46 protein-coding genes and 2 CRISPR repeat arrays are annotated in these 53,152 nt (G+C 26.8%); of the genes, 38 read left to right on the forward strand and 8 right to left on the reverse strand.

The features are described from left to right. Nucleotides 1-220: 220 nt before the first annotated feature. Nucleotides 221-523 (reverse strand): helix-turn-helix domain-containing protein, encoded by a 303-nt coding sequence (locus tag ABGF45_RS06075; protein ID WP_134744612.1) that lies wholly within the window; start codon nucleotides 521-523, stop codon nucleotides 221-223. A gap of 215 nt (nucleotides 524-738) precedes the next feature. On the opposite strand from ABGF45_RS06075, the gene ABGF45_RS06080 reads away from it, so the two are divergent. Beyond that, the gene (locus ABGF45_RS06080; RefSeq protein ID WP_134768842.1) at nucleotides 739-1,926 is read left to right on the forward strand and encodes a hypothetical protein; all 1,188 of its coding nucleotides are present in this window, start codon (nucleotides 739-741) and stop codon (nucleotides 1,924-1,926) included. Between the two features lie 50 nt (nucleotides 1,927-1,976). After that, nucleotides 1,977-3,218 carry an MFS transporter gene (locus tag ABGF45_RS06085; protein WP_209021613.1) on the forward strand — a complete coding sequence of 414 codons (1,242 nt, stop codon included), beginning with the start codon at nucleotides 1,977-1,979 and terminating at the stop codon, nucleotides 3,216-3,218. 180 nt (nucleotides 3,219-3,398) lie between these two features. On the opposite strand, the gene ABGF45_RS06090 is transcribed toward ABGF45_RS06085, so the two are convergent. Continuing rightward, nucleotides 3,399-4,232: an IS3 family transposase gene (locus ABGF45_RS06090; RefSeq protein ID WP_245151235.1), complete on the reverse strand. Its 834-nt coding sequence runs from the start codon at nucleotides 4,230-4,232 to the stop codon at nucleotides 3,399-3,401. Nucleotides 4,233-4,443: 211 nt separating this feature from the next. Beyond that, nucleotides 4,444-4,581: a hypothetical protein gene (locus ABGF45_RS06095; RefSeq protein WP_245151516.1), complete on the reverse strand. Its 138-nt coding sequence runs from the start codon at nucleotides 4,579-4,581 to the stop codon at nucleotides 4,444-4,446. Between the two features lie 21 nt (nucleotides 4,582-4,602). Here ABGF45_RS06095 and ABGF45_RS06100 point away from each other — a divergent pair, with 21 nt between their 5' ends. The 9 genes from ABGF45_RS06100 to ABGF45_RS06140 all read left to right on the forward strand — a co-directional run bounded on the left by ABGF45_RS06100 (nucleotide 4,603) and on the right by ABGF45_RS06140 (nucleotide 14,952). Next, the gene (locus ABGF45_RS06100) at nucleotides 4,603-4,782 is read left to right on the forward strand and encodes a relaxase/mobilization nuclease domain-containing protein (RefSeq protein WP_209021614.1); all 180 of its coding nucleotides are present in this window, start codon (nucleotides 4,603-4,605) and stop codon (nucleotides 4,780-4,782) included. Nucleotides 4,783-4,791: 9 nt separating this feature from the next. Further along, nucleotides 4,792-5,733, forward strand: a complete 942-nt coding sequence (locus ABGF45_RS06105; RefSeq protein WP_245151237.1) for a hypothetical protein — start codon at nucleotides 4,792-4,794, stop codon at nucleotides 5,731-5,733. A gap of 144 nt (nucleotides 5,734-5,877) precedes the next feature. After that, nucleotides 5,878-8,046, forward strand: coding sequence for a Dam family site-specific DNA-(adenine-N6)-methyltransferase (locus ABGF45_RS06110; protein ID WP_134744451.1), 2,169 nt, complete (start codon nucleotides 5,878-5,880; stop codon nucleotides 8,044-8,046). After that, nucleotides 8,047-10,029 carry an AlwI family type II restriction endonuclease gene (locus ABGF45_RS06115; RefSeq protein ID WP_134744452.1) on the forward strand — a complete coding sequence of 661 codons (1,983 nt, stop codon included), beginning with the start codon at nucleotides 8,047-8,049 and terminating at the stop codon, nucleotides 10,027-10,029. Nucleotides 10,030-10,053: 24 nt separating this feature from the next. Further along, nucleotides 10,054-10,821: a Hachiman antiphage defense system protein HamA gene (locus ABGF45_RS06120; protein ID WP_134744453.1), complete on the forward strand. Its 768-nt coding sequence runs from the start codon at nucleotides 10,054-10,056 to the stop codon at nucleotides 10,819-10,821. A 10-nt stretch (nucleotides 10,822-10,831) separates the two neighbouring features. Continuing rightward, complete coding sequence (locus tag ABGF45_RS06125) at nucleotides 10,832-13,279, forward strand: DEAD/DEAH box helicase (protein WP_134744454.1); 2,448 nt, start codon at nucleotides 10,832-10,834, stop codon at nucleotides 13,277-13,279. A 73-nt stretch (nucleotides 13,280-13,352) separates the two neighbouring features. Next, nucleotides 13,353-13,898, forward strand: a complete 546-nt coding sequence (locus tag ABGF45_RS06130) for a hypothetical protein (protein ID WP_134744455.1) — start codon at nucleotides 13,353-13,355, stop codon at nucleotides 13,896-13,898. A 78-nt stretch (nucleotides 13,899-13,976) separates the two neighbouring features. Continuing rightward, on the forward strand, nucleotides 13,977-14,222 hold the full coding sequence (locus tag ABGF45_RS06135; RefSeq protein ID WP_134744456.1) for a hypothetical protein: 246 nt from the start codon (nucleotides 13,977-13,979) through the stop codon (nucleotides 14,220-14,222). 355 nt (nucleotides 14,223-14,577) lie between these two features. After that, nucleotides 14,578-14,952, forward strand: coding sequence for a hypothetical protein (locus tag ABGF45_RS06140; protein WP_134710984.1), 375 nt, complete (start codon nucleotides 14,578-14,580; stop codon nucleotides 14,950-14,952). 256 nt (nucleotides 14,953-15,208) lie between these two features. Here ABGF45_RS06140 and ABGF45_RS06145 read toward each other — a convergent pair whose 3' ends face one another. Further along, nucleotides 15,209-15,580, reverse strand: a complete 372-nt coding sequence (locus ABGF45_RS06145; RefSeq protein ID WP_209021616.1) for a helix-turn-helix domain-containing protein — start codon at nucleotides 15,578-15,580, stop codon at nucleotides 15,209-15,211. A gap of 291 nt (nucleotides 15,581-15,871) precedes the next feature. Between ABGF45_RS06145 and ABGF45_RS06150 the strand changes: the two genes are divergently transcribed. Continuing rightward, a complete protein-coding gene (locus tag ABGF45_RS06150; RefSeq protein WP_134744457.1) occupies nucleotides 15,872-16,045 on the forward strand; it encodes a ferrous iron transport protein A in 174 nt (57 codons plus the stop codon). 542 nt (nucleotides 16,046-16,587) lie between these two features. Here the strand turns inward: ABGF45_RS06150 and ABGF45_RS06155 are convergent. Beyond that, a complete protein-coding gene (locus ABGF45_RS06155; protein WP_134710982.1) occupies nucleotides 16,588-17,583 on the reverse strand; it encodes an AraC family transcriptional regulator in 996 nt (331 codons plus the stop codon). Between the two features lie 220 nt (nucleotides 17,584-17,803). On the opposite strand from ABGF45_RS06155, the gene ABGF45_RS06160 reads away from it, so the two are divergent. The 17 genes from ABGF45_RS06160 to ABGF45_RS06240 all read left to right on the forward strand — a co-directional run bounded on the left by ABGF45_RS06160 (nucleotide 17,804) and on the right by ABGF45_RS06240 (nucleotide 38,894). Then, complete coding sequence (locus tag ABGF45_RS06160; protein WP_245151238.1) at nucleotides 17,804-19,576, forward strand: ABC transporter ATP-binding protein; 1,773 nt, start codon at nucleotides 17,804-17,806, stop codon at nucleotides 19,574-19,576. Then, nucleotides 19,569-21,296 carry an ABC transporter ATP-binding protein gene (locus ABGF45_RS06165; protein WP_134744458.1) on the forward strand — a complete coding sequence of 576 codons (1,728 nt, stop codon included), beginning with the start codon at nucleotides 19,569-19,571 and terminating at the stop codon, nucleotides 21,294-21,296. The genes ABGF45_RS06160 and ABGF45_RS06165 overlap by 8 nt, the downstream gene beginning before the upstream one ends. A gap of 348 nt (nucleotides 21,297-21,644) precedes the next feature. Continuing rightward, nucleotides 21,645-22,034 (forward strand): YbgA family protein, encoded by a 390-nt coding sequence (locus ABGF45_RS06170; protein ID WP_134744459.1) that lies wholly within the window; start codon nucleotides 21,645-21,647, stop codon nucleotides 22,032-22,034. 155 nt (nucleotides 22,035-22,189) lie between these two features. After that, nucleotides 22,190-22,981, forward strand: coding sequence for a tryptophan-rich sensory protein (locus ABGF45_RS06175; RefSeq protein ID WP_134744460.1), 792 nt, complete (start codon nucleotides 22,190-22,192; stop codon nucleotides 22,979-22,981). A gap of 133 nt (nucleotides 22,982-23,114) precedes the next feature. Further along, nucleotides 23,115-23,687 carry a TetR/AcrR family transcriptional regulator gene (locus ABGF45_RS06180; protein ID WP_134710977.1) on the forward strand — a complete coding sequence of 191 codons (573 nt, stop codon included), beginning with the start codon at nucleotides 23,115-23,117 and terminating at the stop codon, nucleotides 23,685-23,687. Nucleotides 23,688-23,788: 101 nt separating this feature from the next. Then, nucleotides 23,789-25,528 carry an ABC transporter ATP-binding protein gene (locus ABGF45_RS06185; protein ID WP_134768843.1) on the forward strand — a complete coding sequence of 580 codons (1,740 nt, stop codon included), beginning with the start codon at nucleotides 23,789-23,791 and terminating at the stop codon, nucleotides 25,526-25,528. Then, entirely contained in the window at nucleotides 25,521-27,230 is a 1,710-nt protein-coding gene (locus ABGF45_RS06190; protein WP_134768844.1) for an ABC transporter ATP-binding protein, read from the forward strand. The genes ABGF45_RS06185 and ABGF45_RS06190 overlap by 8 nt, the downstream gene beginning before the upstream one ends. Before the next feature lie 2 nt (nucleotides 27,231-27,232). Next, nucleotides 27,233-28,750 (forward strand): ABC transporter ATP-binding protein, encoded by a 1,518-nt coding sequence (locus ABGF45_RS06195; protein ID WP_408125229.1) that lies wholly within the window; start codon nucleotides 27,233-27,235, stop codon nucleotides 28,748-28,750. Then, complete coding sequence (locus ABGF45_RS06200; protein WP_134768846.1) at nucleotides 28,740-29,444, forward strand: energy-coupling factor transporter transmembrane component T; 705 nt, start codon at nucleotides 28,740-28,742, stop codon at nucleotides 29,442-29,444. The genes ABGF45_RS06195 and ABGF45_RS06200 overlap by 11 nt, the downstream gene beginning before the upstream one ends. 10 nt (nucleotides 29,445-29,454) lie before the next feature. Then, on the forward strand, nucleotides 29,455-30,039 hold the full coding sequence (locus ABGF45_RS06205; protein WP_134768847.1) for an MptD family putative ECF transporter S component: 585 nt from the start codon (nucleotides 29,455-29,457) through the stop codon (nucleotides 30,037-30,039). Between the two features lie 947 nt (nucleotides 30,040-30,986). Continuing rightward, nucleotides 30,987-34,934 (forward strand): type V CRISPR-associated protein Cas12a/Cpf1, encoded by a 3,948-nt coding sequence (gene cas12a, locus ABGF45_RS06210; RefSeq protein ID WP_167554110.1) that lies wholly within the window; start codon nucleotides 30,987-30,989, stop codon nucleotides 34,932-34,934. A 35-nt stretch (nucleotides 34,935-34,969) separates the two neighbouring features. Continuing rightward, entirely contained in the window at nucleotides 34,970-35,530 is a 561-nt protein-coding gene (gene cas4, locus ABGF45_RS06215) for a type V CRISPR-associated protein Cas4 (RefSeq protein ID WP_134711644.1), read from the forward strand. Continuing rightward, nucleotides 35,520-35,681 carry a hypothetical protein gene (locus ABGF45_RS06220; RefSeq protein WP_167554111.1) on the forward strand — a complete coding sequence of 54 codons (162 nt, stop codon included), beginning with the start codon at nucleotides 35,520-35,522 and terminating at the stop codon, nucleotides 35,679-35,681. The genes cas4 and ABGF45_RS06220 overlap by 11 nt, the downstream gene beginning before the upstream one ends. 26 nt (nucleotides 35,682-35,707) lie before the next feature. Then, a complete protein-coding gene (gene cas1 / locus ABGF45_RS06225; protein ID WP_245151239.1) occupies nucleotides 35,708-36,484 on the forward strand; it encodes a type V CRISPR-associated endonuclease Cas1 in 777 nt (258 codons plus the stop codon). 7 nt (nucleotides 36,485-36,491) lie between these two features. Continuing rightward, nucleotides 36,492-36,761 carry a CRISPR-associated endonuclease Cas2 gene (gene cas2 / locus ABGF45_RS06230; protein ID WP_134711646.1) on the forward strand — a complete coding sequence of 90 codons (270 nt, stop codon included), beginning with the start codon at nucleotides 36,492-36,494 and terminating at the stop codon, nucleotides 36,759-36,761. A 129-nt stretch (nucleotides 36,762-36,890) separates the two neighbouring features. Further along, nucleotides 36,891-37,883: direct repeats of the CRISPR family, unit length 36 nt; unit sequence CTTTAAGAATACATAATAATTTCTACTATTGTAGAT. Nucleotides 37,884-38,208: 325 nt separating this feature from the next. Continuing rightward, nucleotides 38,209-38,580 carry a phage minor head protein gene (locus tag ABGF45_RS06235; protein WP_167554112.1) on the forward strand — a complete coding sequence of 124 codons (372 nt, stop codon included), beginning with the start codon at nucleotides 38,209-38,211 and terminating at the stop codon, nucleotides 38,578-38,580. A 62-nt stretch (nucleotides 38,581-38,642) separates the two neighbouring features. Beyond that, nucleotides 38,643-38,894 (forward strand): hypothetical protein, encoded by a 252-nt coding sequence (locus ABGF45_RS06240; RefSeq protein WP_134711648.1) that lies wholly within the window; start codon nucleotides 38,643-38,645, stop codon nucleotides 38,892-38,894. A gap of 326 nt (nucleotides 38,895-39,220) precedes the next feature. On the opposite strand, the gene ABGF45_RS06245 is transcribed toward ABGF45_RS06240, so the two are convergent. Beyond that, on the reverse strand, nucleotides 39,221-39,649 hold the full coding sequence (locus tag ABGF45_RS06245; RefSeq protein ID WP_134744522.1) for a MarR family winged helix-turn-helix transcriptional regulator: 429 nt from the start codon (nucleotides 39,647-39,649) through the stop codon (nucleotides 39,221-39,223). A 109-nt stretch (nucleotides 39,650-39,758) separates the two neighbouring features. On the opposite strand from ABGF45_RS06245, the gene ABGF45_RS06250 reads away from it, so the two are divergent. The 6 genes from ABGF45_RS06250 (at nucleotide 39,759) to csn2 (ending at nucleotide 47,808) form a co-directional block, all read left to right on the forward strand. After that, a complete protein-coding gene (locus ABGF45_RS06250) occupies nucleotides 39,759-40,886 on the forward strand; it encodes an ABC transporter permease (protein ID WP_134711650.1) in 1,128 nt (375 codons plus the stop codon). A 9-nt stretch (nucleotides 40,887-40,895) separates the two neighbouring features. Further along, complete coding sequence (locus ABGF45_RS06255; RefSeq protein WP_134711651.1) at nucleotides 40,896-41,576, forward strand: ABC transporter ATP-binding protein; 681 nt, start codon at nucleotides 40,896-40,898, stop codon at nucleotides 41,574-41,576. A 371-nt stretch (nucleotides 41,577-41,947) separates the two neighbouring features. Next, nucleotides 41,948-45,982, forward strand: a complete 4,035-nt coding sequence (cas9, locus tag ABGF45_RS06260; RefSeq protein ID WP_134768848.1) for a type II CRISPR RNA-guided endonuclease Cas9 — start codon at nucleotides 41,948-41,950, stop codon at nucleotides 45,980-45,982. Further along, a complete protein-coding gene (cas1, locus tag ABGF45_RS06265) occupies nucleotides 45,982-46,854 on the forward strand; it encodes a type II CRISPR-associated endonuclease Cas1 (protein WP_134711653.1) in 873 nt (290 codons plus the stop codon). Before cas9 ends, cas1 (ABGF45_RS06265) begins: the two co-directional genes overlap by 1 nt. A 4-nt stretch (nucleotides 46,855-46,858) precedes the next feature. Continuing rightward, complete coding sequence (gene cas2, locus ABGF45_RS06270; RefSeq protein WP_134711654.1) at nucleotides 46,859-47,164, forward strand: CRISPR-associated endonuclease Cas2; 306 nt, start codon at nucleotides 46,859-46,861, stop codon at nucleotides 47,162-47,164. Beyond that, on the forward strand, nucleotides 47,161-47,808 hold the full coding sequence (csn2, locus tag ABGF45_RS06275) for a type II-A CRISPR-associated protein Csn2 (RefSeq protein ID WP_134711655.1): 648 nt from the start codon (nucleotides 47,161-47,163) through the stop codon (nucleotides 47,806-47,808). Before cas2 (ABGF45_RS06270) ends, csn2 begins: the two co-directional genes overlap by 4 nt. Nucleotides 47,809-47,867: 59 nt before the next feature. Beyond that, nucleotides 47,868-49,618: a CRISPR direct-repeat array (repeat unit 36 nt; unit sequence GTTTGAGTATGATGTAATTTCGTATAGGTATTAAAC). Between the two features lie 90 nt (nucleotides 49,619-49,708). Here the strand turns inward: csn2 and ABGF45_RS06280 are convergent. Both ABGF45_RS06280 and ABGF45_RS06285 read right to left on the reverse strand, forming a co-directional pair. Continuing rightward, entirely contained in the window at nucleotides 49,709-50,029 is a 321-nt protein-coding gene (locus tag ABGF45_RS06280; RefSeq protein WP_134710783.1) for a hypothetical protein, read from the reverse strand. 15 nt (nucleotides 50,030-50,044) lie between these two features. Next, nucleotides 50,045-50,464: a hypothetical protein gene (locus ABGF45_RS06285; protein ID WP_134710782.1), complete on the reverse strand. Its 420-nt coding sequence runs from the start codon at nucleotides 50,462-50,464 to the stop codon at nucleotides 50,045-50,047. A gap of 515 nt (nucleotides 50,465-50,979) precedes the next feature. Here ABGF45_RS06285 and ABGF45_RS06290 point away from each other — a divergent pair. From ABGF45_RS06290 to ABGF45_RS06300, 3 genes are all read left to right on the forward strand, one after another. Next, complete coding sequence (locus ABGF45_RS06290) at nucleotides 50,980-51,120, forward strand: hypothetical protein (RefSeq protein WP_167554090.1); 141 nt, start codon at nucleotides 50,980-50,982, stop codon at nucleotides 51,118-51,120. Nucleotides 51,121-51,416: 296 nt separating this feature from the next. Then, a complete protein-coding gene (locus ABGF45_RS06295) occupies nucleotides 51,417-51,554 on the forward strand; it encodes a hypothetical protein (protein WP_167554089.1) in 138 nt (45 codons plus the stop codon). Between the two features lie 76 nt (nucleotides 51,555-51,630). Then, a complete protein-coding gene (locus ABGF45_RS06300) occupies nucleotides 51,631-53,037 on the forward strand; it encodes an N-acetylmuramoyl-L-alanine amidase family protein (RefSeq protein WP_134744280.1) in 1,407 nt (468 codons plus the stop codon). Nucleotides 53,038-53,152 lie beyond the last annotated feature (115 nt).

Raw genomic sequence — 53,152 nt, forward strand, 5'->3', positions numbered from 1 at the left:
CAAGCCCTAGATGTTGAAATCTAGGGCTTGTTTTATGTTTTTATTAAATTTTTGTAATTTCAGGGCTATTTTTTATTTTGCAACAGCCCCTTGATATTAAAATAGCTTTTTCAAGATAACTTTTAGCTTTTATATATTGCTTTTCTACAATTAATCTATAAGTCTTAGAAAAATATAGTATTTGTAATAAATGTGTAGACTTAGGCTCTTGATTAATAGTTTATTGAATTTTATTTATGAATATTTTTAATTTATCTATATCTATATTAAAAATTATATTTTTCAATTCTAGTTCTAATTCTTTAATATATAAATAAGAATTATCATTAGATAATAAATAGTCATTTATCAAATTGCTATTGTAAATTTTTGATAAAGTCATTAATACATAAAGACTAGGTTTATTATCTCCGTTTTCAATTCTTTGATACTGTCTTACACTAATATCTAGAACTTCAGCAATATTTTCCTGAGAATAATTATATTTAATTCTTAAATTTTTTAATTTTAATTTCAGATCCATAGCTATATCTTCCCTATAAAAATAAATTTCAAAGCTTATGATATTTTTGTCATTGTATTTTATATAAAAATATATTAAAATTAATACAAGTAAAATATTTTTATATATTAATATTTTACAATAAAAATAAAATAAATGAGAGGAGAAAGCTATGAATTTACTAGTTGAATTAGAAAAATTACCATCTGAAGACCAATCTGAAGTTTTAGAAAATAATGAAAGAAATGCATTCACAAAATATTTTTTTTGATAAAGATACTGACACAAATATTTCAACTAAATGGCAAGATATTTTTTCGCTAATGGTGGTATCATTTTTATTATATACTAAAAATATTTTAATATATACTGAAATAGATGCTGTAAATAATTATAGTTCCATGAAAAAAATAATGGATATTTTTAATTATACATACTCATATAAATTAATATCGAAATATCAATATAATTGGTTTATGTATTTATATTATATAATACTTAATAAAGAAGATTTTATAAAGATAGATATGTTTTTCGAAGCTGATATAAAATATGGCTATAACAAAGAGTATAGTTTTAATAAAGAATATGATTTTAACAAAGAATATGATAAAGCAATTAATTATATAGATGCAAAAGAATTTAATAATATTAATAGAAAATTTAATTCTAATGAATTTGGTGAATTTATAAATCCTAATTCTTATCAACATGGATTAACTGGATATATATTTTTTTCTACTTTATCTAAAAAGAATGCACATAGAATAAAAAAAATTATTAAATTGTTTGAAAAAAATAAAATTAAAAATATTTATATATATAATTATAGTTTATTATTTGGTGATTCAGGATATTTGTATAGTCTAATTAATTTATTTTTAGAAACAAAAGATGCATTTTATTTAGAATTAATTAACTTGTACACAAAAAATATTATTAGTAATTATTATAAAATAGATGAATTTGATTTTGCACTAGGTAGATTATGTATGCTTCTACACTTAATGAAAATATACAGGTATGATATAGATATAGATATAGATAAGAATATAAACTTAGAAAATTTTTTAAATAATTCAATTAAAGAATTTTTAACTAAAGACTTTAAGTTGAAATCTGATAGTATGGGTTTCGCTTCTTTAGAAATTACTGCATTACAAAAGTTAATATTTAATAATTTTTTAAGGATGGGTACATCCATGTGTCACGGCCTAACAAGCTTATTGATTACAACAAGTTATCTAGATAATAACTCTATAAAACAAGATGTAATAAATATATTGTTAACTAGATCATACAGAAATAAAGATAATATTTTGATGTTCTTAGGTGAAGATAACAGTGCTGATTATTTTGATTTTGGAATTTGCACTTTAGGAATATACTGGGGAATTATTGATGGTAGCTTTCCCTTTGAATAGATAATTCAAATCGAATTTTATTTCTATACTAAAATACTAAAGGAGTTATTATGAATGTTTTTTTACGAAATAGAGATTTTAGAAATTTAACTATAAACAATTGGATTTCAGTCTTTGGGGATACAGTTTTTTATTTAGCACTTATTAACTATGTAGCAAATTTTGAATTTGCTGAAAAGGCAATATTTTATATAACTTTATCTGAAACCTTACCTCAAATTGCCCAAGTCTTTTTTGGAGCTATAGCTGATTTTCAAAAAGATAGGATTCAAAAGAATATTTATTCCTTATTTATAAGGTTTATATTTTATTTATCGGTTGCCTTGATATTGTATAATTTCAATTTTGATCTCAAAGTGGTTATTATAATATGTTTGATTAATCTTTTATCGGATTTACTTGGAGGACTTACAGGTTCAATGTTGGTACCTATATACATGCAGATTGTAGGAGATGATATTGCAAGTGGTATGGGCTTTATGCAGGGAACTAAAATGATTATAAGGACCTTGAGTAATGTAATCGGTGGTATTGCCCTAGGTTTATTCTCAATAGAAGTATTTGCCTTGATTAATGCTTTAACTTTTTTATTTGGATTCTTTTGCTTTATCCTAATCAAAAAATCTTTATCTAAGTATGAGGAAAGCATTGTTATAGATAAAAAACTAAATTTTAAAAACTACATCGAGCATTTAATTGATTCTATAAAACTTTTATTTAAGATAAATGAAATGGGCAAATTGTTAGTTATAATATCTATATTGCAAACTGTAGTTAGCCTTATTATACCGGTAACAACATTAATTTTAATTAAACATCCATTTTATAATTTTGAAACAGGTCAAGCTATTGCCATACTTACTGTTTTATTATTTGTAGGTGTTATTATAGGAAATATATGCAGTGGTAGCTTACTAAAAAATCTAAAGAATAAAACGATAATATTTATAAGCCAGATTTTGAATGTATCCATTTTGCTAGGCTTTAATTTTAATTCATTCATTATTATAGCGATAGCTTCAATCTTGTGTTCAGTATCTGTAGGTTTGATAAGTCCAAGGCTTCAAACCATAGTATTTGGCATAGTACCAACAAATAAAATGGGGGCTATAGAATCAGCCATAAATGCAGTTGGTCTTTTGATTCCAGGATTTTTAACAATTTCTATGGTATCTATAGTAACAAATTTTGGAGTATTATATGTGACTGTAGGTTTGTTAATTTTATTAGTGATAGCTGCTATAATTGCATTAAGCATGACCTTTAATTTTACTTTAGATGAAAAAAAATAATACAAATTAATATATTTTATAAGCATAAATTGGCTAGGGGTATAGTTTTTTAAAGGTTTAACAATATCTGTTGGGGGGGGTAACTAAGGTGGTCCCAAAAAGTTGGATTTTATACCAGAGTTAGAACTAAACTATCTCTGGTATTTACTTTTCCTATCCTACCCCTAGGGGTAGGAATTTTTATGCTGCATTCTTCTTTCTATATTCTACTGGTGATAAGTATCCTAATTTCTCTTTTATCCTTTCCTCATTGTAATATTTTATATAATCTTCTATTGTTTGTTTTAAATGTTCATATGAATAGAATTTATTTCCGTAATATATTTCTTGTTTTAATATTCCAAAGAAGTTTTCCATTGGTGAGTTGTCTAAGCAATTTCCTTTTCTTGACATGGATTGAGTTATGTCATTTTCTTCTAGTTTTGATGTGTATTGTTTTACTTGATACGTCCATCCTTGATCTGAGTGAAATATTCTTTCTTCTTCTGTTTTGTTAGTTACTTTTATTGCTTTGCCTAAGGCTTTTAGGATTGGTTCTAGTGTTGGTTGTTTTGATATTTCATAGCTTAGTATTTCACTGTTGTACATATCTAAATATGGATTTAGATACAGTTTCTTTATTTGATAATTTACTGATTTATCTTTTTCAAAATACTTAAATTCTGTTGTGTCTGTTGTTATTTGTGTGTATGGTTTTTCTACCTTAAAGTTTCTCTTTATTTTATTATCTGCTATTTTTCCTATTTTTCCCTTGTACGATGAGTATTTTCTTGTTTTTCTTGAAAAGTCCTTTACTTGTATTTTTAATTTTTGAACTAATCTTTGTACTTTCTTTTTGTTTATTGTTAGTCCTGATCTTTTCAACATAGCAGTTATTCTTCTGTAGCCATAGTTTGGATTTTCTTTTCTAATTTTTAATATTTTTGACTCAATTTCTTTATCTTTATTTGGCTTGTCTAGCCATTTTTGCCAATACATGTAGGTCGATTTTGGAAAGTTAAAGTAGATTAGCAAATCTTTAAGTTTGTATTTACTTCTTAAGACTTTGATTGTTTCAGCAATTGTCTTATTTCTGCATCTGTCATTTGAGACAATTCTATCTTTTTTTTATTGCATCATTTTCTAGTTGAAGCCAATAGTTTCTTTCTTCTAATTTTTTTATTTTTTCATTTAATTGTGCTTCAGTTAATGATTGATTTTCTGAATTGCTTATGTTTGTTGTTGATTATATTTTAGTGTTTTTTGATTTATTCTGGGACTTAGGCATTGTTGAAGGTCTTCCTCTCTTTTTAGATTTAAGTCCTTCTATGCCTTTTTCTCTAAAGTCTATTACCCATCTTGCTATTATTGATGGGTTATTCATCTTTAATTCATTTGCTAGGCTTTGATAGGACATTTACATCACATCATTTTTAATTCTATTGATGTTGATGAGGGTAAAGTTTATCATTCCTACTATAGTTCATATATGAACATCAGAAATCAAAGCGACAGACTTTGCAAGGAACACAATTTATCTGTAATTGACCAAGAAACAGAAAAAGAAATCAACGAGATTAAGTGAAGAAAATTTGTGAATTGGTATGACTGGAATGAAGATAAAAAAGGTAAAAGTTATAAATCAAGACTTCAATTTGATATGGATAGAGTAATTCAAAAAGTAATAAATTGGGAACATTTTCTTAAAATAATGGAACAATATGGGTATGAAATTAAGTTTGGAAAGTATATTGCTTTCAAACAGAAAAATCAGCAGAGATTTACCAGAGCGAAAACCATAGGTGATAATTACACAGAAGAAAAAATCAAAGAAAGAATCCGAAATAAAGATAAAGAAATAGGAGAATTTATTGATAAAACCAAATATGGGAATCAGGATTGGGTAGTTCATACCAACATGCAAGTAGCATCCAAAATTCTGTTAAAAATAAGAGATAAAGGCTTTAACTCTATGGAAGCATTGGAAAAAGGAATTCAAAAAATATCATTTCAAAAAAATGAATTGAAACAAGAATTTGATAAACTTTCATGGGAACAAAAGAGGATAAAGGAAGTGGTTAAGCATATTCAAATCTGTATCAGCAAAAGAGAGCATTATCAGGGTTATCGCAAAAATCCGAATGATAAAATTTATATGATAATGATGAACCGAAAAGATATAGAAGCCTATCAGAAATCCTATGAGGAAATAGATATTTTTCTTAAGCAATTTCCACATTTGAAAGATACTGTATTGGGAGAATTGAAGAACAAATCCGGTAAAAATCTTTTCAGGAAATTAAATGAACATTCTAAAGAATTGCAAACTAAGCAAGAGGTGATTCTGAAGAAATATAATTTATTATCATCCGAGTATGACGAATTGGAATATCTAAAAACTAATATGAATGACTATCTTGGTCGAAATAAAGCAGAGAACAAAGAATCGGTTATTGGTGCAATTAAGAAGCATAGAAGAAAAATAGATAAAACAATTGACCATAGTCATAGTATGAATGACGATATGGAGTTATAGAGATGTACGGAGAGTATTATAAAAGATGCCCTCCATTTTTGATGCAATTAGCATCTGATTTTTTAAATAAAAATATAGAAAAAATGGGTGAAATATGCTATAATGTCTACTAAATAGATTAAAATGTGGCAAGGAGGAATAAAGATGGCAAGTCTTAATGTTACTGATGTAATAAAAGAATTAGACATTTCTAAGTCATATTTATATAAATTAATAGATAAAGAAAATATTTTAATTCCGAGAAGTGATACAGGAAGGTACTTTTGGGATGAAAATATAGTTGAAATTATAAAAAGATTTTTGCATATAGATGGTTTACAGGATAAGGATGACACAGATTTTTTAATATCTAAATTAGGATTAAAGCAGTCATTCATAAATAATAGACGATATTTAGGAAATAAATATTCTCTTTCCGATTTTATAAGAAAAACAGTTGATGAAAATTGTAAAGGTGTAAATATTGTTATTGACATATTTAGTGGAACTGGAGCAGTTGCGAATACTTTCAAGGATAAAATGCTTATTACAAATGATTTATTGTATAGTAATTATATTTCCAATTATGCATGGTTTGGGTACGAAAAATACTCAGAAAAAAAAATAATTGAACTTATATATACCTATAATCAAATTGAAACAAAAGAAAATAACTACATGCGAGAAAATTTCGCAGATACATTTTTTTCTTCTGATGATTGTAGCAAGATAGGATATATAAGAGAAGATATAGAAGTAAAGTATAAAAACAAAGAAATAAATTTTAAGGAATATGCGATTTTGATTACATCACTTCTATATGCAATGGATAAAATTGCAAACACAGTTGGACATTACGATGCATATAGAAAAAATGCCGACTTTGAAAAAACTTTAGTGTTGAATGTTTTGCTACCTGAAGAAATGATAAATTCTAATAATACTTGTTATAACCTTGATTCAAATGAGTTGATAAAAAATATTAAAGGTGATTTGTTGTACCTGGATCCTCCATATAACTCAAGACAGTACTGTGATGCGTATCATTTGCTTGAGAATGTAGCAAGGTGGGAGAAGCCTGAAGTGTATGGTGTTGCAAGAAAAATGGACAGAACGGCATTAAAAAGTGATTATTGCATGATTACAGCTACAAAAGCATTTCAAGATTTAATTGAAAAAGCGGATGCAAAGTATATCTTGCTCTCGTATAACAATATGTCCGATAAAGGAAATGATAGGTCGAATGCTAAAATATCGGATGAAGATATCATGAGAATTCTTAGTAAAAAAGGTAAAGTTACTATATTTGAATCGGACTATAAGAGTTTTTCGGCTGGAAAATCAGATATAAAAGATAATAAAGAAAGACTGTTTTTATGCGAAGTATTTAGCGAAGAAAAAAAGAAAATGAATATACCTTGCCCGTTTAATTATACAGGTGGAAAATTTAAGTTGCTAGAACAGTTGCAACCTTTATTTGATGAAAAGGAAGTATTTTTAGATATGTTTGCCGGAGGAGGAAATGTTGGAATAAATTCATCTTCTTCAAAAGTTATTTTTAATGACACGAATGAAAATTTGATAGATTTAATTGAATTTATAAAAGATACTGATACTGATTATCTACTAAAACAAATAGACAAAATTATTGATGAATATGGTTTATCTAACACATCATTATATGGATATTCTTATTATGATTGTGATAGTAGTAGAGGCTTAGCTGAATACAATAAAGGAAGATTTCTAAAGTTAAGAGATGATTTTAATGCTAAAGTTCTTGCTGGAGAAATAGATTATCCAATGTTGTATGTACTTATGGTGTTCTCTTTTAATAATCAGATTAGGTTTAATCGAAAGGGACTTTTTAATCTTCCGGTAGGTAAGAGAGATTTTAATTCCAAAATGAGAAGTAAACTTGTATTATTTTCTGAAGAATTAAAAAGTAAAGATGTCCAGTTTATGAAAAAGGACTTTAGAGAAATTTCGTTAGATGATTTTTCTCAGGAGACTTTTATTTATTGTGATCCACCTTATTTGATTACAAATGCAACATATAATGAAAATGGAATGTGGACTGAAATAGAAGAAAAAGCTTTACTTGAATTTTTGGATGAAGCCAATGAAAAAGGTTTTAGTTTTGCTTTGTCTAATGTTTTGGAAAGTAAAAATAAAAGAAATGATATTTTATATAATTGGATTGAAAGTAAGGGGTATTACTGCAATCGTCTGAATAAAAGTTATTCAAATAGCAGTTATCACAGAAAAAATAAGAATAGTATATCTGAAGAAGTTTTGATTACTAATTATCCAGTTGATTGGAGGAATGAGTAAATGGCGAATAAAAGTATACCATATCAAAGTTTTTGTTGGGTTATAGGAACTACAAGTTTTAGAACTGCAAAACTAAATTTAAAAATCGAGGCACAGTTGTTGCTTCTTGATGAGTTTTATAATGAGGTCATAAAGGAATCAAGTTGGAACTGGAATAATGAACTACAAGAAAAGTATTATGACTTTATGAAAAATAAAGCTTTCTTAACAGGTGATGCAAAAAGAAAAGACAAAGATGCCAGAGAAAAAACATCAGGATTGGTTGATATTGGTTTAATCACAGAAGATAGATTAATTACGGATGCAGGAAGAGAACTCATTAAAATAACAAATAGTGGGGATTTTGAAACTAATAATGTGTTTAATATTAATAGAGATAGCTTTATCTATCTAAAACAGCTTCTTAAAACAAGTATAGATGTAAGTGGTAGTATCGTTAGACCGTTTATTGCGGTTGTAAAGTGCCTGACGGAACTTGAGTTTTTAAGTTATGACGAGTTTACTTATTTTGTTCCGCTAATTAGAGATGACGAAAGTGCAAAACAAATCATATCGGATATTAAATTATATAGAGAAGGTAAAATTTTGCCGGAAGAAATAATTTATAAGAGGCTTATGCAAATGGAAAACTACAAACTTGCACAAGAAGAATTTATTGCTTCGGATGTTGATGAAAACTTGATATGTTTAATTGGAATGAATCGCAAAAGTAGGAGTTATGATAAGCCATATTATAAATTATATCAGTCTATAAAGAATATATTCATTGATGGTAAAAGTGATTATGAATTGCTATTGAATTCTGCAAAGAATATAAATCAAAAACCCGGAATATTGTGGAGAAACATAATATTTAAAACTACAAATATTGGAGTTATAAGGAAGAATGGAAAAACTTCAATTAATAATCAATGCCCATTTTTAAACTGTGCAAATGAAAAAGAACTAAAAGAAGTGTTTTTCAAATATTTACATGTTTTTAAAGCAATGGCGACGTTATCTGATTATTTTGATTTAAATAGAAGATATTTTAATATTACAGATACTCTAATTTTTGAAGATCGTATGATTAAGTTGGATATGATTCCAAAGTATTATTTTAAAGAAATTATTGATATTCTGTATACAGAAACTTTTAGTAGAGATAATAATCTCAGAGCTGATGCCTCACTTGAAACTATATCAAAAGCATTCAAGTTAGATATTAGCAAAGTATATGCAGCTTTAAGTAAAGATTTAGGAATTACAATTAAGAGTCCGGAACAAGCTGCAACTTATGTAAATGATGAACGATACAGAAGATTTAATACTTTGATCGATAAGAAATTTAACGATTCTGTGCTTATAGAGTTACTAAATTGTTTTGAGAAACGTGATGATAAAAGGATTGAAGAACTTGTTACAGATGAGGCTGCAATACCTACTATTTTTGAATATATTTTAGGAATTATATGGTACAAGGTAAGCGAAAGACAGGGAAATATTTTAGATTTCATGAAATTATCATTAGAAGCAAATTTATTACCTAAGACACATGCAGCTGGAGGTTATGCAGACATTATATATGAATATGAAGCGTGTACCTCTTATCCAAAACATTCATTATTGCTTGAAGCAACCCTTGCAGATGGAAATAATCAAAGAAGAATGGAAATGGAGCCTGTTTCAAGACATTTAGGAGATTATAGGATTAGATTTAATAATCCATTTGATTACAGCCTATTTGTAAGCACATACTTAGATAAAAATGTAATCTCAGATTTTAGATATAGAAAGATAATTCCATACACCAGAGATGAAGAAACTATTACAGGTATGAAGATTATTTCAATGGACACAGATTCTCTTAAGAAAATAATTGAAAATAAGGTTAAGTATAAGTATCTGTATGAAGTGTTTGATAAATACCATGAAATGCCGTTAGAGACTTTAGATTGGCATGATGGGATGATAAAAGAGGCTACGGGAGAGTATAAGGCTTAATTATAATAATGAAGGAAAAATATAATGAATGGTGTAGTTGAAAGAAAAATTGGAGAAAGTATTATATTAGAAATTCATAGTCTAAGTGATGAATTAAAGGATAAAATAAAAGAGCAATTGGTTGAAATCTGTCATGGAGAATATGCTCTTGTTTCAGGATTCAATTATCATTCATTTGATGAAACTGTAAAAGAATTGGTAAATCATAGAATTCCAAGTAATATAAATAGAAAAATAGGAGTGATAGGTGAGTTATTGCTAAATGTGTTGATTAGAGAATTTACTGATATTAAAATAGTTTCACCATTTTTTAATTTAGAAGAAAGACATGTAAAAAAGGGTTTTGATATTATTGCTGTTGATTCTAATAATGATTTATGGATTATAGAATCAAAAGCGGGAGAATTAGGTAAACTAAAAACTTCTACTGAAAAGGTATGCGAAAGAATCAATACTGCTAAAAGAGATTTAGATACACGCCTGAATATGCACAATTCACAATTATGGTTAAATGCAGTGAATAGCGTTAGGACTGCATTGGATGATACTAATGAAAAAAATACTATAGTTAATATACTTAATAAAAATAGCAATTCATGTTTAAGCAACGACAAAAATGTTATTTTAGGTGGTACTGTGTTTTGCATATTTAATTCTACAATAGATTCAATAGAACTAAGAAAACTGTACAATTCAATATTAAGCTCTAATAAATTTTCGAAATTGAAATTAATTGCAATACAAAAACAAACATATCAAGCGATAATAGATTTTTTAGTGACATTAGTATAGGAGGTTTGAAGTGGATAAGTTAACATTGAGAAAGCTTTATAACACCGAATTTCCAGAACTATATAAAAAGTTACAGATAGGTATAGAGTTATCTGATGAAGAACTAGAAAAAATATTATCTATAGTGATTTTTTTGACTGGATTGGATAATAAAAATCTACAAAGATTAGGATACAGATTATTTTTACTGTATAGCAAAATAACGGATGATTATAAACCGCTATACGAATTAAGTTTGAATAAAGGGCTTATCCCCATATCAAAATTTATAGAAAACAATCTAAATTATTCAAAGAGATATGGGAATATCTATACTGAAATAAATAGTATAGAGAGTGATGAATTTAAATGGAATAATTCGTATCAAACAATAGGGCAGTTTGAATTATTTAAGGAAGCTACAGAATCAAAATTAAAATCGCAGATTATTGTAGCTCCAACATCGTATGGGAAAACGGAATTGATATTATCATTTATTGACCACACTAAATTTAAAAAAATATGTATCATTTCTCCTACAAAATCTCTTTTGGCGCAAACAAAGAAAAGGATTATAAATAAATTTGGATATAGGAAAATAATAACATATCCAGAAATGTATAGTGATAAAGATAATGAAATAATTGCTGTGTTAACTCAAGAAAGACTGTTGAGATTGCTACAGAACAACCCAAATTTGAAATTTGATTTATTAGTTATTGATGAAGCGCATAATATATTAGATGAATTTTCAGATGAAAATAGACGCGGTCTGATCTTGGCTTCTGTTATTATTATTTGCAAAAAAAGAAACGAAAACCTTGTTTGTAAATATTTGACTCCATTTTTAAGATCTAAAGAAAGTTTAAAGATTGAATGTCTCCCGAATGTTGATGAATGGTATAGTGTTGTTGAAAATGTTAAGTCAGAAATGTTTTATTTTTACGATTTAGAGAATAATAAGAAAGTTTTATTAGATCAATATTCTACGATGAAGGACAAGCTGATTGATTTACAGGTCAATGAATTAGGAGACGACGCAGATGTTGTTATTACAAATTGTGATAACAAAAATATAATATATTTAAACAGTCCTAAGAAACTTGAAAATTTTGCATTTAAACTATTTTCTAAACTCCCTGAAAGACAAATACTTAGACTTAATAAAGCTGCTAGTGATTTGAGGGAATATGTACATGAGGATTATAAATTAGCTGATTATATTGAAAAAGGGATTATTTATCATCATGGTTCAATACCAGAGCCAATAAGGTATTTTATAGAGGACTTATATGTTGATGTACCAGAAATAAAAATGCTTATTGCTAATTCTACATTACTTGAAGGAGTAAATATTCCTGCAACAAAGATGTTTATATTAGATCCTTGTAGAGGGAATAGTTATTTATTGCCATCGTCTTTTAAAAATTTAATTGGAAGGGTATGTAGATTTGGAGAGATTTTTAATAATAGTACTGGAGATTTAAAATACTTGTTGCCAGAAATTCATATTGTTAAAGGCGGATATTGTAGACAAAATTTTAAAGTAGAAAATTTTGTCAAAGGACGAAAAATATTAGTTGAAGATTATGATAAAATTGTTGATGATATAAAAAATCCACTGTTAGTTAATTCTGATTCTGATGAAGTTAAAAAGAAAAAGGCAGAAGATATTCTAGAAAATATTTCTCATAGCGATGCTATAACAGACAATAACTCAAATAAGGCAAAAACAAAAGTTGGGCAGTTATGTTTTGAAAATAATATTAATATATTCAATATACTTGAAATAGAGAAGCAAATAGATAATGAGATAGAAAACGTAAATATAGCTCAAAGTATAGACACAGTTTTCAATATAATAGACTATTTATTTTTTTCTAAAATAAATGATAGTAATGGAGAATACAATAATTTAAAGCGTTTGAGAGAACATGAAGCACAAAGTTTTTACAAAATGCTAATTAACTGGAGAATAATGGGATTTACCATGAAAGTAATGACAGATGAGGTGGTTGGATATTGGAATACGCTTAGAGAAGAGCAATCAAGAATTGTTTATGTTGGTAAATGGGGGGATAAAACCAGAGGTGGACATAGAGAGTATTGGACTGACATTACAGAAAAAGATGAATATGAGAAGGTTAATTTAGCTATCGTAAGATTAAAAGAAGAATATGATTTTATAGACAATGAAATAGTAAAATATATAGAAGTACTATATTCTTTAGAACTTATCGAAGAGTCACTTTATTTAAAAATAAAATACGGAACAGATGATAAAACTAAAATTGCGTTATTGAACTGTGGCATTAGTAGTATTCTTTCAAAATTGTTGCAAGAAAAATATGCTGATATGTTTGAGGCGGATATAGATAATAGTACCGTAATTTTTTCTCAAAATTTGGTTTCTGAAATGCTAAAAAATAATGAAAATGGTATTTTGATTTCAGAGGTAAAAATGAATGCTAAAGAATAAGTTGTAGTTTCATGCTTGCAAAAAATCTAATAAACAGAAATAAAACGGATAGAGCTTTTTAATAAGGAGTTTTATGGAAAAAGAAAAAGATAATAAAAAAATATTAAAGTTGTTAAAAGAAAATAAAGAGTTAATGATTATGGTTCCAACTGTTGTTCTAACATTTTTGAGTGTTTTATACGAAACAATTCGTTATATTTATTCTTTAAAAGCAGAACAATTTTATGGCATACCGAAATTTTATTTTTATGACAATTTACAAGCGGATTATATTATGAACGTGGTATTCTTTATGGCGACAATAATGCTTTTTTTCTCCCCATTTGTGATAAAGAGATTTTTAAAGAAAAATAAACTAAAAATTTTGGAAAGTTTAGGGTACTCTTTTTTGTTCGCATTTTTAGTGTTTTATTTGTCGTTAGTCTTTTGTGTTTCATTTATAATGAACACTTTACATATTACAGGATATGATTCTGTATTATTGGGTGTTTGTATAGTTGTAGCAATTATATCTTGGATTGTGTATTTTTTCGCATTTAAAACTGATTTAACAGAGCATCCAAATATTGATAAACAAGAAACAAAGGAAGATAAAAACAAGAAAGATGCTTCTGTTTAGCTAAAAACTAAAGAAAATATAATTGTTTTTGCACTTGCTATTGTAATAACTATTATTATAGCTATTGTTGCGGTTTTAATGTTTAGCTCGACATTGTTTACACCTAATAATAAAAAGAATTATGAAATTATTCAAGTAGGAAAATTGGAGTGTAATGTTATTATTGGATATTATAAGGATTCAGCCATTATAATGAAAGGTAAAATAGATTATAGCGACTCAAATAGTCATCTTAAAATTAAAAGGAGATATTATAAGCTTGAATCAATTGAAGAAAAAGATTTGGTCTATCGTGGTTTTGATTTAGTTACCTGTGAAGATTAATAATCAAAACTGTTTATAATAAGTTATTTGAAATATAATGAGATGAAGCATGCTTGCAATATGCTTGCAAAAAATCGGATAAACAGAAATAAAATGGATAATAGGGCTAAAACAGATAAGAATAACATTGATTTTATGCCATTTATATAAAACAAAATCAATGGACATATCGAGTGGGAGTAGAGTAACAAATATGTTTCTGTTATAAAACTGTTTAAAACAGTGCGTTTTGACGGTTGGATTTTGCTAAAAACTCCTGAGTGATACTATTTTGATACTAAAAAGTTGAAAAAGTAGGTTCAAAAGGGAGTTGTTGAATTTAGATAAATTGTTTATTGGAGGAGAATTTATTTATATGAAGAAGAATGATTATAAGGAAAGAATGTTTGATTTATTGGGTGGAAATATTGATGATATGGGATTTGATGAAAAAATGAATTTTGTATCTAATATCATTATTGAATTTGAAAAAGAAAATGAACATTTACGTGATACATCAAATAAAGGAAAAAGCTGGAAGGATGAAGAACTAAAAATCATACTGACAGATGCACCAACTAAATATAATTGTTTAAAGTATGCAAAAATCTTTAAAAGGGGCTATGGGAGCATCGAACAAATATACAGATGGGCAACAACTCCAAGTAAAGATATGTCAGATGAACGTCAAAATGATGCTTTTATTCAACAGATAAAAAGAGTTGCAAAAGAGATAGGTTTTAGAGGATAGTGAAAATCATTAATCGTTAAATGTGAAACTTTATACAAAAGCACATGACTTTAAGATCATAGAATCTTTCAGTTATGTGCTTTTTCTGTGCCTATTTTATTTCCGGTGGAACTTTAACTGACATAGAGTTATGAAAGCGTTTGATATTACTTTCTTCAAAAGGAACATAATTTTTTTTTAGACTGTCAGTATAGTTTGCCTTCAAATCCTGCAAGGCTTCTTTGGTAATTTTGTTATTCTCATACTTTTCTTTTATTTACTGCCACTGTTCAAGCATATTTCGAATTCTTAATATAGCTTCACTGCCGAAATATATACCTGTGGTAGTGTATTCAGGATCTTCATCATTTAGGATAACAGGACGTATTTTCACTTTAATGCTGTCGTCCAGCTTAAACAAAAATCTCATCAAATCATGTTCCGTGTAGGGATAATCAGGTTCTTTCAAATATTCTTTGTTTACATGAAGCACAGCGGAAATTTTTTCCAAGACATCGTCTTTAGGAGTACGAATATCAAGTTCGTATTGTCTTATTCTTACATCATCTAAATGGATTCTGTCTCCTAATGCTTTTTGAGTAATTCTCCTTAGTTCACGGAATTTCTTTATCAATTTACCCAAACTCAATTTTAACACCTCCTTAGGAACAAATTTGTTTCTCTTTTAATAATATAATCGAAAAAAACACAATAGAAAAATAAAATTTAAAAAAGTATTGACAGAAACAAAAAAGCTATTTATATTCTAAAACAGAATCAGAAATAAATATGTTTTTTATAAGAAAGACTAACTATTAAAAGTTAAGAGGTTAAATGAAAAAATATAAGGGAGGAGTAAATGTGCATTCTTATATAATCAGTTTTGTACATTTTTATGTTGACATTAACATTAAAAAATGGATGATTAAGGAGGATAAATATGCAGAAGCTTAGTGAAGTGAAAAATAACACAAAGGCAAAAGTAGTAAAAATCCTTGGAGATTCACATTTTCAAAGTCGAATTATTTCTATTGGAATAACTGTAGGAAGTGATATTGAAGTTATACAAAATCAAAAAAAACAACCGATTTTTATTTATTGTAGAGTACGATAACGGAATATCTCAAACTAAATGTATTAATCAGACTGTATGAAACTAAAATAGATGCAATTAAATATATAAAATTTCTAAGATATAGTGTAATTTTTTTAACAGTAGAATAAATTGAAAATATTTATTTTTAGGAGATAAGATTAGGAAAATATTTTAAATTTACATGAAAGTTTTAATATGATATTTCTTTTAGAAACTTTAATGTGGTTGAGTATTTCTTTACCGTTATTATTAATGTATATATTTGCGGATAAATATATGCAAGGAAAAATACTGTTAAAGATGAGTTGTATGGACATATAAAATAAAAAATGGTAAGACAAATAAAAGTTTCTTACCATTTTATTTTTAACTGTTCTATAAGATTTTATGAAATTAACTTAGATACATTATTAAAACTTTCAACCTTTTAACTTTCAATAATTTCTATAATTGAATTTTGTCATTTATCTAAAGTGTCTTTTAAATAAGGAACTAATTTATTATCATTTCCAGTAAGATAACATATATTCTGTCCAATAATTTTTTCTACAAACACAGGATTAAATATTTTCATCATATATACAAGCAGTCGTTGAATTTTTTCTAGATAAGTATTTTTTGGCATCTTTAGGATAAATCCCTTTATATTTCTTGTAACACGCAGTGAATTTACTGTGAGAAGAATACCCAACAGCTTCTGCAATATCCTGTATTCTCAGGGTTGAGTTTAATAAAAGATTTTCTGCCATGTTCATTCTTTTTCGCTGAGTATATTCGGTAATACTGCATTGATATTTTTCTTTAAATAATTTTTTTAACTTTGTGCCACTCATCATAGCGATTTTTTCAAGTGTTTTTTGTGAAACATCCAATGCGTAATGATCATCAAGATAGTTTGCTACATTTTCAAGTGCGATATTATCGTCTGAAGAAATATGGATTTCTTTTTTATTTAAAAATGCATCTATTACAATGCTAATCCATTCTTTAGCTTTTGCCTCAAAAAACATTTCTGCTGCCGGAGAGACCATTTTGCAGTTTAGAATATCTTTAGCAATAGGTTCTAAAGAGTTGGTAATAATGGCTTTGGTATCTTGAAATATATGAGAATATGAAATATTCTTTGAAATTTTCATGGAAGATAGGCAGTCTTTTATCATTTGCGGTTTAAAATTTACAGCAATACCAAGATACGTAGAATTTTCATGTAATAAAAAACGATAATTCTTTTCTAAATTTTCTATATCTAAAATATATAAAGAATTTGCGGATAAGGTTTGATATGGATTAAAACTTTCACCGCTGGCACTAATTATATAGGAAGATGAAAAAGTCATAAAATTTTTTATATCCGGCAAACTAGTGTGGATAATCTCTTTTTTTGCAAAGAAATCGTGTATATCAATTATAAAATTTTCAGTTTCATAAAACCAATATAAACCTTCGATTTCATCATTATTTACACAAAAAGTATGTCCTACATTACAATATTTCTTATTAACAAAACATTCAGATACTCCCAAATATTCTTTTACAAAATTATAGTAGTCTTTCATATAATTTCTCCTTTTAGCCCGATTAGACATTATCCCTAATAGACATAAATAGTCTATTTTTATTGTATCATGAAATATACAATGATACAATAAAGTTTATAAAGCAAGAGATTTTTAAATCTGAGTTTTATACAATGGTGCCAATGAAAACTAAATGGGATAAAATAAATCTTGGATTTAATATCTAAAAATTAAAATAATAGGAAAGGAGAGTTTTGTTTTGAACGATAAGCAAAAGAAAACATCAATTTTAAAAAGATTAATGCCATACGCAGGTAGTAAAGGTATTATGCTTTATCTTGCCATGTTTTTGTCTGCTGCATCAGGAATTATGGTATTAATGCCTATGGTTTATATTCATAAAATAATAAGCAGTATTGTACTTGGTAAGGGAATACAAATTGACATTATAAAACAAAATGCAATTTATGGGGTAGCCTTTGCAGTGGGAGGATTAATATTATATTTGGGAGCACTTATTTTATCTCACGTGTTTGCTTTTGAAGTGGAAGATAATATTATTAAGCTTAATGTAAAAAAAATGATGAATAAGCCTCTTGGATATTTTGAAAATAAAGAGAGTGGGAGAATTAGAAATGTTATTGTTTCAGGTGCGGCAGAGACACATTCTTTTTTAGCTCATCAACTTCCCGATATGGCAATGACTTTTATCACTCCATTAGTTCTTCTAGTATTCTTTTTTGCATTTGATTGGAAATTAGGTATAGTAAGCTTGGTGCCAATGCTAATCGGTATGGGACTAATGACTACCATGATGACAAAAGATGCTAAGGAAGATAAGGAGGAATACTATACGGGACTGTCAACTTTATCGGCAGAGACTGTTGAATATGTAAGAGGAATACCGGTAGTAAAAACTTTTGCACAAAGTATAGAAAGTTTTGACAGACTTTATTCGCTTATAAAGAAACTGACCAATATAGTTATGAAAATGACTATGAGATGGCAAAACAAAATGTCTATTTATGAGTCTATAGTAAGTTCGACAGCCTTTTTTTTGGTACCTACAGCAATTATGCTTATAAATACAAGGGGAGATGTTCGTCATGTCATTGGCAATTCAATTATATATTTTTTAATTGGACCTGCTTTCGGAGTGTTTATTATGAGATCTGCCGTTATATCTCAATATTCTTATTTTGCACAAGCATCTCTGAATAAAATAGAAAACATTTTAGATTATAAAGAAATGCATTATGGAAACAAGTCAGGAAATGATATTAGTTTAGAGTTTAAAAATGTATCTTTTGCTTATGAAGATAATACTGTTGTAGATGATATTTCATTTAAGGTTAAAAAAGGTGAAACAGTAGCCCTTGTTGGTCCTTCAGGCGGTGGGAAAACAACAATTGCTAAGCTTGCTGCAAGATTTTATGATCCTCAAAGTGGAGAAATTTTTGTTGGAGGAATTAACATCAAAGAATACGACAAGCAAACTTTAATGAATAAAATTTCCTTTGTATTCCAAAATTCAAGACTTTTTAAAATGAGTTTAAGAGTCAACCTGCTTATTGGAAAAGAAGATGCAACTGATAAAGAAATAGAACAAGCACTTTTAGATTCAGGCTCAAAAGATATAGTTGATAATTTAAAAGATGGTTTGAATACTGTTTATGGAACAAAAGGTGTATATTTTTCCGGTGGAGAAGCACAAAGACTTTCGATAGCAAGAGCATTTTTAAAAAATGCTGATCTTTTAATATTAGATGAAGCTACTGCTTTTGCGGATCCTGAAAATGAACATATAATACAAAAATCTTTTAAAAAACTTTCTAAGGACAAAACAACCCTTATGATTGCACATAGGCTTTCAACTGTTGTAGATGTAGATAAAATATTAGTAGTTGATAAGGGAAAAATAGTTGAAGAAGGCAAACATAAAAAATTATTAGATAAAAATGGTCAATATAAAAAGCTTTGGGATGAATATCAAAGAGCGGTTAGTTGGCAGATAGGAGGTCAAAATGAATAGATATTTTATGAAGAAATATGCTATGTCAAAAAAGGGAGCAAGTAACCTTTCTAAAGCGATTTTTTCTCGCACAATTTTAAACTTTACAAAGCTATTTCCGCCAATGATTGCTTTTGCTTTTTTATTTCAATATTTAGGTAGAGTTGAAGGTATTAAATCACATGTTAATCTTACATTAACTAATTATTTAATTATTATAGCGGTCATGCTTATTGTAATGTTTATTGTAGCAAGATGGGATTATAAAAGACTTTATACCAATGTATATATGGAAAGTGCCAACATAAGGATTGATGTCGCTAATAGACTAAAAAAACTTCCTCTTTCTTACTTTGGCAAAAGAGATTTAACGGATATTGCGACAACGATGATGGATGATATTACTTTGTATGAACAAATATTTTCACATTCCGTTCCACATATATATGCTACAGCAATTTCTACTTTAATAATTTCCATAATGATTCTTATATACAATTGGAAAATGGGATTAGCAACAATTTGGGTAATGCCTATATCACTTTTAATCGCATATTTAGCAAAGAAAACGCAAAAAAAGTCGTTAAATAAATGGGTTAAAAGCAGTAGAGAAGTATTTGATTATTTGCAGGAAAATATTGAACAAATTGGTGAAATAAAATCCTATAACTTAGAAAAAAAATCACTTAATAAATTTTATTCGATGCTAGATAAACTTAAGAAAGATAAGGTAAGGGTTGAGCTTGTTTCAGGAGTTTCGACAGGTTTTGCTAAGATACTACTTAAACTTGGGATTGTAAGTGTGGCTCTTACTGGTGCAAATATGTTTATTGCAGGTGAAATTAATATACTTGTTTATATAGTATTTTTAATGTTAACGGTTAGTATTTACCTTCCCATAGAAGAAATTATAAGCTTTATGGCAATGATAGTAATGCTTGATAGTGTTGTTTCCAGGATAAAAGAAATAAAAACTATGCCAATTCAAGAAGGTAAGACCGAAATGCATCCTAAAAATTATGACATAGAATTTAAAGATGTTCATTTTGGATATGAAGATTACTCTGTAATTAATGGAGTCACTTTTGATGCTAAGCAGGGAGAAGTAACTGCACTAATTGGAGAATCAGGAAGTGGAAAGAGTACACTTGCTAAGCTGGCAGTAAGATTTTGGGATGTAGATAAGGGGAGGATATTATTAGGTGGAGAAGATATAAGCAAGATTGAGCCGGAAACACTGTTAAAGAATTTTTCTATTGTATTCCAAGATGTGGTTTTATTTAATTCCAGTATAAAAAATAATATTAAAATTGGTAAAAAAGACGCAAGTGACGAAGAAATTATAAAAGCTGCAAAAGTGGCAAGATGTTATGAATTTATAAATAAGTTGCCCGATGGTATAGAAACTATTATAGGAGAAAATGGACAAAAACTTTCAGGAGGTGAACGTCAAAGAATATCTATTGCTCGTGCAATACTTAAAGATGCTCCTATCATTTTAATGGATGAAGCAACTGCATCACTTGATGTCGAAAATGAGAGCCTTATTCAAGAAGCTTTGTCTGAGCTAATAAAAAATAAAACTGTTATAGTCATTGCTCATAGACTTAGAACTATTAGAAATGCAGATAAAATCGTTCTATTAAATGAAGGCAAGATAGAAGCTATAGGAAAAGATGAAGACCTTTGTAAGAATTCAAAATATTATAAAAATATGTTAGAAAAATCTAACGCAGTTTAAGAGAATATTTGTTCTGATAATGATTTTATAAATTTTGGAATTTTCATAAATATTTTTATATAATAAATAAATATGAGGTATGTTTATATCACGTAATAATGCATTTTTATGTATATATGATTTTTGTATGCATTTGACATAAAGCAAAGCACATAACTTTAAGACCTAAAAATCTTTCAGTTATGTGCTTTTTTTGTGGTTATTTTTATATCTTATGGAAATTTAGCGGATATATCTTTTCGTTTCTACTATTTTTAATTAAGTGATATAATGTTACTAATTACATATATAAAAAATAGAAACTTATTAATAAATAAAATTCAATGAAATAATTAAGGACTTGAGATTATGGAAGATAAAGAAGAAAGAACAAAATGTGAAAAGTTATGGGCAAAAAATAAATATCTGGTTCTCAGTAAATCACATAGAGATTATTTGAAAATTAGAGAATACTTAAAAAATGATAAAATAAGCTTTGATTTATTACAGAAAAAAATAGAGCATGCAAAAAATTTAAAAGAAAGTATAAAAGATTTCAATAATGCTATTCTTCACATATGGGGTTATTTTAAAAATAGTGCTAATGATGTTGAAAAGAAGGAAATGTTTATGAAACTTGATCAATATAATTCAGGAGAGATTGATCAAAAATCTGTAATTGATTATATAAATGATGTTTTACTGAAGAAATATCCAAATAATTATTTGCAAGATTCCACCTTATTGAAAGGCAAATGACATAAGGATTTGGCATGAAAAATTAATTTCTCTTTTTTTAGAAATTAGTTAAAGAGATATATTAAATATATAATAACTACAATAAGGTAAGATTATACATAAGCAAAGTAGGGTATCTATATATTAGTTAAATCTAATATATAGGAGGTTTCGTTTTGAAAACAATAAGTACGAGAGTTAAATCATGGATTAATTTAATAGCATTTGTAATAACATTAATAGTAAATTATTTGACAGCATCTGGATTCATTAATGGGATGAGTCAGAAGGCTGTATCTAATAAATATAATACATTAATTACACCTGCTGGTTTTGCATTTTCAATTTGGGGGTTAATATATTTATTAATCGGAATATCTTTAGTTTATATGTTATTAAAAAACAAAGAAACAAAAGTTAAAATTTTAATTAATATTATAACACCAATATTTCTATTTAACTGCTTATTTAACATTTTATGGAATATTAGTTTTTCATATGAAAAAATAGGAATATCTACGATATTTATATTTTTAATGCTAATAAATCTAATTTTAATAAATAAAAAATTATATGATTATAGAAAAGAAATAGAGTATAGACTTACAAGTGTTGCTTTTGGTATATATGGAGGATGGATAACGATAGCTTCATCTGTTAATATCCTTGCTTTTTTAATAAGTATTAATTGGGATGGTTTTGGAATTTCTCAAACAATTTGGGCACCAATAATTTTATTGATTACTATAATTATATCCACTTTAGTAAATATGAAATTAAATAATGCGGTATATTTATTGCCTATAGCTTGGGCCATTTTTGGAATAATAATGAAAATGAATAATGGAGATAATCAAACGATTTATGGACCATACATTATGCCATTAGGAATTATCGGAATTGGTATTTTAGTAGTACTTTCGATAATACAATTTAAGAAAAACAATTACTGTGTTATAAAAAAATAGAAAGTAAGGAATTTTATTTAATATAGAATATCTAATAAAAAATAATATATGAAGAAGTTCGTGTCTTGACAAATATTGAATTTTAATTATATTATTAAATATAAATTTAGTATTGAATAGAAAGAGGTGTACTATGGCACAAGTATTAAAAGAAGAAGTTAGAAATAGAATACTCGAATCAGCAGAAAAAGTATTTTATAAAAAGGATTATAGAGGTGCTAAATTAACAGATATTGCAAAAGAAGCAAATATTCCCGTTGCCTTAATCTATACCTATTTCAAAAATAAGGAAGTTTTGTTTGATGCAGTAATAAGTTCTGTTTATATAAATTTTGAGTCAGCTTTTAATGAGGAAGAATCTTTGGAAAAGGGTTCTGCCTCTGAAAGGTTTGATGAAGTTGGAGAAAATTATATTCATGAACTTTTAAAAGAGCGTAAGAAGTTAATTATTTTAATGGATAAAAGTTCAGGTACAAAGCATACAGAAGCAAAACAAAAACTCATATCACAAATGCAGGTTCATATTGAAGTAAGTTTAAAAAGACAATCGAAACAGGAATATGATCCAATGCTTGCTCATATTTTAGCCAGTAATTTCACAGAGGGGCTTCTTGAAATAGCAAGACACTATCAAAGTGAAGAGTGGGCAAAAGATATGCTAAAACTTATTGCAAGGTGTTATTACAAGGGAGTTGAATCTCTATAATCAATATAAAAAACAGACTTTGTTATTACGCAAAGTCTTAATTTAAACCTTAATACTGAATTAAAATTCAATATTATTCAATTTTGAAAGGAGAGTTGTTCATGCAGGAAAAAGAATTAAGGAAAAAAGTGATTGGGAAAAATGGTTTATCCAATTTACTTCTTTCTTTAAAAATAGTATTTGATTTGATACCACAAATCTTACTTGTATATTTGATTAGTTCCTTAATTGCAAATAATATTAGCGAAGATAATTTGAAGCATATTTTCTTAGGAATCTTTATATCATTTGCATTAAAAGACGTGTTTTACTATTTTGCAACAAAGGTTGCTCATGAGAAAGCATACGAAAAATTGACAGAACTTAGGTTAGATATTATAGATCATCTAAAAAAATTAAATTTAGGATTTTTCAAAGAACATAATACAGGAGAGCTTACCAATATTATGCAGCATGATGTAGAGCAAGTGGAGGTATATCTTGCTCATGGCTTGCCTGAAATAATGGCGGTTACACTTTTACCTACTATCATTTTCATAGCTATGATTTTTGTAGACTGGCGTCTTGCTCTCGGTATGATTGCCGGAGTTCCACTTATGTATTTGGTAAAAGTTCTTTCACAGAAAACAATGAATAAAAATTTTGCTATTTACTTTAACCATGAAAGTAAAATGAGAGAAGAATTGATGGAATATGTAAAAAATATTTCTGTTGTTAAGGCTTTTGCAAAAGAAGAGGAGATTAGTGAAAGAACATTAAAAACGGCAAGAGAATATATTTACTGGGTTAAAAAGAGCATGGGAGCAATTACAATTCCAATGGGACTCATTGACATATTTATGGAAATTGGAGTAGTTATTGTCATGATTTTGGGAAGTATATTTCTTTACTATGGAAATATTACAACCCCTAATTTTATACTTGCCATTATTTTATCGTCTGCTTTTACTGCATCTATAAGTAAGACGGCTACATTGCAACATTTTTCTATTGTGTTTAAGGAAGCACTAAAGGCGATTGGAAAAGTTTTAACAGTTCCGCTTCCAAAGAAAAAGACAGAACAAGGTTTAGAATTTGGAAATATAGAATTTAAAGATGTGAATTTTGCATACGGAAAAGATAGCTTTGAGCTTAAAAATATCAATTTGAATTTTAAGAAAAATAGTTTGAACGCCTTTGTAGGAGCAAGTGGTTGTGGGAAAAGTACTGTATCTAATTTGCTTATGGGATTTTGGGATGCAGATGAAGGACAAATACTGATAAATGGAAAAGATATAAAAGAATATAGTCAAGAAAATATCTCAATGCTGATTGGTAGTGTGCAACAAGAAGTTATCCTTTTTGATTTAAGTATTTTTGAAAATATAGCAATTGGAAAACTAAATGCAACAAAAGAAGAAGTCATAGAAGCTGCTAAAAAAGCAAGATGCCATGATTTTATTTCAGCATTGCCAAATGGATATGAAACACGAGTAGGTGAAATGGGAGTTAAGTTATCTGGTGGAGAAAAACAAAGAATCTCCATAGCAAGAATGATACTGAAAAATGCACCGATTTTAATATTAGATGAAGCAATGGCAGCTGTTGATAGTGAAAATGAAAGACTAATCGGCGAAGCAATTGACGATTTAAGCAAGGATAAAACCATTATTACAATTGCTCATCATCTAAACACAATTAGAGATTCAGACCAAATTATAGTTATGGATAAGGGTGTTGTTCTTGATGCAGGAAGCCATGAAGAGTTGATGAAAAGATGTGAGTTCTATAAGGATATGGTTGAAGCACAGAACAAGGTAGATAGATGGAATTTGAAAGAGGTGGTAACAGAAAATGTTTAGAGAAATGTTAAAGCTGCTTACAAAAACCGGCAAGAGAGATTTGATTATATCAAGTGTATTCTTTGCCCTTTATGGACTAAGCTCCATAGCCATGATTGTTATCGTATTTTCTATACTGTTTCAGATATTTGATGGGACGAGTTTAGCAAGTTTATATAAAGGTTTTATTGCAATTGGGTTACTTGTAGTATTCAAAGGCATTTGTAATATGGTTGCAGATATGAAAAAGCATAGTGCAGGTTTTGATATTGTTCAGCAAATCAGAGAACGCATGATTATTAAATTGAAAAAATTCAGTTTGGGATTTTATACCAATGAAAGACTGGGAGAGATCAATACAATTTTACACAAAGATGTTGATAATATGTCTCTTGTTGTAGGACACATGTGGTCGAGAATGTTTGGCGATTTTTTGATAGGTGCAGTCGTATTTATCGGTCTTGCAAGTATTGATTTCAAACTTGCTATTCTAATGGCTGTATCTGTTCCGATTGCACTTGTCTTTCTATATCTGACAATTAAGCAATCTGAAAAAATAGAAAATCAGAACAACTCCGCTCTTTTAGATATGGTTAGTTTGTTTGTTGAATATGTTAGAGGAATACCTGTATTAAAGAGCTTTTCAAACAATAAGAGCTTGGATAATGAGCTTATGAACAAGACAAAAAAGTTTGGAGAAACAAGCAAAGCAGCTTCAAGATTTAAGGCAAAACAGTTATCTATATTTGGTTTTTTACTGGATATTGGATATTTAGTTCTTTTAATTGCAGGAGCAATACTTGTTATAAAGAGAAGTCTTGATGTACTTCATTTTATTATCTTTGCAGTAATTTCAAAAGAGTTTTATAAGCCGTTCGCTTCTATGGAACAACACTATATGTACTATGTTTCGGCGATAGATAGTTACGAAAGACTTTCAAGAATTTTATATGCAGATGTAATCCCGGATAAAGTGAATGGAATTGTTCCGAAAGATAATGATATAGCTTTTGAAAACATAGATTTTTCTTATGAAAAAGATGAATTTAAAATGGAAAAATTGAGCTTTTCTATTGCTGAAAAAACAATGACAGCCTTAGTTGGAGAATCAGGTAGTGGAAAGACTACTATAACTAACCTGCTTTTAAGATTTTATGATGTGCATAAAGGGAAAATTACACTTGGCGGTGTGGATATTAGAGAGATTCCTTATGATGAACTTTTGGATCGTATCAGCATCGTTATGCAGAATGTTCAACTGTTTGATAATACGATTGAGGAAAATATCAGAGTAGGAAAAAAAGTGGCAACAAAAGAAGAAATCATCGAAGCGGCAAAGAAAGCAAGGATCCATGATTTCATTATGAGTTTACCAAAAGGTTATGGAACGGATATTGGAGAAAACGGCGGAATATTGTCAGGCGGACAAAGGCAGAGAATATCTATTGCAAGAGCGTTTTTGAAAGATGCACCGATTTTAATTCTTGATGAAATGACAAGTAATGTTGACCCTGTCAATGAGTCGCTGATACAAGATGCCATTACAGAGCTTGCAAAGAATAGAACTGTACTTGTAGTGGCTCATCATTTAAAAACAATTCAAAAAGCAGATCAAATTCTTGTATTCCAAAAAGGAACACTGCTTGAAAAAGGAAAGCATGGGGAACTTCTTGAGAAAGATGGCTACTACACAAAATTATGGAAAGCTCAGTATGAGGTGTAACCATGATTTTGTTAAAAGATGTTTCTTATGAATGGGAAGATGGGGAAGTTGCTTTAAAAAATATCAATCTTGAAATTAAAAAAGGTGAATTTGTTTTAATTTCAGGAAAAAGTGGAAGTGGTAAAAGCACTCTTGGAAGTGTAATGAATGGTCTTATTCCGCATTATTACAAAGGTAAAATGCAAGGAGAAGTCTTTGTGTACGGAAAAGATATAAGCAAATTATTACTTCATGAAATAGGGCATATTGTAGGGACTGTATTTCAAGATCCAAGAAGTCAGTTTTTTACGACAACAACAGATGAAGAAATAGCTTTTGGGCTTCAAACTATCTGTAAATCAAGAGATGAAATCAAACAGAGAGTAGAAGAAGTATATGCGGAGCTGGATACCCCGGAACTGAAAGGAAAATCTGTTTTTGAATTATCAAGCGGACAGAAACAAAAGATAGCTATTGCAAGCATCTATGCGATGAATCCGAAAGTTTTAATTTTAGATGAGCCTTCAGCAAATTTGGATATGAAAGCAACATTTGACCTATTTTTAATTTTGGAAAAATTAAAGAAAAAAGGAACAACTGTTGTTCTAATTGAACATCGTTTGTACTATGTAAAATCTTTATTTGACCGTTTTCTTTTGGTGAAAGATGGAGAAATTGTACAGGACTTGAGTCGGGAAGAAGTTATCCATCTTGAAAGGGATTTTTGGGATGAGAATGGACTAAGAACTCTTGAATTAGAAGAATACAGGATAAGTGAGAAGAAAGATTCATATCAATTAAATGATCAAAGTATCAGAGGAAAAGACTTGAAATTTTGTTACCCAAGTACAGCTAAGAATGGAAATAAGCAAAATGAGTACATCTTAAATCATCTTGATTTTAATATGGAGTGCGGAAAAGCCATTGGTCTTATCGGCTTAAACGGTACCGGGAAAACTACTTTTGCAAGGGTAATTTCAGGACTTGAGAAGATAAAAGAGGGGAAAATATGGGCGGAGAAAGATAAGTCGCTTAATCATAAAGATTTAATGAATATGTCATATTTTGTATTTCAAGATTCAGACTATCAGTTGTTTGCGGAAAGTGTACTTGATGAAATGCTGCTTGGTATTTCAAGTAAAGATAAAAAAGAAAATACTAAAAAGGCAAAGTCTATTTTAAAGGTACTTGGGTTAGATAAATACATTGATAAGCATCCGTTTGCTTTATCAAGAGGAGAAAAACAAAGGCTGACAATAGCTTGCGGAATGATGAAACAGGCAAAAGTTTTTATCTATGATGAACCAACATCAGGTTGTGATAAAGACTCAATGATTTCAGTCACAAAACTGATTGAAGAACAATTAAAAAATGGGATAACAGTTTTGGTGATAAGTCATGATTTTGAGTTTTTAGCAAACACAGTGAGCAAGCTCTGGGTAATGGGAGATGGAAAAATAGAAGATGTTTTGAATATGAGTGAAAGTAATAAATTTCTCATATTAGAGAAGATGAGAGGAGGTAGAGAGCTTGGCAGATAGAAAAAATATAGATCCGAGAATAAAACTTACTCTACTTCCAATTGTTGGATTTACGAGCTTTTTTATAAGCAATACAATTCTACTTTTCGGACTGATTGCCTTTGCCTTTTTTCTGTATGTATACAGCAGTATGTGGAAAAGAGCTTTACGCTTTATTTTGTTTTTTGTGCTTTTATACTGCATAGAGTTAGGGCTTCGAAAGTTCCCAGAAGCAAGCATCGTATTTGCAATATATATGTTTATCTACTTTGCGTCAAGAATGACCTTAATTGCTATGTTTGGTGGATATATAACAAAGACTACAAGTGTAAGTGAAATGCTGGAAGCGTTAAATAGAATGAAAGTACCAAGAAGCATTGGTATACCTTTTAGTGTTTTGCTTAGGTTTGTACCAACTATAAAAATAGAACTCAAGGCATTAAAAGAGAATATGAAGATTCGAGGAATTGTAACAAGCAGATTTTTCCCATTGCTACATCCAATTAAATATATTGAATATACGCTTGTTCCGCTTTTAATGAGAATGATTAAGATTTCAGATGAACTGTCAGCTTCAGCACTTATTAGAGGACTTGATAGTGATGAGAAGAGGGTAACATTAACAGAATTGCAGTTTAGAAAAACAGACTTAATGATTGGACTATTAGGAGCTTTGATGATTGCTCTTGTGATAGTAATACAGAAAATTTATTAGGAGGACTTTTATGAAAAACAAATTGAATGGTCGTGATTTTATTACAATCGGAATCTTTAATGCAATTGGAATTGTCATATACATGGCGGTTGCATTTGCTATGGCAACAACAGTTATTGGAGGATTTATTGCTTCAGGAGTTATCTTTATGGTAGCTGCTACCGTTTATATCCTTATGGCTTTGAAAGTTAAAAAGAATGGCGTATTTACAATATCAGGAACGCTCCTTGGTTTAATTGCGTTATCGGGCGGACATTTGCCTCATGCAGTCTTTGCTGTAATAGGTGGAATTATATGTGATTTGATTATAGGAAATTATGAGAGCAAGGGACGAATAATTATTGGATATGGGATATTTGCACTAGCAGATTTTTTAGGGACAGTAATTCCTGTGATTTTATTCGGGACAGCTTCTTTTGTGGAAAGAGCGTCAAAATGGAAAATGAGTGAAGCACAAATAAATGAAGCATTGTCTTATTTCAAAGTTTCGTGGGCAGCAGGCTTTGGCTTGATAACTTTTGTTCTTGCTTGCATAGGAGCATTTGTTGCAACAAGGATACTCAAAAAACATTTTGAAAAAGCAGGAGTGATTTAAGAATTAAATATTTTCACAAATTCAGTTAAAAAATAAAATTTAAGTTAACTAAAAGTATATTTACATAGAAAATACATATAGATAAAATTACTTAAAGGTTAATATATCTAGATTATAATAAATATATTTTAATAATGGTAAGACAAATAACAGTGTCTTACCATTTTATTGTTAACTGTTCTATAATATTTTCTGAAATTAACTTAGATACATAATTAAAATTTTCAACCTTTTCATTTTTTATATTTTTTAAAAGTGAATTGTCCTTAAGTCAAGAACAAATTCAAATTTGTTATCATCAATGATGGCTAAAAATGCACTAGATGACTTTAGAAATTATGATATTTCATCAATAAACTTATCAAGAGTTGTTGTGTATAAAAACGCAAATGATTTTAAATAAAATATAATTAATATTAGCAGATGAACCTACAGCAAGCTTAGATACAAATAGGGCGATAGATGTAGTAAAAAATCTAAAAGAGATTACAGAAGAATCAAATAGAAAAACTATAATGCAATTCCATGATAACAGACTTTTAAAATATTGTGATAGAGTTTTTAAGATTGTTGATGGTAAAATGAGTGAAGAGTTTATTGAATAATTAAAAAATATAGAAATAGGTTATTTATTAAAAGTGATTATATAAATATAATTATAAATTTAATAATAAATTATGTTATAATTAATTGTAAAATTTCTACTAAAGTAGATAAAGATAGTTTAGAATGCTATTATTTGTTAATCGCTTCTTTTTTATGAAAAATACTATTTTCAAAGATAGCATAATACATATTTGAATTTTTATATTTAATTGTTATAATATTATTATAACACTTGCATAATTTGATAAAATATTAACATAATATAATTTCTACTATAAATAAATTCTTTTTTTAAAATTAAAATCGTGTAAATGTTAAATAAAATTATAAAGGAGAAAATAATGTCTTTTGAAAGACTTACAAATATAGCATCTATTTCTAAAACTCTTAGATTTAGGCTTAAACCAGTAGGGAAAACACTTGAAAATTTAGAAAAATTAGGTAAATTAGATAAAGATTTTGAGCGTAATAATTTTTATCCGATTTTAAAAAATATTGCAGATGATTATTACAGACAATATATTAGAAATAGGTTAACTGATTTAAATTTAGACTGGATAAAATTATATTATGCACATGAACTTTTAAATTCCACTGATAAAGAATCTAAAAAAAATTTAACAACTATTCAGTCAGAATATAGAAAAATATTATTAAATATTTTATCAGGAGAGTTGGATAAAAATGGAGAAAAATTCTCTAAAGATATTGTAAAAAAAAATAAAGAGTTATATGGAAAATTATTTAAGAAAGAGTTTATCTTAGAAATTTTACCAAAATTTGTTGAAACCACCAATATTTATAATAAAGAATATTTTAATGGCATTAATTTATATAACAAATTTACGACTAGATTAAGTAATTTTTGGGAAGCAAGAAAAAATATTTTTACTGATAAAGATATTGCAACAGGTATACCATTTAGGGTTGTAAATGAAAACTTTGTGTATTTTTATAAAAATATACAAGTATTTAATAAAAATATTAAATATTTAGAAGACAAATTAGATAATTTGGAAAAAAATTTAAAATCCGAAGGAATTATGAGTATTGATAAATCAATTAAAGATTTTTTTAACCCTAATGGATTTAATTATGTTATAACTCAAAAAGGAATAGATACATATCAAGCAATACGAGGAGGATTTACAAAAGAAAATGGCGAAAAAGTTCAGGGAATTAATGAAATATTAAATCTTACTCAGCAAAAATTAAGAAGAAATCCTTATACAAAAAATATTAAATTAGGTGTATTAACTAAATTGAGGAAGCAAATATTAGAATACTCAGAATCAACATCATTTTTAATTGATCAAATTGAAGATGATAATGACTTAGTAGATAGGATAAATAAATTTAATGTTTCATTTTTTGAATCTACTGAAGTTTCCCCATCGATATTTGTACAATTAGAAAATTTGTATAATTCCTTAAGAACAGCAAACAGTGAAGATATTTATATAGATGCTAGAAATACACAAAAATTTTCTCAAATGCTCTTTGGACAATGGGATGTAATTAGAAGAGGATATTCTTTAAAAATTACAGAAGGTACAAAAGAAGAAAAGAAAAAATATAAAAAATACATCGAATTAGATGAAACTAGTAAAGCAAAAGGATATTTAACTTTAATGGAAATTCAAGAACTTGTTAGTTCTGTGGAAGGATATGAAGAAATTGATGTTTTTAATGTTTTATTGGAAAAGTTTAAAATTAATATTATTGAAAGACTAAAAGTTGAAACACCGATTTATGGTAGTCCAATGAAATTAGAGGCTATTAAAGAATATTTAGAAAAACATTTAGAAGAATATCATAAATGGAAATTACTATTAATAAATAATGATGAATTGGATTTAGATGAAGCATTTTATCCATTACTAAATGAAGTTATTTCAGATTATAATATAATTCAATTATATAATTTGACAAGAAATTATTTGACTAGAAAATATTCAGACAAAGAAAAAATAAAAATTAATTTTGATTTTCCAACTTTAGCAGATGGCTGGAGTGAAAGTAAAATATCTGATAATAGAAGTATAATTTTAAGAAAAGATGGAAATTATTATTTAGGTATACTTGAAGATAATAAACTTTTAGATAATAATATAACTAATTTTTTAGAAAATTGTTATGAAATAATGAAATATAATCTATTTCCTGACGCTGCAAAAATGATCCCTAAATGTTCTATTTCTAAAAAAGAAGTCAAGAATCATTTTGAAAATGGAGAAGATAAATCTATTTATTTATCTAATCAGTTTGTAGGTCGATTAGAGATATCAAAAGAATTGTATGAATTACAGAATAATCTAGTTGATGGGAAAAAGAAATATCAAATAGATTATTTAAGAAATACAGATGATAAAGTAGGATATAGAAATGCATTGAATCAATGGATAACTTTCTGTAAGAAATTTTTAAATAAATATCAAGGAACTCAAGATTTTGATTATTCTAAATTAAAAGAAGCAAAATACTATGATAAATTGGATCAATTCTATGCAGATGTTGATTCTTATGGGTATAGTTTAGATTTTGATACTATAAATGAAGATTTAGTAAATAAAGCAGTTGAAGACGGAAAATTATTGCTTTTCCAAATTTATAATAAAGACTTTAGTCCTGAAAGTAAGGGTAAGAAAAACTTACACACATTATATTGGTTATCTATGTTTAGTGATGAAAATTTAAAGGCTAGAAAACTAAAATTAAATGGACAGGCAGAAATATTTTACAGAAAAAAATTAGAAAAGAAGCCAATTATTCATAAAGAAGGTAGCATCTTATTAAATAAAATTGATAAAGATGGAAATACTATTCCAGAAAATATTTATCATGAATGCTATAGATATTTAAATAAAAAAATCGGTAGAAAAGATTTAAGTGATAAGGCAATAACATTATTTAACAAAGATGTATTAAATTATAAAGAAGCGAGATTTGACATAATAAAAGATAGAAGATACTCTGAATCACAGTTTTTCTTCCATGTTCCAATTACGTTTAATTGGGACCTAAAATCTAATCAAAATGTAAATTCGATTGTACAAAATATGATAAAAGATAGAGAAATAAAACATATTATTGGTATTGATAGAGGAGAGAGACATTTACTTTATTACTCTGTTATTGATTTAGAAGGTAACATTGTTGAACAAGGTTCATTGAATACTCTAAATCAAAATAGATTTGATAATTCTATAGTAGAAGTTGATTATCAAGATAAACTTAGAACAAGAGAAGAAGATAGAGATAGAGCTAGAAAAAATTGGACAAATATAAATAAAATTAAAGAACTGAAAGATGGTTACTTAAGTCATGTTGTTCATAAATTGAGTAAATTAATAATAGATTATGAAGCTATTGTTATTTTGGAAAATCTTAATCAAGGTTTTAAACGTGGTAGATTCAAAGTAGAGAGACAAGTTTATCAAAAATTTGAACTAGCATTAATGAACAAACTTTCTGCTTTATCATTTAAGGAAACCTATGATGAAGGAAAAAATTTAGAACCTTCAGGAATATTAAATCCAATACAAGCATGTTATCCAGTTGATTCGTATCAAGATTTACAAGGACAAAATGGTATAGTATTCTATTTACCTGCTGCATATACTTCTGTAATAGACCCTGTGACTGGTTTCACAAATTTATTTAGATTAAACTCTATTAATACTACTAAGTATGAGGAATTTATTAAGGGATTTAAGAATATATATTTTGATAATGAAGATTTAGATTTTAAATTCATTTTTGATTATAAAAATTTTGAAAAATTTAATTTTGTATCATTCAAAAATAAAAAATCTAAAAAATGGATAGTATCAACAAGGGGAGAAAGAATAAGTTATAATTCCAAAAAGAAGGAATATTTTTATGTTAAACCTACAGAGATTCTTAAAAATAAATTAATAGAACTTGGAATTAATTTTGAAGATAAAGATAAAGATATAATTTCTTTAATTGATAAAATAAACGATTCTAAGAAAATAAAATTATTAAAGGTTGTTTTTGATGCGTTTAAGTATAGTGTTCAATTAAGAAACCATGATAATATCCAAGATTATATTATATCTCCTGTTGCAGATGAGAATGGAAATTATTATAATTCCAATGATGTTGCTATTAAAAACCTTAAACTTCCTGATAATGGAGATGCTAATGGGGCATTTAATATTGCAAGAAAAGGATTATTACTAATAGAAAGAATAAGTAACTCTGATGATTCAAAAGTTGATTTAAAAATTAAAAATGAAGATTGGATTGATTTTATTATAAGTTAGAAAGGAGAAGGGAGGTTTTACCTCCCTCAAATATTATGGAACAATTAATAACTTTTGCTGAACTTAATGATTTTATATTTTGCCCTATGTCACTTTATTTTCATTCATATTATATTGATTTTGATGATAGTATATATAAAAGTACATTTCAAACTAATGGAAGTTACGCACATTCTGCAGTTGATGAAAATAGATATTCTAGTAGAAAAAATGTATTACAAGGAACATCTTTATATTGTGAAAAATATAATCTTGTAGGTAAGTTAGATACATTTTACATTGATGAGGGGAAATTAGTTGAAAGAAAGAAAAAAGTAAAACAAATATTTGATGGTTATGTATTTCAAACTTATGCACAATACTTTTCTTTATTAGAAATGGGTTTTAAAATTAATTCTATCGAAGTATACAGTATAGATGATCATAAGCATTATAAAATTAAGTTACCATATGAAGATAAAGAAATGTTTGAAAAATTTGAATCAGTGATAAATGAAATAAATAATTTTGATTATTTGAATTTTAATCAAACGAATATTCAAAAGTGTAAAAATTGTATTTACAATCCTCTATGCGGAGGGATAGATGTTAAGTAGAAATGATTATATGTTTAAGAAAATTATTATAGTATTTACAAATAAAGGTGAAAAATTTAGAATTCAGAATGATAATTTAATTGTTGAAGATAGAAATGGAGAGATTATTCATCAAAGCACAGGATATCGAATTTTTTTTTATGGATTGTAGGGAATTATAATATCACTACTCCATTAATAAAAAGGGCAAAAAAATTTGGTTATTCAATATTTTTATTTTCACATTCTTTTCGGATTATAGAATCATTTTGTATACCTTTAGAAGGGAATACTATTTTAAGACAAAGACAGTATTATAACAAAAATAATTTTGAAATTGCAAAATATTTTGTGAAAAATAAAATTGATAATCAAATTTTAGCATTAAAAAAGTCTGATTTAGATAGAATAATATTTACAAATGTTAAAATGAAATTATATGAATATTACTTAAAAATTGATAATGTTAAAGATGATAAATCATTATTAGGAATTGAAGGATCAGCATCAAGATTATATTTTTCTACGTTATTTGTAGGTCAGAATTGGCATGGAAGAAGACCTAGAGTTAAACATGACATAAATAATTGTTTAATGGATTTAGGATATACTTTATTATTTACATATATAGAGGCTTTATTGAAATGTTTTGGTTTTGATTCATATATAGGTGTTTATCATAAAATATTTTATAAAAGAAAATCATTAGTTTGTGATATGGTTGAACCATTTAGACCAATAATTGATTATCAGATTGTTAAAATGAATAATTTAAATATGATAGATACAAATGATTTTACTATAAGAAATTTTCAAGTAACATTAAATTATAAAGAATCTAAGAAATATGTTGGCTATTTGATGAAAGCAATACTTGATAATAGAGAAGAAATGTTTTTGTATATACAAAATTATTATAGAGCATTTATGAAAAATAAAGATATATCAAAATTTCCGATATATAAATATAAGTAGGTAAATTATGATTTTTGTTAGCTATGACATAAAAGATGATAAGGTTAGAACTAAATTCTCTAAATATTTAAGTAAATATGGATACAGAATACAATATTCAATATTTTGTGTGAAAAATTCAGAGAGGATATTAAACTTAGTCAAATCGGATATTGAGAATAAATTCAAAAAATTATTTAAGGAATCTGATAGTGTAATGATATATAAAGTAGATAAAGATAGTATTATTAATTATGGCTATCCAATTCATGAAAATGATGATATAATAATAGTGTAAAACCTATAACTTAATTTTTAATATTCTTAAAGGATTTCAAAAATGTATTCGAAAAATAAGAGTTTATGCGTTTCAATACTAACTTTAGTGACAATAAGAGCACTTTTATTGAATATATATGCATTAGCTCTTTAAGAATACATAATAATTTCTACTATTGTAGATGTACAAATGATACTGGGCTGTTATTATCTTTAAGAATACATAATAATTTCTACTATTGTAGATTGCGGTTTTCAAACTTCCTCTTATAGCTCTTTAAGAATACATAATAATTTCTACTATTGTAGATGCTAGTCGATTAGGGTATAAAAATCAATCTTTAAGAATACATAATAATTTCTACTATTGTAGATTAATTGACACAATATCGAGAATAATGGCGCTTTAAGAATACATAATAATTTCTACTATTGTAGATCGATTTTAAAATATTTTTCATTTATTTTCTTTAAGAATACATAATAATTTCTACTATTGTAGATTTCTGTGGAAGAGCCTAATCTATATAACTTTAAGAATACATAATAATTTCTACTATTGTAGATATTGTGTGTAAAAATCATTTACAGCGGTCCTTTAAGAATACATAATAATTTCTACTATTGTAGATCGAAGTTTGGCAAATACACTTTGATTTCCTTTAAGAATACATAATAATTTCTACTATTGTAGATGTTTCTTCAAAATTTTCTCCTATATTCTTTAAGAATACATAATAATTTCTACTATTGTAGATAACTGTTGCAATACCTATATTTTTTTCACTTTAAGAATACATAATAATTTCTACTATTGTAGATGACTATATGGCAATATTCAAAATACTTCTTTAAGAATACATAATAATTTCTACTATTGTAGATGCGACAATTCGGTTGAAGAAGTCAAACCTTTAAGAATACATAATAATTTCTACTATTGTAGATTCCCACGCTCTAAATTTTGGTATCATCTCTTTAAGAATACATAATAATTTCTACTATTGTAGATTCCCACGCTCTAAATTTTGGTATCATCTCTTTAAGAATACATAATAATTTCTACTATTGTAGATTGTTCGAGCTATCCTTATCCCATAAAAGCCTTTAAGAATACATAATAATTTCTACTATTGTAGATTTGAAGTCGCCGCTTCCCATTCCTGTTTCTTTAATAATACATAAAAATATCGTAAAAAAATCAAGGAGTTAAATCTTAGATAGACGAACGAATGAAATAATTGAATGATAAATCTATATCTAAACAAGAAAAATATTAAAGTTTTTAACAATGGTAATGTTTAAAAAAAAAAACAGAAGAAGTCTTGTATTGTATGGATTAAGGTATACAAGGGAAAATTAGGATAGGAAATATCTGAAAAATATAAAATAAATGCGATAGAAAGTGGACTGATAAACTAGAATTAAATGCGAGAGCAACATGAACTTGAATATTAACATCATACGTGGTAAATACAGCAGAATTAGATGATAGTAAAAGACGTGGAATACTTGCTAAAAAGTTTGAAGCCACACTTGATAAAAGGACTTCAAAAATATGCAGGGAACACGGCCAAAGAATTATTCCTATTGATAAAATTAAAATCGGAGTAAATGCTCCACCGCTTCATCCTTATTGTCGTTCGCATTTAAGCGATATGCTTGAAGGTTTGGATTATGATAGTGAAGATGAGTTAATGAGGATGATTGAAGGAAAGAATAATCATATTTCACGTGGACATGGGGATAAGATTTATCCGATTAATGATAACGTTGTGAACAATTTAAATGGACCTAATGTTGATAATTTAAATCAAGCTGAAAATGACGCTCTGTAAAATTTAATAAGGAATTATTAATCGAAGCTAGAGATTCTAATAATTCAATGGAGATAGCATTCATGTTTAATGGATTTGAAGAAAAAATTTATGGTACCGAAAGCGAATTAGATTTGGGAAGCTTTGATTATAAATACGTATTACATAATCATCCTAACAATGAATTTTTCTCAAATAAAGATTTAGCATATTTTGCAACCCATCCTAAAACGAAATTAATGGGAATTGTGAAACATAACGGAGATATATTATATTTAGAAAAATCAAAAGATTTTAACTTCAAAAAATATTATACGGAATATAATTGTAAATGACAATACCAAAATGTACCAAAGTGATTATATAAAAATGTACAAAATATTAATCCTCCTTTGTAAAAATATGTTCTTTTAACATATATGATTTCCCGACAATTGTTACTTGAGAGATTATCATTATATATCAAAAAGTACCGTAAAGATATACAAAAAACATAAGATAAGAACCTTTACTTGTTTTTATAAAAATCAGGGAAGAAGCAAATAAGTAAAATATCAAATATCCAGATATGGGAAGAATATGATAAATGGGAAAATATTTTGTAAAGCCTGCCATGAAAGGAAAGATTGAAAATGATGGAGTTTTGTGATAATAAAGTGTCTTACCATTTTATTTTTAATTTTTCAATAAGATTTTCAGAAATTGACTTAGATACTTTATTAAAATTTTCAACCTTTTCATTTTCTATGTTTTCTAAAAGTGAATTTTGCCATTTATCAAGAGTGTCTTTTAAATGAGGAATTAATTTTTTACCATTTTTAGTAAGATAACACATATTTTGTCCAATCATTTCTTCACTTGCAACTCTATAAATCAAATCCTTATTTTCAAGTTGTCTTAAAAATTTTGAGAAATTTCCTTTATCTAGAGCGGTAAAATTTAGCAATTTACTTTGGAAAATCCCTTTTGATTCATTAATAAGTAAAAGTACTATTAATTCTTGCATATTTAAATTTTTATCTGACAACATTTCTTCTAAAAGTTTTTTGCCATATCTATAAAACATATTAATAAAACATATAAAATCCATAAATACCTCATAAATTTTTTATAAATATATCCTAACATTAATAGTTGTAAAATACAACTCCTTAATATATAATATGTGATATATTATATAAAATTAATAAGGAGAGATAATGTTTTTAGCAATAAAAGAAATGAAAAAAGAGAAAAGTAGATTTGTTTTAATTATATGTATTGTAGTATTAATTTCATATCTAGTTTTCTTCTTAACTGGCTTAGCATATGGACTTGCAAAAGACAATGTGACAGCTGTAGAAATGTGGAATGCAAATAAAATTGTATTAAAATCAGGTACAAATTCAAATTTATCAGCATCAATGATGGATAAGAAGGCACTTGACGATTTAAAGAATTATGATATTTCACCAATAAATTTGGCAAGAGTTGTAGCATATAAAAATTCAAATGAATCTAAAGAAAATACAATTAACATTGCTATGATTGGACTAAATCAAGATTCTAAGGCTTATCCTGAAATAATAGAAGGAAAAAAACCTGAAAATAAAGATCAAGTTCTAGCTTCAATTTCACTTAAAGATGAAGAAAAACTTGAAATTGGAGACAAACTGTTAATAAGTATGAATGATAGAGAGTATGAAATAGTTGGATTTACAAAAGAATCAAAATACAATGTTTCTTCAGTTATTTATACAGAATTAAATGAATCATCACCAAACATTTTAAGTTTTGTAAAACATGATGCTGAATCAAATGATGATAAAACTGATGCAACTTCGGGTGCTACGAAAAATATTCCTGAGAGAATTGCTGGTATAATTGTTCATGGTGAAAATGATTTAAAAACTAATGAAAAATATGATGTAATAAGCATTGACGAATTCATAAATGAGATTCCTGGATATTTAGCTCAAGTACTTACATTTGGACTAATGATAGGATTTCTAATACTAATATCTACTATAGTACTAGGTGTCTTTATGTATATTATAACAATGCAAAAGAAACAAACATTTGGAATAATGAAAGTACAGGGGATATCAAACTTATATATTTCTAAATCTGTAATTCATCAGACTTTTTTAGTAAGTGTGATAGGTGTATTAATTGGATTAGGATTAAATCTAGTTTCAGAAATATTTTTACCTAAGACTGTTCCATTTAAATCAAATTATACATTTTACGGATTAATAGCGTTGATAATAGTTGTAATTTCACTTGTTGGTGCAATATTTTCTGTAAGAGGTGTAACAAAAGTTGATCCATTAGAAGTGTTAGATTAGGAGTTAATAATGAGCGAAATAATAAGATTTGAAAAAGTAAATAAAGAATTTCAAGATGGAAATGATAAAATAGAAGCATTAAAGGAAACGTCATTTTCAGTTAATTCTGGAGAATTAGTAGCTATAATTGGGCCATCAGGTTCAGGAAAATCTACACTTCTTACAATGATGGGTGGATTACAAAAGCCAACAAATGGAAAAATATTTTTCAATGGACAAGATATTAGTGAATTGAATGAAAAAGATAGAAATAGTTTAAGATTTGATAAAATTGGGTTTATATTGCAAGCTTCAAATCTAGTACCATTTTTAAAAATTTCTGAACAATTTGAGTTAGTTGATAAGTTTAATAAAACGAAACACAATAAGGAAAAAGCAAAATCAATAATGGAAAAATTTGGAATTTACAATAGAAAAGATCAATATCCGGGTGATTTATCTGGTGGTGAAAGACAAAGAGCAGCTATTGCTAGAGCTTTATACCCAGAGCCAAATTTAATATTAGCAGATGAGCCTACAGCAAGCTTAGATACAAATAGGGCAATGGATGTAGTAAAAATTCTAAAAGAAATTACAGAAGACTCAAATAGAACAACTATAATGGTAACTCACGATAATAGACTTTTAAAGCATTGTGATAGAGTTTTTAAAATTGTTGATGGTAAAATGAGTGAAGAGTTTATTGAATAATTAAAAAATATAGAAATAGGTTATTTATTAAAAGTGATAATATAATCTTTTCTCTTTAAAATGTATGCAAAAAAATTATTATATGCTAAAGTTACAAATAAAGAATATTATGGTAAGAGAGCAAAGATTTATATTGATAAAAATAAATGAATATTATATAATAAATATGATATACGTTTTTTGAAATGTATTTAAAATAAAAAAACAAATCCGTAGATTTGTTTAGTTTGCCAATGCAAGCCCTGCGGGCGATTCGAATAAATTTTTATTTGAACTCATGATGTAATCTCGTATAGGTATTAACAAGATTATGTATACATTATTTCAAAAAAAATTTTATTTGTCAAGTTTTTATTATATTAGGAGGAATAATGGGAAAATATTACTTAGGATTAGATATTGGAACAAATTCTGTAGGATGGGCAGTTACTGATGAAGTTTATAACCTTATAAGAAAAAAAGGTAAAGATTTATGGGGTGTAAGATTATTTTCTGAAGCTAAAACGGCAGCAGAAAGAAGAGGTTTTAGATCTTCAAAAAGGCGTAACGATAGGAAACGAATGAGACTCCAATTATTAAGGGAAATTTTCGAAGAAGAAATTAGTAAAGTAGACAAAAATTTTTATTTGAGGTTAGATGAAAGTAAGTATTGGGAAGAGGATAAAAAAATAAATGGAAAATACTCATTGTTTGATGACTTGAATTTTACTGATAAAGAATATTTTAAAAAATATAAAACAATTTTTCATTTAAGAAAAGATTTAATAGAACATTCTGAAAAAAAAGATATAAGGTTATATTTTTTGGCAATTAATCAAATGATGAAGAAGAGGGGGCATTTCCTTATTGATGGTGAACTAAATAATATAACAGATTACAAACCATATCTATATAATTTAATGAATATAATTAATGAAGAATTAGATATAAATTTAGATGAAGATTTTTATAATGAAATATTTACTGTCTTGTTAGATAATTCATTAAAAAAGACTGATAAGAAAAATAAAGTAAAAAATATTATACCTAATTACAAATCAGATAAAACTAAAATAAAAATACTAAATAGTATTTTTACTCTTGTAATATCAGGAAAAGTTAAGGTAAAGGATATATTTAATGATGATGAAATAAAAGTGAAAGTAGAAGAAGATAAAAAAACTGATTTTGAACTTTCTGATGAAAAATATCAAGAAAATTTAGAATATTTTGAAAATTTATTAGGATATAAATATGAATTAATTATTAATTTAAAAGCAATATATGATTTCATTTTATTAAAAGATATACTAAAAGGTCATAAATATTTATCTGATGCAAAAGTTGAATCCTATAATAACCATCAAAATGATTTAAAATTATTAAAAAATTTAATAAGAAAATATGATTCAGATAATAAAGTTTATAATCAAATTTTTAGAGATAAATCTAATGAAAAAGGATATGTAGCATATTTAGGCTATTATAATAATAAAAAAAGAATATTTCCTGTAAAAAAATGTAGTTATGAAGATTTCATAAATTATATAAAAAAAGAATTAAATAAAATTGTAGATAATAATGATAAAGATTATTTATATATTATTTCAAAAATTGAAAATGAGCAATTCCTATTAAAACAAATCGTTTCAACTAATTCGGTAATACCTCATCAAGTTCATTTAATTGAGCTAAGAAAAATAATAGAAAATTTACTATTAGATTATCCATCTTTTGAAGTAAAAGAAGATGGATTTACTAGGGCTGAAAAGATTGAAAAGATATTTAAATTTAGAATTCCATATTATGTAGGACCATTAAATGACTATCATAAAAATAAAGGTGGAAATGCTTGGATAGTTAAAAATGAAGAATATAAAAATGAAAAAATTAGGCCTTGGAATTTTGAAACTGTAGTTGATTTACATAAATCTGAAGAAGAATTTATAAAAAGAATGATTAATGAATGTACTTATTTACCTAATGAGAAAGTTTTACCTAAATCATCTTTGCTTTATCAAGAGTATATGGTGCTAAATGAATTAAATAATCTTAAAATTAATAATCAACCATTACAAGTTGATGTAAAGAAAAAGATAATTGACGAATTATATAAAAAATATTCTAAAGTGACTTTAAAAAAAATAAGGAATTTTTTAATTATAAATAATTATATAGAAAAAACAAATGAAATAAATTTTACGGGAATTGATACTGAACTTAAGGCAAATATGAGCTCTTATGTAGAATTTAAAAATATATTAGGTGATAATTTTAATATAAATATGGTTGAAGATATAATTGAACAAATTACTATTCATACGGGTAATATAAAATTATTAACTAAAAAAATTGGAGAAAAGTATCCTAATTTAAGTGAAAAACAACTGAAAGAAATAGTCTCTAAAAAGTATAAAGACTGGGGAAGATTTTCTAAAAAATTATTAAATGGACTAGAAGGAACTGAACTAGAAACAGGTCAAATTGGGACGATTATTTATTTTATGAGAGAAAATAATGATAATTTTATGCAAATATTAAGTGGTAATTATGATTTTATTTCGAAGATAAATAAACTTAGACAAGCTAACTTACCTAAAAATTTAGATTATAGTGTAATCGATTCATTATATGTATCTCCATCTGTAAAGAAAATGATATGGCAAGTTATTAACATAAATAAAGAATTGATTAAAGTATTAGGGAAAGAACCCGATAAAATATTTATTGAAATAGCTAGATCAAAAGATGAAAAACCAGAAAGAAAAGATTCAAGAAAAACACAATTATTGAATTTATATAAATCTATTAAAAAAGAAAATGGAAAATTATATAATGAATTAGAAAATTTTAATGATATTGATTTTAGAAATAGAGCGTTATATTTATATTTTACTCAAATGGGAAGATGCATGTATTCTGGAGAAAAAATTGATTTAGAAGATATTTATGATAAAAATATGTATGATTTAGATCATATTATTCCAAGAAAATTAAAAAAAGATGATTCAATTATAAATAATTTAGTTTTAGTAAAAAGAAATTTAAATCAAACAGTAAAAGGAGATAAATATCCAATACCATCTTCAATTAGAAATAATGAAGAAATAAAAAATTATTGGTATAGATTACTAAAAAATGGTCTTATTTCTAAAGAGAAATATGATAGATTAAATAGAAATCAAGAATTGACAAATGAAGAGCTAGCAGGATTTATTAATAGACAATTGGTAGAAACTAGACAGTCTACAAAAGTTGTAAAAGAACTTTTTGAAAAATATTATATTAATTCAAAAGTAATTACTGTAAAAGCTGAATTAACAAGTGAATTAAGAAAAGATTTTGAAGTTCTAAAGTGTAGAGAATTAAATGATTTACACCATGCTCATGATGCATTCTTAAATATTATTGTCGGAGATGTATGGAATAAAAAATTCACATCAAACCCTATGAATTTTATTAAAAATAATAGAAAAGAAAATTTATTAGATTATTCTATAAAACATATTTTTAAAAGGGACCAATTTTCCAAAGGTGAAAAAATATGGGATGTTGCTGAAGGCAAGAAAAAAATAATTGATACTTTGAATAAACCATCTGTATTATTTAGTAACGATTCTTTTGAACAAAAGGGAGAATTATTTAATGCAACAATTGTATCTAAAGATGACATTAAGAAAGGAACTTCATATTTACCATTAAAGAAAAATGAAAGACTATGTGATGTAACTAAATATGGTGGATATAAAAGTATAAGTGGAGCTTATTTCTTTTTAGTTGAACATGTAGTAAGGAATGAGATTGTAAGAAGTATAGAAATGGTTCCGATTTATATTGCAAATAAAATTAAAAATAATAAAAGTGAATTAATCAATTATTGTGATTCTATATTAGGTTTAGATAAACCTAATATTATAATTGATAAAATTAAATATAAAACAGAGATAGAACTTAATGGATTTAGATATTTGATTAGTGGCAAAACTGATAAACAGCTTAGCTTAGAGCCAAATATGCAAATGTTCTGGAAATTAAATGATACTTATGTTATAAAATTATTAATCAATAAATTTAATAAATATAATGAATATAAAACAGATTTATTTGACGAGGAAGATAAGTATATGATTTTAAATTATATAAGACTTATCAAGAGAAAATTGGATCATTCAATATACTCAAAAAGACTTAATGTGCCTAAATTTGATATTGATAATTTGAATAAAGATAATTATATAAATAATTGTCATTTATTAGTTAATTTAATTAAATTGACCAATAAAACTTTACAATTAGCTGATTTAAGTTCAATAGGATTAGGAAAACATATGGGAAAGGCTAGAATTCCACAAAAATTAAAAAATGAAATTTATATTATTAATAAATCAATTACAGGTGCTTTTGAAAAAAGAATAAGGATAAACTAATGGGATGGAGAACAGTTTTAATTTCAGGTCGAGCTAAACTCGACTTGAAATTAAATAATATGATTGTTAGAAAAGAGGAAATTTATAAAATACATATTCCTGAAATAGCTATATTAATTATTGAATCAACAACTGTTTCAATTACAACTGCATTAATTGAGTCTTTAATTGAAAATAAAGTAAAAATAATTTTTTCTGGAAGTGATCATTGTCCTATTGGGGAAATTATTAATTATTATAATAAGTTTAATTGTGTAGCTAGTATAAAAAAACAAATAAAATGGAAAAAACAAAATAAAGAAAAAGTATGGGCTGAAGTGGTTAAATTTAAAATATTTAATCAAGCAAGAGTACTATCATTTATAGATAATGATTCATACAATTTATTAACTAAATATATAGATGAAGTAGAATTAGGAGATATTTCAAATAGAGAAGGACATGCGGCTAAAGTATATTTTAATACATTATTTGGTAAGGATTTTTCAAGGGGAATGGATCATCCTATAAATGCTATGTTAAATTTTGGTTACTCAATTTTATTGTCGATTTTTACTAGAGAAATAGTTTCAATGGGATATTTAACTCAATTAGGAATATTTCATGATAATCAATTTAATTATTATAATTTGGCGAGTGATTTCATGGAAATTTTACGTCCAATTGTTGATAATGTAGTTTTTGAATATATGCCACAAAAATTTGATAAATTTGAAAAGAGTGTAGTATTAAATATTTTAGAAAAAAATGTAAAAATTGAAGGAATAAATTATACTTTCTTAAACTCGATTACAGTATATTGTAAGAGTTTATTTGAAGCTATAGAAACAGGAGATATAAGTTTAATAAAGTTTATTGATTATGAGTTATAGATTTATGAGAATATTATTATTTTTTGATTTACCTAATATAACATTAGAAGATAAAAAAGAATATAGAAATTTTAGAAAATTTTTGATAAAAGAAGGTTTTTTTATGATGCAGGAATCAGTATACTGTAAATTACTATTAAACCAAACTACTTTAAGAACTATAAAGGATAGGATATATAAGAATAAACCAAAAGAAGGCTTGATTCAATTCATAGCTATTACTGAAAAACAATATCAATCTATGGAATATGTAATAGGAGTAAAACGTTCAGATATTATTGATAGTGATAAAGGAGTAATTTTGTTATGAATTTAGTTTATAATTTATTAAATGAACCATATTTGCTTGATTACGGAAATTTTTATAATATAACTATAGAAAATTTACATGAATTTAGAAAAGTTATAGAAGGAATAAAAAATAATGAATATATAAATATATATGAAGAAGAAAAAATTATAAATAATTTTGAATTTATTGAAAATATTACTACCTTTAATTTTGAAGATAAGAAAATAATTAATAAAATAATTAAAGATTTATTTTTATTATCAAAAAGTGAAATATTTTTAGATAAATACTATCAAAATAATATAATGTTAAAAAACTTTATTTCAGATTTGATATTTGAATATGAAATACCATTGGAAATAGATGATGAAGTAGATTTTACATATATATTAAAATCTTTTGGAATCAAAATAAATAATGAATATAGTTCATATATTGAAAATTTGATTAATTATTTAAAATTGTATTTAGAAGTTTTTGGAGTAGATATTTTTATATTTATAAATTTAACACAATTTTTGAGTAATGAAGAGTTTAATCTATTATTTGATTTTATAATGAAAAATAATATTTTGATTATAAATTATGATAAGATATATATGAATAATAAAATTATAAAAAATCAAATTTTATTTGATAATGATTTGTGTAGAATTTTATAATTTATACCATATATGAGATTACCACTTGTGATGGAGTCGATACCACTCATGGATTTGAGGTTTGAGTATGATGTAATTTCGTATAGGTATTAAACAGGTTATTGCTTTTTCAGAAGAAATGAGTTGTTTGAGTATGATGTAATTTCGTATAGGTATTAAACAGAGTCTATTAAATATTGTAGACATGACGTGTTTGAGTATGATGTAATTTCGTATAGGTATTAAACTAAAGAAAAATTTTTTACTACTGAATTGCTGTTTGAGTATGATGTAATTTCGTATAGGTATTAAACTTCACATTTTTCTCCTCTTTTAATTTCACTGTTTGAGTATGATGTAATTTCGTATAGGTATTAAACCGCAAAACAAAATATTGAAGGTGCATTAAGTTTGAGTATGATGTAATTTCGTATAGGTATTAAACCAAGTTTTTGAAAAGTGGGTACAGATTTATGTTTGAGTATGATGTAATTTCGTATAGGTATTAAACATTTATCTGATGAAGAAATAGAAGAAGTTCGTTTGAGTATGATGTAATTTCGTATAGGTATTAAACATTTATCTGATGAAGAAATAGAAGAAGTTCGTTTGAGTATGATGTAATTTCGTATAGGTATTAAACTAGCTCCAATAAGCAAACTGCAAGAAATGCGTTTGAGTATGATGTAATTTCGTATAGGTATTAAACTCTTGATATTAGACCCAAGTCAATTTTTATGTTTGAGTATGATGTAATTTCGTATAGGTATTAAACGATTAGCAGCATGAATTAATTCTTCCAACGGTTTGAGTATGATGTAATTTCGTATAGGTATTAAACATATGATTGGATAGATGGTAAATTTCACGCGTTTGAGTATGATGTAATTTCGTATAGGTATTAAACAACGATGATACAAAGATATAACGCGACGTTGTTTGAGTATGATGTAATTTCGTATAGGTATTAAACAAAAAATGGGATTCTATGGGTAGCACAATTGTTTGAGTATGATGTAATTTCGTATAGGTATTAAACCTGTAAACGAGTTATTTCCTAAGCAACCTTGTTTGAGTATGATGTAATTTCGTATAGGTATTAAACTTAATTTTATATATTCCAATACTTCCTCCCGTTTGAGTATGATGTAATTTCGTATAGGTATTAAACTTAACACCAGAGGAAAGAAGAGAATATCAAGTTTGAGTATGATGTAATTTCGTATAGGTATTAAACTATTTGTGTCAACTATCTAAAAGATACGGCGTTTGAGTATGATGTAATTTCGTATAGGTATTAAACATTAAGAAGTGGTGCAATTTTTAGAATGATGTTTGAGTATGATGTAATTTCGTATAGGTATTAAACTTTGATACACAAGTAAATGGCGGAATTATAGTTTGAGTATGATGTAATTTCGTATAGGTATTAAACTATCAAGTGCATGGTATAGCTTGTGACTTAGTTTGAGTATGATGTAATTTCGTATAGGTATTAAACTATTGATAGTTATCTTCGTTAAGCGTTATGGTTTGAGTATGATGTAATTTCGTATAGGTATTAAACCATATATAGGATACGCTGCGGCAGGGAGTGGTTTGAGTATGATGTAATTTCGTATAGGTATTAAACGAATCGGGCATGAAATTTGGAGATGGCATAGTTTGAGTATGATGTAATTTCGTATAGGTATTAAACTATTATCCATATTGATCTCACTTTCTTCTAGTTTGAGTATGATGTAATTTCGTATAGGTATTAAACGAATCGGGCATGAAATTTGGAGATGGCATAGTTTGAGTATGATGTAATTTCGTATAGGTATTAAACCGTGAAGAAGTAATCGAGAATATAAATGGCCAGATTGATGTTGAAGAATTATAAAAAAAAATGAAGAGAGGAAATAATCTCCCTTCATTTTTACATTACTTTTATAAAAATATTAAAAAATAAAATCCCTAACAAAACAACTAAAGGTGCTGAAAACACTATCAATTTAATATTACTTTTAATTTCATCATCTTTAGAATTTTTTTTAATAATTAAATTATAAATTATTAAAAAAGATATATTTACGCTTAACAATATGGCTGTAAAGGTTGGTACTATGTCTGTAAACTTGTTTCTGTCAATAATAATCCTAAAAATAAAAACAAAAAATAAAAATATATTAAAACTCAATAATGTTTTTTTTATATCTAATTTTTTTATATTTATATGTTCATTTCTGTTTTTTTTCATTAGTTTCTCCTAATATTAGCAATAAGTTGAAGCGTAAGTTGTACCTAATGTAAATAATAAAGCTACAGCTCCCAATCCTACAGGTCCTGCTCCTAATCCTTTTAATACTAAAGCAGCTATTTGATTTAGTGACCAACCTGAATAAGTCATCAATAGTCCACAAATAAATGAAACTGTTCTTTTATCTGGTTTAGAGTATTGAGATGAGGCAGTAGCAGATACTCTTAATTTGTTTGAAGATACTTTTGTTTCGCTATTTGATTTTTTTGTAATTCCATTATCTTTATCATACTCAACTGATTTATTTGAATCTCTTAAAACACCAGACTCAATTTGACCTTTTGAATCATAAGAAAACTCATAAACTAAATAATTATCAGAATTTACTTCAATAAATCCATTTATTGATTTGTCTTCATTTGAGTAATAGAACATTTTTGAACCTTCTAATACTTGATAAGTGTCTTCGAAAGCATAGCCTTTATTTTGTATAGATTCTACTTCTCTCTTTATGTTTAAATTCCTGTTTGATAATGTTTTTATTTCATTTACTGCATTTTCTTTCGTTACTATTTTTTCATAATACTCTTTTATTTCTTGTACATTCTCATAAAATGTTTTTCATTCGAACTGTTAGTAAGAAAATTATTCTTAGCATATACACCTGGTATAGTAAAACTTAAGGTAAATATAAGCACACTTAAAAACATAGCTATTTTCTTTTTTAATTTTGTAATATTATTCTTCCTGTTTTTTTGTTTTTATACTTATATATTATGATACTTTATTATATATATCAACGTTTTCTTATTCACTATATAATTTAAAGTAAATACACCCTTATAGGATAGAGACTGAAGGTCGAAAATCCATAAGGGTGTATTTGTGCTATTGCAAAGAGCTAGTAAATAATATATACTTTATTTACTAAAAAAAAGGAGTTTAGGACTATGGCAAATGTATATTCAAGACAAACAAAAATATCAAATGTAGTTGGTAGAAGTGATTACATTTCAAATGAAAAAAGACAAGAGCATATAGTCTTACATTCCAAAAGTAGTGTCTTTGATTGGAGTTTGAGTATGATGTAATTTCGTATAGGTATTAACCGACAATAAATGTATTTATAAGATAGAGGGTGTTTGAGTATGATGTAATTTCGTATAGGTATTAACCCAACAAGCAATAAGAATGATGGCGATAATGGTTTGAGTATGATGTAATTTCGTATAGGTATTAACCTAATAAGATAACTAAAGGAGAAAGTCCGATAGAAATAGTAAAAGCAACTCACCCAGTTGTTTCGGAATTAACTACACAGGTAGTAATCAATAGTATTCCTGAAGAGGAACTATTAGAAATAAATGTAGAGGGGGGATGGTATGAAGTGCCAAAAAACGTGAAGATACAGGAATTAGCATTTGTATTGGCATCACACCTAGATGCCATATTGAGAATTAAGAGTGAGCGTATGAAAGAGAGTAGACAATTTACTACTGTAATGAATACATTAGTTAATAGGTAGTCTGAAATCTGGAGGCACCAAACAAAACAGAATGGATAGAAAATAACATAGAATATAAGAAGAGGATAAAATTATTATGTTTAATAAAATTGAAAGAAAACCAAAATGTGGAATTAGAAAATTAAAAGTAGGATTTGTGAGTTGCTTATTAGCATTTGGAATCTTAACAAGTGTAGGAAGTCCTTTAATAGGAAATACAGTAGTAGAGGCAAAAGCACAAACTGAATCTGAAAAATTTTTACAAGCATTTGGAATGACATTAAATGATGTAGCAAGTAGAGATGAAAGTGGACAAGCCAAAGCATTCCTAAGTAAAATAGATGTGAATGATAAGAAATCATCATTTAACAAAGATAACTTAATAAGGGCTGCTAAAGAATTAGTAGAGATAAATAACTTTAGAAAAAGCAAAGGATATACTCCATTAAAAACAAATAAGAGAATCAATTTAGAATCAGCTTTTAGAAATGAATACTATAAAACACATAAAGAACATGCCGAAATGTTTAATACAGGAGAAATAGCATGGGCAAGATACCAAGGTCAAGCAACTAACTACGAAAAACACGAATGGATTCCAGCATATAAAGGATGGCATGATGACGAAAAAGAAAACTTTGACTTAGTATTGAAATTAAAATTTGGAATTGACAAACCTGTAACTAAATCTGAAATTTTAGCAGCCATTGAAAAAGCAGGTGGTAGTTTTAAAATAGAAGTAGCCACTGGCTCAATCCCCGAAGAAAAACTTAAATATAATGGTCAAATAGGACACTTCTTAGCATTTGTTCATGATTATTCAATCCAAGGATATGGATTTGGTAGATGGGAAGCACCAGACGGATATGGACCATCAGAAGTAAATGTATTAAGTTATAAAAGCCGTTATGAAGATGACAAAAATGACCCATTAGTAGAGCCAGAAGAATACTTTAACTGGTTACTATCAATAGACAGTAAAAAAAGTTGGTCGCAAGTATCTGATAAATGGTATTTTGTAAAAAATAATGGCAAATTAGCTAAAACAGAATGGTTATATGACAATAATTACTCATCATGGTATTATTTCAACAATAATGGTGACATGGCAACAAATAAATGGATAAAAGATACAAATAGTAAATGGTATTATCTATCAGGAAATGGTAAAATGGCAAAAAATGAGTGGATTTATGATAATAACTACTCATCATGGTATTATTTCAACAATAATGGTGACATGGCAACAAATAAATGGGTAAAAGATACAAATAGTAAATGGTATTATCTATTAGGTAATGGTAAGATGGCAAAAAATGAGTGGTTTTATGATAATAATTACTCATCATGGTATTACTTCAACAATAATGGTGACATGGCAACAAATAAATGGGTAAAAGATACAAATGGTAAATGGTATTATCTATTAGGTAATGGTAAAATGGCTAAATCAACAACAATTAATGGCTGGTATGTGGACTCTAACGGTGTTTGGGAAAAATAAATATGTTAATAATAACAAAAAGAAATGTATTCATTAATAGACCTATATTTCTTAGAGGAGATATTCTCAAAGGTTACTATTGTAAGAGTAATTAAAGAGATTAAACATTCTTCCA

The organism is Helcococcus sp. KG196 (genome assembly GCF_046035495.1).
Taxonomy (GTDB): domain Bacteria; phylum Bacillota; class Clostridia; order Tissierellales; family Peptoniphilaceae; genus Helcococcus; species Helcococcus ovis.

What these genes read in the sequence shown, in the direction of transcription:
- ABGF45_RS06075 (WP_134744612.1), bottom strand. Translation starts at nt 523, where the DNA reads ATGGATCTGAAATTAAAATTAAAAAATTTAAGAATTAAATATAATTAT.
- ABGF45_RS06080 (WP_134768842.1), top strand. Translation starts at nt 739, where the DNA reads ATGAAAGAAATGCATTCACAAAATATTTTTTTTGATAAAGATACTGAC.
- ABGF45_RS06085 (WP_209021613.1), top strand. Translation starts at nt 1,977, where the DNA reads ATGAATGTTTTTTTACGAAATAGAGATTTTAGAAATTTAACTATAAAC.
- ABGF45_RS06095 (WP_245151516.1), bottom strand. Translation starts at nt 4,581, where the DNA reads ATGAATAACCCATCAATAATAGCAAGATGGGTAATAGACTTTAGAGAA.
- ABGF45_RS06110 (WP_134744451.1), top strand. Translation starts at nt 5,878, where the DNA reads ATGGCAAGTCTTAATGTTACTGATGTAATAAAAGAATTAGACATTTCT.
- ABGF45_RS06115 (WP_134744452.1), top strand. Translation starts at nt 8,047, where the DNA reads ATGGCGAATAAAAGTATACCATATCAAAGTTTTTGTTGGGTTATAGGA.
- ABGF45_RS06120 (WP_134744453.1), top strand. Translation starts at nt 10,054, where the DNA reads ATGAATGGTGTAGTTGAAAGAAAAATTGGAGAAAGTATTATATTAGAA.
- ABGF45_RS06130 (WP_134744455.1), top strand. Translation starts at nt 13,353, where the DNA reads ATGGAAAAAGAAAAAGATAATAAAAAAATATTAAAGTTGTTAAAAGAA.
- ABGF45_RS06135 (WP_134744456.1), top strand. Translation starts at nt 13,977, where the DNA reads ATGTTTAGCTCGACATTGTTTACACCTAATAATAAAAAGAATTATGAA.
- ABGF45_RS06140 (WP_134710984.1), top strand. Translation starts at nt 14,578, where the DNA reads ATGAAGAAGAATGATTATAAGGAAAGAATGTTTGATTTATTGGGTGGA.
- ABGF45_RS06150 (WP_134744457.1), top strand. Translation starts at nt 15,872, where the DNA reads ATGCAGAAGCTTAGTGAAGTGAAAAATAACACAAAGGCAAAAGTAGTA.
- ABGF45_RS06155 (WP_134710982.1), bottom strand. Translation starts at nt 17,583, where the DNA reads ATGAAAGACTACTATAATTTTGTAAAAGAATATTTGGGAGTATCTGAA.
- ABGF45_RS06165 (WP_134744458.1), top strand. Translation starts at nt 19,569, where the DNA reads ATGAATAGATATTTTATGAAGAAATATGCTATGTCAAAAAAGGGAGCA.
- ABGF45_RS06170 (WP_134744459.1), top strand. Translation starts at nt 21,645, where the DNA reads ATGGAAGATAAAGAAGAAAGAACAAAATGTGAAAAGTTATGGGCAAAA.
- ABGF45_RS06180 (WP_134710977.1), top strand. Translation starts at nt 23,115, where the DNA reads ATGGCACAAGTATTAAAAGAAGAAGTTAGAAATAGAATACTCGAATCA.
- ABGF45_RS06185 (WP_134768843.1), top strand. Translation starts at nt 23,789, where the DNA reads ATGCAGGAAAAAGAATTAAGGAAAAAAGTGATTGGGAAAAATGGTTTA.
- ABGF45_RS06190 (WP_134768844.1), top strand. Translation starts at nt 25,521, where the DNA reads ATGTTTAGAGAAATGTTAAAGCTGCTTACAAAAACCGGCAAGAGAGAT.
- ABGF45_RS06195 (WP_408125229.1), top strand. Translation starts at nt 27,233, where the DNA reads ATGATTTTGTTAAAAGATGTTTCTTATGAATGGGAAGATGGGGAAGTT.
- ABGF45_RS06205 (WP_134768847.1), top strand. Translation starts at nt 29,455, where the DNA reads ATGAAAAACAAATTGAATGGTCGTGATTTTATTACAATCGGAATCTTT.
- cas12a (WP_167554110.1), top strand. Translation starts at nt 30,987, where the DNA reads ATGTCTTTTGAAAGACTTACAAATATAGCATCTATTTCTAAAACTCTT.
- cas4 (WP_134711644.1), top strand. Translation starts at nt 34,970, where the DNA reads ATGGAACAATTAATAACTTTTGCTGAACTTAATGATTTTATATTTTGC.
- ABGF45_RS06220 (WP_167554111.1), top strand. Translation starts at nt 35,520, where the DNA reads ATGTTAAGTAGAAATGATTATATGTTTAAGAAAATTATTATAGTATTT.
- cas2 (WP_134711646.1), top strand. Translation starts at nt 36,492, where the DNA reads ATGATTTTTGTTAGCTATGACATAAAAGATGATAAGGTTAGAACTAAA.
- ABGF45_RS06240 (WP_134711648.1), top strand. Translation starts at nt 38,643, where the DNA reads ATGTTTAATGGATTTGAAGAAAAAATTTATGGTACCGAAAGCGAATTA.
- ABGF45_RS06245 (WP_134744522.1), bottom strand. Translation starts at nt 39,649, where the DNA reads ATGGATTTTATATGTTTTATTAATATGTTTTATAGATATGGCAAAAAA.
- ABGF45_RS06250 (WP_134711650.1), top strand. Translation starts at nt 39,759, where the DNA reads ATGTTTTTAGCAATAAAAGAAATGAAAAAAGAGAAAAGTAGATTTGTT.
- ABGF45_RS06255 (WP_134711651.1), top strand. Translation starts at nt 40,896, where the DNA reads ATGAGCGAAATAATAAGATTTGAAAAAGTAAATAAAGAATTTCAAGAT.
- cas9 (WP_134768848.1), top strand. Translation starts at nt 41,948, where the DNA reads ATGGGAAAATATTACTTAGGATTAGATATTGGAACAAATTCTGTAGGA.
- cas1 (WP_134711653.1), top strand. Translation starts at nt 45,982, where the DNA reads ATGGGATGGAGAACAGTTTTAATTTCAGGTCGAGCTAAACTCGACTTG.
- cas2 (WP_134711654.1), top strand. Translation starts at nt 46,859, where the DNA reads ATGAGAATATTATTATTTTTTGATTTACCTAATATAACATTAGAAGAT.
- csn2 (WP_134711655.1), top strand. Translation starts at nt 47,161, where the DNA reads ATGAATTTAGTTTATAATTTATTAAATGAACCATATTTGCTTGATTAC.
- ABGF45_RS06280 (WP_134710783.1), bottom strand. Translation starts at nt 50,029, where the DNA reads ATGAAAAAAAACAGAAATGAACATATAAATATAAAAAAATTAGATATA.
- ABGF45_RS06285 (WP_134710782.1), bottom strand. Translation starts at nt 50,464, where the DNA reads ATGTTCTATTACTCAAATGAAGACAAATCAATAAATGGATTTATTGAA.
- ABGF45_RS06290 (WP_167554090.1), top strand. Translation starts at nt 50,980, where the DNA reads ATGGCAAATGTATATTCAAGACAAACAAAAATATCAAATGTAGTTGGT.
- ABGF45_RS06300 (WP_134744280.1), top strand. Translation starts at nt 51,631, where the DNA reads ATGTTTAATAAAATTGAAAGAAAACCAAAATGTGGAATTAGAAAATTA.